This is a genomic window from Streptomyces sp. NPDC025784 (assembly GCF_055558435.1).
This window is the reverse complement of the sequence record NZ_JBVHMN010000018.1, coordinates 170309-220633: the sequence shown is the minus strand read 5'-3', so window position 1 is coordinate 220633 and position 50325 is coordinate 170309. Positions and strand designations below refer to the sequence as shown.

General features: G+C 70.2%; 46 protein-coding genes, 4 tRNA genes and 1 pseudogene (1 of these 51 running past the window's edge). 40 read left to right on the top strand and 11 right to left on the bottom strand.

Features of this window, described 5'->3' with window-relative positions:
- Nucleotides 1-191: 191 nt before the first annotated feature.
- Together ACZ4IF_RS33705 and ACZ4IF_RS33700 are read right to left on the bottom strand one after the other, a co-directional pair.
- A complete protein-coding gene (locus tag ACZ4IF_RS33705) occupies nt 192-1556 on the bottom strand; it encodes a sensor histidine kinase (protein WP_467569757.1) in 1365 nt (454 codons plus the stop codon).
- 233 nt (nt 1557-1789) lie between these two features.
- Nucleotides 1790-3049 (bottom strand): sensor histidine kinase, encoded by a 1260-nt coding sequence (locus tag ACZ4IF_RS33700; protein WP_467569742.1) that lies wholly within the window; start codon nt 3047-3049, stop codon nt 1790-1792.
- A 394-nt stretch (nt 3050-3443) separates the two neighbouring features.
- On the opposite strand from ACZ4IF_RS33700, the gene ACZ4IF_RS33695 reads away from it, so the two are divergent.
- From ACZ4IF_RS33695 to ACZ4IF_RS33630, 14 genes are all read left to right on the top strand, one after another.
- Entirely contained in the window at nt 3444-3857 is a 414-nt protein-coding gene (locus tag ACZ4IF_RS33695) for an NADH-quinone oxidoreductase subunit A (protein ID WP_095936005.1), read from the top strand.
- On the top strand, nt 3848-4459 hold the full coding sequence (locus ACZ4IF_RS33690) for an NADH-quinone oxidoreductase subunit B (protein WP_467569739.1): 612 nt from the start codon (nt 3848-3850) through the stop codon (nt 4457-4459). Before ACZ4IF_RS33695 ends, ACZ4IF_RS33690 begins: the two co-directional genes overlap by 10 nt.
- Nucleotides 4456-6051, top strand: a complete 1596-nt coding sequence (locus ACZ4IF_RS33685) for an NADH-quinone oxidoreductase subunit C (protein WP_467569737.1) — start codon at nt 4456-4458, stop codon at nt 6049-6051. The genes ACZ4IF_RS33690 and ACZ4IF_RS33685 overlap by 4 nt, the downstream gene beginning before the upstream one ends.
- Nucleotides 6048-7016 carry a complex I subunit 1/NuoH family protein gene (locus tag ACZ4IF_RS33680; protein ID WP_359502104.1) on the top strand — a complete coding sequence of 323 codons (969 nt, stop codon included), beginning with the start codon at nt 6048-6050 and terminating at the stop codon, nt 7014-7016. Before ACZ4IF_RS33685 ends, ACZ4IF_RS33680 begins: the two co-directional genes overlap by 4 nt.
- A gap of 2 nt (nt 7017-7018) precedes the next feature.
- Nucleotides 7019-7645, top strand: a complete 627-nt coding sequence (locus ACZ4IF_RS33675) for a NuoI/complex I 23 kDa subunit family protein (RefSeq protein WP_426680590.1) — start codon at nt 7019-7021, stop codon at nt 7643-7645.
- Nucleotides 7642-8304, top strand: coding sequence for an NADH-quinone oxidoreductase subunit J family protein (locus ACZ4IF_RS33670; protein ID WP_467569734.1), 663 nt, complete (start codon nt 7642-7644; stop codon nt 8302-8304). The genes ACZ4IF_RS33675 and ACZ4IF_RS33670 overlap by 4 nt, the downstream gene beginning before the upstream one ends.
- Nucleotides 8304-8678 carry an NADH-quinone oxidoreductase subunit NuoK gene (nuoK, locus tag ACZ4IF_RS33665; protein ID WP_359502110.1) on the top strand — a complete coding sequence of 125 codons (375 nt, stop codon included), beginning with the start codon at nt 8304-8306 and terminating at the stop codon, nt 8676-8678. Before ACZ4IF_RS33670 ends, nuoK begins: the two co-directional genes overlap by 1 nt.
- Entirely contained in the window at nt 8675-10666 is a 1992-nt protein-coding gene (locus ACZ4IF_RS33660; RefSeq protein WP_467569731.1) for an NADH-quinone oxidoreductase subunit 5 family protein, read from the top strand. The genes nuoK and ACZ4IF_RS33660 overlap by 4 nt, the downstream gene beginning before the upstream one ends.
- A gap of 6 nt (nt 10667-10672) precedes the next feature.
- Nucleotides 10673-12250 (top strand): NADH-quinone oxidoreductase subunit M, encoded by a 1578-nt coding sequence (locus tag ACZ4IF_RS33655; RefSeq protein WP_359502113.1) that lies wholly within the window; start codon nt 10673-10675, stop codon nt 12248-12250.
- A complete protein-coding gene (locus tag ACZ4IF_RS33650) occupies nt 12247-13746 on the top strand; it encodes an NADH-quinone oxidoreductase subunit N (RefSeq protein ID WP_467569727.1) in 1500 nt (499 codons plus the stop codon). Before ACZ4IF_RS33655 ends, ACZ4IF_RS33650 begins: the two co-directional genes overlap by 4 nt.
- Nucleotides 13747-13959: 213 nt before the next feature.
- The gene (htpX, locus tag ACZ4IF_RS33645; RefSeq protein WP_028805137.1) at nt 13960-14823 is read left to right on the top strand and encodes a zinc metalloprotease HtpX; all 864 of its coding nucleotides are present in this window, start codon (nt 13960-13962) and stop codon (nt 14821-14823) included.
- Nucleotides 14820-15212: a YccF domain-containing protein gene (locus ACZ4IF_RS33640; RefSeq protein ID WP_028805136.1), complete on the top strand. Its 393-nt coding sequence runs from the start codon at nt 14820-14822 to the stop codon at nt 15210-15212. The genes htpX and ACZ4IF_RS33640 overlap by 4 nt, the downstream gene beginning before the upstream one ends.
- A gap of 3 nt (nt 15213-15215) precedes the next feature.
- Nucleotides 15216-16115 (top strand): barstar family protein, encoded by a 900-nt coding sequence (locus ACZ4IF_RS33635; protein WP_467569723.1) that lies wholly within the window; start codon nt 15216-15218, stop codon nt 16113-16115.
- A gap of 51 nt (nt 16116-16166) precedes the next feature.
- Nucleotides 16167-16733, top strand: a complete 567-nt coding sequence (locus ACZ4IF_RS33630; RefSeq protein ID WP_467569720.1) for an SMI1/KNR4 family protein — start codon at nt 16167-16169, stop codon at nt 16731-16733.
- Between the two features lie 210 nt (nt 16734-16943).
- On the opposite strand, the gene ACZ4IF_RS33625 is transcribed toward ACZ4IF_RS33630, so the two are convergent.
- Complete coding sequence (locus ACZ4IF_RS33625) at nt 16944-18194, bottom strand: APC family permease (RefSeq protein WP_467569717.1); 1251 nt, start codon at nt 18192-18194, stop codon at nt 16944-16946.
- Nucleotides 18195-18399: 205 nt separating this feature from the next.
- On the opposite strand from ACZ4IF_RS33625, the gene ACZ4IF_RS33620 reads away from it, so the two are divergent.
- On the top strand, nt 18400-18666 hold the full coding sequence (locus tag ACZ4IF_RS33620; RefSeq protein WP_028805133.1) for a GlsB/YeaQ/YmgE family stress response membrane protein: 267 nt from the start codon (nt 18400-18402) through the stop codon (nt 18664-18666).
- 183 nt (nt 18667-18849) lie between these two features.
- Here ACZ4IF_RS33620 and ACZ4IF_RS33615 read toward each other — a convergent pair whose 3' ends face one another.
- On the bottom strand, nt 18850-19338 hold the full coding sequence (locus tag ACZ4IF_RS33615; RefSeq protein ID WP_028805132.1) for a YajQ family cyclic di-GMP-binding protein: 489 nt from the start codon (nt 19336-19338) through the stop codon (nt 18850-18852).
- A 202-nt stretch (nt 19339-19540) separates the two neighbouring features.
- On the opposite strand from ACZ4IF_RS33615, the gene ACZ4IF_RS33610 reads away from it, so the two are divergent.
- Nucleotides 19541-19622: transfer RNA gene (locus ACZ4IF_RS33610), tRNA-Tyr, on the top strand.
- 153 nt (nt 19623-19775) lie between these two features.
- Here ACZ4IF_RS33610 and ACZ4IF_RS33605 read toward each other — a convergent pair.
- From ACZ4IF_RS33605 to ACZ4IF_RS33595, 3 genes and pseudogenes are all read right to left on the bottom strand, one after another.
- Nucleotides 19776-19910: a hypothetical protein gene (locus ACZ4IF_RS33605; RefSeq protein ID WP_467569759.1), complete on the bottom strand. Its 135-nt coding sequence runs from the start codon at nt 19908-19910 to the stop codon at nt 19776-19778.
- 118 nt (nt 19911-20028) lie between these two features.
- Nucleotides 20029-20193, bottom strand: a pseudogene (locus tag ACZ4IF_RS33600) (transposase); the annotation flags it as partial.
- Nucleotides 20194-20518: 325 nt separating this feature from the next.
- On the bottom strand, nt 20519-21025 hold the full coding sequence (locus ACZ4IF_RS33595; protein WP_467569712.1) for a hypothetical protein: 507 nt from the start codon (nt 21023-21025) through the stop codon (nt 20519-20521).
- A 623-nt stretch (nt 21026-21648) separates the two neighbouring features.
- Here ACZ4IF_RS33595 and ACZ4IF_RS33590 point away from each other — a divergent pair.
- From ACZ4IF_RS33590 to ACZ4IF_RS33580, 3 genes are all read left to right on the top strand, one after another.
- Complete coding sequence (locus ACZ4IF_RS33590; RefSeq protein WP_467569708.1) at nt 21649-22644, top strand: DUF1259 domain-containing protein; 996 nt, start codon at nt 21649-21651, stop codon at nt 22642-22644.
- Nucleotides 22644-23849 (top strand): cytochrome P450, encoded by a 1206-nt coding sequence (locus tag ACZ4IF_RS33585; protein WP_467569706.1) that lies wholly within the window; start codon nt 22644-22646, stop codon nt 23847-23849. The genes ACZ4IF_RS33590 and ACZ4IF_RS33585 overlap by 1 nt, the downstream gene beginning before the upstream one ends.
- Nucleotides 23850-23988: 139 nt before the next feature.
- The gene (locus ACZ4IF_RS33580; protein ID WP_467569704.1) at nt 23989-24201 is read left to right on the top strand and encodes a hypothetical protein; all 213 of its coding nucleotides are present in this window, start codon (nt 23989-23991) and stop codon (nt 24199-24201) included.
- A gap of 67 nt (nt 24202-24268) precedes the next feature.
- Here ACZ4IF_RS33580 and ACZ4IF_RS33575 read toward each other — a convergent pair whose 3' ends face one another.
- Nucleotides 24269-24925 carry an SDR family oxidoreductase gene (locus ACZ4IF_RS33575; RefSeq protein ID WP_345656178.1) on the bottom strand — a complete coding sequence of 219 codons (657 nt, stop codon included), beginning with the start codon at nt 24923-24925 and terminating at the stop codon, nt 24269-24271.
- A gap of 69 nt (nt 24926-24994) precedes the next feature.
- Between ACZ4IF_RS33575 and ACZ4IF_RS33570 the strand changes: the two genes are divergently transcribed.
- Nucleotides 24995-26101 (top strand): hypothetical protein, encoded by a 1107-nt coding sequence (locus tag ACZ4IF_RS33570; protein WP_467569702.1) that lies wholly within the window; start codon nt 24995-24997, stop codon nt 26099-26101.
- Between the two features lie 390 nt (nt 26102-26491).
- Here ACZ4IF_RS33570 and ACZ4IF_RS33565 read toward each other — a convergent pair whose 3' ends face one another.
- Nucleotides 26492-27742, bottom strand: a complete 1251-nt coding sequence (locus tag ACZ4IF_RS33565; protein WP_467569700.1) for an amidohydrolase family protein — start codon at nt 27740-27742, stop codon at nt 26492-26494.
- Between the two features lie 304 nt (nt 27743-28046).
- On the opposite strand from ACZ4IF_RS33565, the gene ACZ4IF_RS33560 reads away from it, so the two are divergent.
- The 9 genes from ACZ4IF_RS33560 (at nt 28047) to ACZ4IF_RS33520 (ending at nt 34108) form a co-directional block, all read left to right on the top strand.
- Nucleotides 28047-28119, top strand: a tRNA-Thr gene (locus tag ACZ4IF_RS33560).
- A gap of 46 nt (nt 28120-28165) precedes the next feature.
- A tRNA-Met gene (locus ACZ4IF_RS33555) sits at nt 28166-28238 on the top strand.
- 88 nt (nt 28239-28326) lie between these two features.
- A complete protein-coding gene (gene rpmG / locus ACZ4IF_RS33550) occupies nt 28327-28491 on the top strand; it encodes a 50S ribosomal protein L33 (RefSeq protein WP_003948671.1) in 165 nt (54 codons plus the stop codon).
- A gap of 274 nt (nt 28492-28765) precedes the next feature.
- Nucleotides 28766-29218 carry a MaoC family dehydratase N-terminal domain-containing protein gene (locus tag ACZ4IF_RS33545; RefSeq protein ID WP_028805125.1) on the top strand — a complete coding sequence of 151 codons (453 nt, stop codon included), beginning with the start codon at nt 28766-28768 and terminating at the stop codon, nt 29216-29218.
- A gap of 1 nt (nt 29219) precedes the next feature.
- On the top strand, nt 29220-29648 hold the full coding sequence (locus tag ACZ4IF_RS33540) for a MaoC family dehydratase (RefSeq protein WP_095936024.1): 429 nt from the start codon (nt 29220-29222) through the stop codon (nt 29646-29648).
- 559 nt (nt 29649-30207) lie between these two features.
- Nucleotides 30208-30777 carry a TetR/AcrR family transcriptional regulator gene (locus tag ACZ4IF_RS33535; RefSeq protein ID WP_467569695.1) on the top strand — a complete coding sequence of 190 codons (570 nt, stop codon included), beginning with the start codon at nt 30208-30210 and terminating at the stop codon, nt 30775-30777.
- A 262-nt stretch (nt 30778-31039) separates the two neighbouring features.
- The gene (locus tag ACZ4IF_RS33530; RefSeq protein ID WP_467569693.1) at nt 31040-32515 is read left to right on the top strand and encodes a DHA2 family efflux MFS transporter permease subunit; all 1476 of its coding nucleotides are present in this window, start codon (nt 31040-31042) and stop codon (nt 32513-32515) included.
- 20 nt (nt 32516-32535) lie between these two features.
- The gene (locus ACZ4IF_RS33525; RefSeq protein ID WP_359502148.1) at nt 32536-32916 is read left to right on the top strand and encodes a DUF3291 domain-containing protein; all 381 of its coding nucleotides are present in this window, start codon (nt 32536-32538) and stop codon (nt 32914-32916) included.
- Between the two features lie 136 nt (nt 32917-33052).
- A complete protein-coding gene (locus ACZ4IF_RS33520; protein ID WP_467569690.1) occupies nt 33053-34108 on the top strand; it encodes a UDP-N-acetylmuramate dehydrogenase in 1056 nt (351 codons plus the stop codon).
- Between the two features lie 125 nt (nt 34109-34233).
- Here the strand turns inward: ACZ4IF_RS33520 and ACZ4IF_RS33515 are convergent, their stop codons facing one another.
- Both ACZ4IF_RS33515 and ACZ4IF_RS33510 read right to left on the bottom strand, forming a co-directional pair.
- A complete protein-coding gene (locus tag ACZ4IF_RS33515; protein ID WP_467569688.1) occupies nt 34234-35265 on the bottom strand; it encodes an adenosine deaminase in 1032 nt (343 codons plus the stop codon).
- Nucleotides 35266-35499: 234 nt separating this feature from the next.
- Entirely contained in the window at nt 35500-36726 is a 1227-nt protein-coding gene (locus ACZ4IF_RS33510; RefSeq protein ID WP_359502152.1) for a pyridoxal phosphate-dependent aminotransferase, read from the bottom strand.
- Between the two features lie 248 nt (nt 36727-36974).
- Here ACZ4IF_RS33510 and ACZ4IF_RS33505 point away from each other — a divergent pair.
- The 11 genes from ACZ4IF_RS33505 to ACZ4IF_RS33455 form a co-directional block, all read left to right on the top strand.
- A tRNA-Trp gene (locus ACZ4IF_RS33505) sits at nt 36975-37047 on the top strand.
- A gap of 107 nt (nt 37048-37154) precedes the next feature.
- The gene (gene secE / locus ACZ4IF_RS33500) at nt 37155-37436 is read left to right on the top strand and encodes a preprotein translocase subunit SecE (protein ID WP_028805118.1); all 282 of its coding nucleotides are present in this window, start codon (nt 37155-37157) and stop codon (nt 37434-37436) included.
- A 77-nt stretch (nt 37437-37513) separates the two neighbouring features.
- Nucleotides 37514-38377 (top strand): transcription termination/antitermination protein NusG, encoded by an 864-nt coding sequence (nusG, locus tag ACZ4IF_RS33495; protein WP_467569683.1) that lies wholly within the window; start codon nt 37514-37516, stop codon nt 38375-38377.
- Nucleotides 38378-38569: 192 nt separating this feature from the next.
- Nucleotides 38570-39004: a 50S ribosomal protein L11 gene (gene rplK / locus ACZ4IF_RS33490; RefSeq protein ID WP_028805116.1), complete on the top strand. Its 435-nt coding sequence runs from the start codon at nt 38570-38572 to the stop codon at nt 39002-39004.
- 76 nt (nt 39005-39080) lie between these two features.
- Complete coding sequence (gene rplA / locus ACZ4IF_RS33485) at nt 39081-39806, top strand: 50S ribosomal protein L1 (RefSeq protein WP_028805115.1); 726 nt, start codon at nt 39081-39083, stop codon at nt 39804-39806.
- Nucleotides 39807-39973: 167 nt separating this feature from the next.
- Entirely contained in the window at nt 39974-40888 is a 915-nt protein-coding gene (locus ACZ4IF_RS33480; protein ID WP_467569679.1) for an SCO4651 family lipoprotein, read from the top strand.
- 196 nt (nt 40889-41084) lie between these two features.
- Nucleotides 41085-41948, top strand: a complete 864-nt coding sequence (locus ACZ4IF_RS33475; RefSeq protein WP_467569676.1) for an SCO4651 family lipoprotein — start codon at nt 41085-41087, stop codon at nt 41946-41948.
- A 398-nt stretch (nt 41949-42346) separates the two neighbouring features.
- Nucleotides 42347-42877 carry a 50S ribosomal protein L10 gene (gene rplJ, locus ACZ4IF_RS33470; protein WP_359502161.1) on the top strand — a complete coding sequence of 177 codons (531 nt, stop codon included), beginning with the start codon at nt 42347-42349 and terminating at the stop codon, nt 42875-42877.
- A gap of 113 nt (nt 42878-42990) precedes the next feature.
- Nucleotides 42991-43374, top strand: coding sequence for a 50S ribosomal protein L7/L12 (rplL, locus tag ACZ4IF_RS33465; protein ID WP_028805111.1), 384 nt, complete (start codon nt 42991-42993; stop codon nt 43372-43374).
- A gap of 661 nt (nt 43375-44035) precedes the next feature.
- Complete coding sequence (gene rpoB / locus ACZ4IF_RS33460) at nt 44036-47521, top strand: DNA-directed RNA polymerase subunit beta (protein WP_095936034.1); 3486 nt, start codon at nt 44036-44038, stop codon at nt 47519-47521.
- Nucleotides 47522-47615: 94 nt separating this feature from the next.
- Nucleotides 47616-50325: the 5' portion of a DNA-directed RNA polymerase subunit beta' gene (locus ACZ4IF_RS33455; protein WP_345656191.1), read on the top strand. 1190 nt of this gene lie beyond the right edge of the window; 2710 of the gene's 3900 nt are visible here — the first part of the coding sequence; it begins with the start codon at nt 47616-47618; the stop codon falls past the right edge of the window.

Below are 50325 nucleotides of genomic sequence, written 5' to 3'. Positions count from 1 at the left end.
CGGCGCCACGCACCCACCGAGGTCCTACCAGCGCCGCCCCGCACAAGGGCTGCAACGGGCGGATCACCGGCACGGACCCGACCCACCCACCGGACGGACGGCACGGATCCGACCCACTCACCGGACGGACCGGACGGGCGGCACGGCCCACCCACCGGACGGGCGGCACGGCCCAGGAAAGAAGCGGCCGGTCAGCCGCGCCAGGGCAGCTCCGCCGTGACACGGGTCGGCCCGGCCACGGGGGAGTCCACCACCAGGATCCCGTCCACGGCGTCGAGCCGCTCCGCGAGCCCCGCGAGCCCCGACCCGGCGGAGACGTCGGCCCCACCCATGCCGTTGTCGGTGACCTGGAGCATCAGCCGGTTCTCCACCCGCCACACGTCCACCGTGGCGCGCGTGGCCCGCGAGTGCTTGCTGATGTTCTGCAGCAGCTCGGAGACGGTGAAGTAGGCGATCCCCTCGATCGCGGGCGCGGGCCGCGCCGGCAGATCGACCTCGACCTGCACCGGAACGGTGCAGCGGGAGGCGACCGCGGACAGCGCCGCGTCCAGACCCCGGTCGGTGAGGACCGCGGGGTGGATACCGCGGGCCAGGTCACGCAGCTCCTGCAACGCGGTCTTCACCTCGCCGTGCGCCTCGTCCACCATCCGCGCCGCGGCCTGCGGGTCCTCCGTCAGCTTCTCCTTGGCCAGTCCCAGGTCCATCGCCAGAGCGACCAGCCGGGCCTGTGCCCCGTCGTGCAGATCGCGCTCGATGCGGCGCAGGTCCGCCGCCGCCGTGTCCACGACCACCCCGCGGTCCGACTCCAGCTCCACCACCCGCGTCGCCAGCCGCGACGGACCGAGCAGCCCGTGCACCATCAGCCGGTCCACCGTCGTCAGCGCCCGCACGATCCACGGCGTGGCCATCGTGAAGAGCAGCCCCACCACCGCGGTCACCGCTATCTCGAACGGGTTGTCGAGGTAGACGCTGTGCGTCCCGTCGCCGTACAGCTGGAGCCCGCCCTGTCCTCCGTACATCGGGAAGAGCCAGAACCACAGCGGGTAGGTCAGCATCATCCAGCCGTACGACCAGAAGGCGACCGCCACCACGAAGGAGAACACCGACCACGGGAACTGGATCACCGTGTACAGCAGGTGCCGCCAGGACGTGCCGCTCTTGAGCATGGCGCCCATCCACGCGCCCGCTCCCCGCTTCTTCATGCGCAGCGGCTCCGGCTCGGCCACCTCGGCGCCGAGCAGCCCGCGCGCCCGCGCCCGCTCCAGCGCGCCGAAGCCGCGGCAGCCGGCGAGACCGGCGGCGAGCACGGGGATCCCCAGGAAGGTGACCAGCAGGCCGGCACCGAGCGAGACCATCGTGACGGCGAACGTGAACATGATGATCCCGAGCGGCAGGCTCAGCATCACGTAGCCGAGCTCCCGCCAGCTGCGGGCCTCGACCGGCGCCCGCAGCGCGGTCGGGAGCCGGCGCCGTCGCTCACCGGCATCCGTCCCCCGGGAACCGGGGCCGCCGCGGTACCCGTATCCCTGTCCGTACTCCGTGGACTCCGTGGCCATCGCCCCGTCCGTTCTGCTCGTCTCGACCCGCTCGTCGGCTGGTGTCTCAACTCTGCTGCTCACGGCGTCCCCGGACCATGGAGCGCGTCGGCGTCTTGGGGCGGGGGTTTTCCCTACCTCGCCCAGTACGACGCCCCGCACCGAGTGCGGGGCGTCGTGCCGTACGCGTCCCCCGTGGCGCGGCAGAGCAGGTGGGGGGCGACGGGCGGGGCGCGGTGGCGGTGCGCGGTGGCTCAGCGGACGGCGTCGTCGCGCCGGTCCCGCCACGGCAGTTCCGCCGTCACGACGGTGGGACCGCCGACCGGCGATTCGATGACGAACAGCCCGTCGACCGCGCCGAGCCGGTCCGCGAGGCCCGCCATCCCCGTACCGCCGTCGAGACTGGCCCCGCCGCGGCCGTCGTCCCACACCTGTATGAGCAGCCGGTCGTCCGTCCGCCACACGTCGACGGACGCGGACCGCGCCCCGCTGTGCTTGCTCACGTTCTGCAGCAGCTCGGAGACCGTGAAGTAGGCGATGCCCTCGATCGCCGCCGCCGGCCGTGTCTCCAGCTCGGCCGTCACCTTCACCGGCACCGTGCAGCGGGAGGCGACCGCGGACAGTGCCGCGTCCAGGCCACGGTCGGTGAGGACCGCGGGGTGGATGCCGCGGGCCAGGTCGCGCAGCTCCTGCAGCGCGAGCTTCACCTCGCCGTGCGCCTCGTCGACCATGGCCGCCGCCGCGTCGGGGTCCTCCAGCAGCTTCTCCTTGGCCAGGCCCAGCCCCATCGCCAGGTTCACCAGCCGCGCCTGTGCCCCGTCGTGCAGATCGCGCTCGATGCGACGCAGGTCCGCCGCCGCGGTGTCGACCACGACCCCCCGGTCGGACTCCAGTTCCGCGATCCGCCGCTCCAGCTCGTCGGACGGCGACAGCAGCCCGCGCACCAAGGCCCGGTCCACGTTCGTCAGCGCCCGCGCGACGAACGGCAGCACCGGCCACAGCACGAACAGCCCCGTGAGCGTCACCGTGAAGGTGACGATGCCCCACGGCAGCCGGATGAAGTCGTACAGCACCGTCCGCCAGCCCACCGGGTCCTTCAGACTCGACCACAGCCAGCCGAAGAAGCCGGTCCGGCGTACCGGCAGCGGGCTGGGCTCGTCGATCCGCAGCCCGAGCAGCGCCCGGGCCCGCGCTCGCTCCGCCTTGCCCAGCTGACGAGCACCCCGCAGCCCGCCCGCGAGCAGCGGCAGCCCGACGACCGTCACGGCGAGCCCCGCACCCGTGAACATCAGCGTCGCGACGTAGACGAAACCGACGAGCGCCACCGGCAGGTTGACCAGGAGATACGCGATCTCCCGCCACGTCTGCGGGTCGTAGGCGAGGCGCGCGGGAGGCAGGCTGTCGCCGTCGGGACGTCCGCCGGACGGGCCGTCGTCCGCTGTGCCCGGCGGGCCGCCCGGCGCAGCGCCGGAGGTTCTTCCCGGCGGGCCGGTGAGCGTGATGCGTTCGGTCATATCCGCAAGCGTGCCCGGCGGCGAGCCGCGGCGCCATGAGGTGGGCCGCCCCGATGCACGGGGGAAAACCCCACCCCCTCATACCGGGGCCCGTCTCCTTCCCCGTCCCCGTCTCCGCTTCAAGGGACCGGCCCGTCCCCGTCTCCGCGCCGAGAGACCGGCCCTCCTCCAGTCCGTGGACTGTCCCGTCCCGGGCGGGACCGGACGGGACCGGACGGGACAGTCTCCTGGCCCGGTCCTGGCCGTCCGCGGTGGTCCGAGCGTGACGGGCTGCTTACGGTCTCTTTAGCAGGCCCTAGACTCCCGTCCGTACAGATCGTCGAACAAGGCGCATCGCAGAGTGCGCGACGGGCGCACGACGGGGCGCAACAAGGTCAGGGAGCGAGGGGCTGACGTGCCGGAACCGACCGTAGTCACGGCGACCGGGGCCGTCGTCGCGGCGGACTACTTCCAGTCCTACTCGGTGGTCGGACTGCTCGCCGTCGTGGGCGTGCTCTTCGTCGCCGTCGCGTTCGGGGCGGGTCGCCTGCTACGGCCCGTGGTCCCCACCCCGGAGAAACTCCTGACCTACGAGTGCGGTGTCGACCCGGTCGGCGAGGGCTGGGCCCACACCCAGGTCCGCTACTACGTCTACGCCTTCCTCTACGTCATCTTCGCCGTCGACTCGATCTTCCTCTTCCCCTGGGCGACGGTCTTCGCCGCGCCCGGCTACGGCGCCGCGACGCTCGTCGAGATGTTCATCTTCCTCGGCTTTCTCGCCGTCGGTCTGCTGTACGCATACAAGAAGGGCGTCCTGACATGGACGTGACCCCCTCGACCTCCGAACCCGTGCTGCTTCCCGAGCCCAAGCGGCTCGGCGCGCTCGCCCGCCTGGCGCCCGAGCCGATGAAGGTCGTCCTGAACTGGGGCCGCCGCTACTCGCTGTGGGTCTTCAACTTCGGCCTCGCCTGCTGCGCGATCGAGTTCATCGCCGCGTCCATGGCCCGCCACGACTTCATCCGCCTCGGCGTGATCCCCTTCGCGCCGGGTCCGCGCCAGGCCGACCTGATGGTCGTGTCCGGCACGGTCACGGACAAGATGGCCCCGGCCGTGAAGCGCCTGTACGAGCAGATGCCCGAACCCAAGTACGTCATCTCCTTCGGCGCCTGCTCCAACTGCGGCGGCCCCTACTGGGACTCGTACTCCGTCACCAAGGGCGTCGACCAGATCATCCCGGTGGACGTCTATGTCCCCGGCTGCCCGCCGCGTCCCGAGGCGCTGCTCCAGGGCATCCTCAAGCTCCAGGAGAAGATCGCCCGCGAATCGCTCGGCGAGCGCTACGGCTCCGCGGCGGACCGTCCGTCCGCCGCCGCGCTCCAGAGCGGCCTGGTGAAGCCGCCCGCCGTGAACCCGGGGGAGGGCGACAAGTGACCGGCTGGCTCACCGCCCCCGTCGAGGACCTCTTCGGCCCGGAGGCCACGGCCGACGAGTCGTACGACGTCCTGACGGTCGACGTGCCCCCCACCGCGTGGCTCGCCGCCCTCGAGACCGCGCGGTCCACGCTGGGCTGCACCTTCTTCGACTGGCTGAGCGCCGTCGACGAACCCGGTACCGGCTTCCGCGTCTCGGCACATGTCGTGGCGCTGTCCCCGGTGCGCCGCCTGCTGGTCCGTACGACCGTGCCGCACACGGCCGCCACCCTCCCCTCCGCCGTCTCCGTGTACGCGGGTGCCGCCTGGCACGAGCGCGAGACCCACGAGATGTTCGGCGTGACCTTCGAGGGCCACCCCGGCCTCGACCCGCTCCTCCTGCCCGAGGGCTTCGAGGGCCACCCCCTGCGCAAGGACTTCGTCCTGGCCGCCCGTGTCGCCAAGGCCTGGCCCGGAGCGAAGGAGCCCGGCGAATCGGAGCACGGCGGTCCGAAGCGCCGCCAGATGCTTCCGCCCGGTGTCCCCGACCCCAACGAGTGGGGCCCCCTCAAGGGCCAGCTCCCGCCGGCCCCGGCCCGGCCGGCCCGGGGTGCCGCCCGCGCCGCCGGCGACCGACCCGTACGCAGGGCCCGTACCGCCGGGGAGGGCTCGGCGAGCCAGACCGCCGCGGGAACCGGTGCGGCTGCCGCCGACGGTGCCGCCTCCGCCGCCGCGGAGACGTCGGCTGCACCCCGGCGCGCCCGCAGCGCGAGCCAGGGCTCCGCTTCACAGCGTGCCGAAGCCCCGGCACCCACCTCGGACCAGGCGTCCGCGCCGGATCGGCCGTCGGCTCCGGAGCAGTCGGGCGCCGCTGAGCGGGCCGGTGCACCTGCCGGGCCGCGTCGGGCCCGCAGCGCGAGCCAGGGCTCCGCCTCGCAGCGCGCCGCCGGAACCCGGGACGCCGCCGGAACCCAGGACGCCGGAACCCCGGATGCCACCGAGCCGGCGCCCTCCGCCGAGGCGACGGCTCCGGCCGCCCCGCCCACCCCCGAAGCGCCGGCCGCCGAACCGGCCACCCCCGAGGCGCCGACGCCGCCCGCCTCGCCCACGACTCCCGCCGCGGCGGCGAGGCCCACCGCGTCGCGCAGCTCGGACGCGCCTTGGCACCACGCCCGCCCCGCCTTCGACGAGGAACCGAAGCCGGAACCGGAGCGGAAACCGGAGCCGGAGCCGGAGCCGACCCCGGGCCTCGCGAACGCCCCCGAGCCGGAACCGCCGACAGCCCCTGCCGACGCCACCGAGCCCGAGACGGCGCCCCGGCCCACGCCGACACCCGAGCCCGAGGCAACACCCGAGCCCGAGCCGAAACCGGCCCCCCAGGCTGCCCCCGACCCGGACACGGCGCCTGACAGGGCACCTGAGCCGGACGCGGCGCCGGAGCCCGACACGACCCCTGAGTCCGACGCGGCCCCGGAACCCCGGACCGCACCGGACACGGCACCCGCCGCAGTACCCGGTACCGGCACTGACGCCGGCACCGGCACTGACACCGGCACTGACGCCGGCACCGGCACAGACCGCGACCCCGACGACCCCTCCGGAGGCAGGCAGTGAACGACGCTCTCGACGTCGCCCTGCGACTCCTCGTCGTCTTCGTCGTGTTCCTGACCTTCCCCCTGATCGTCGGTCAGACCGAGCACAAGGTGATGGCCCACATGCAGGGCCGCCTCGGCCCGATGTACGCGGGCGGCTTCCACGGCTGGGCCCAGCTGGTCGCGGACGGCGTGAAGTTCGCGCAGAAGGAGGACGTCGTCCCGACGGGAGCGGACCGGCGCATCTTCCAACTCGCGCCCGCCGTCGCCCTCCTCCCGTACCTCCTCGTCCTGCTCGCCATCCCCATCGGCCCGGGCGAGGGCGCGGTCGGCGAGGTCGTCGACGCGGGCATCTTCTTCGTGCTCGCCGTGATGGGCGTCGGAGTCCTCGGCTCGCTCATGGCGGGCTGGGCCTCGGCCAACAAGTTCTCCCTCCTCGGCGGCCTCCGCACCGCCGCGCAGCTCCTCGCCTACGAACTCCCGATGCTGCTGACCGCCGCCTCCGTCGCGATGGCCGCCGGCACCGTCTCCCTGCCGGGCATCGTCGACGCCTTCGAGTGGTGGTGGCTGCCCTGGCAGATCGTCGGCGCGATCGTGTTCTTCGTGGCCGGCCTCGCCGAACTCCAGCGCCCGCCCTTCGACATGCCCGTCGCCGACTCCGAGATCATCTTCGGCGCGTACACCGAGTACACGGGTCTGCGTTTCGCTCTCTTCCTCCTCGCCGAGTACGCCGGGATCGTCGTCCTGTGCGGGCTGACCACCGTCCTGTTCCTGGGCGGCTGGCACGGCCCGTGGGGCGCGGACGGTCTCGGCTGGGTCTGGACCCTGCTGAAGACCGCGCTGCTCGCCTTCGTCGTGATCTGGCTGCGCGTCACCTACCCCCGCATGCGCGAGGACCAGCTGCAGAAGTTCTCCTGGACCCTCCTCGTGCCCCTCTCCCTCGCCCAGATCGCCCTCACCGGCATCGTCAAGGTGGTGATCTCCTAACCATGTCCCGCCTGTCGATCCCCGGCTCCGGCCTCGCCAAGGGCCTGGCCGTCACCCTCCGCACGATGACGAAGAAGACCGTCACCGCGCAGTACCCGGACGCCCAGCCCGAACTCCCGCCCCGCACCCGCGGTGTCATCGGTCTCTTCGAGGAGAACTGCACGGTCTGCATGCTGTGCGCCCGCGAGTGCCCCGACTGGTGCATCTACATCGACTCCCACAAGGAGACGGTCCCGCCCGCGGCTCCCGGCGGCCGTGAGCGCAGCCGCAACGTCCTCGACCGCTTCGCCATCGACTTCTCCCTGTGCATGTACTGCGGTATCTGCATCGAGGTCTGTCCTTTCGACGCGCTGTTCTGGTCCCCGGAGTTCGAGTACGCGGAGACCGACATCCACGAACTCACCCACGAGCGCGACAAGCTCCGCGAGTGGATGTGGACCGTCCCGGCCCCGCCCGCCCTCGATCCGAGCGCGGAGGAGCCGAAGGAGATCGCCGCCGCCCGCAAGGCCGCCGACAAGCTCGCCGCCGAGGAGGCCGCCGCGCAGGCCGAGACCGCGGCCCCCGCCCCGGCCGAGCCGCCGGCCGCGGACACCCCCGAACGCCCCGCGCAGCAGGACGGTGAGTCGTGAGCCTCGCAGCAGCCACGGCCGCGACGGCGCGGGCCACCACCGCAGCCGCCCAGAGCCACGGCTTCCTCTCCCCGACCGGCGTCGAGATCGCCTTCCTCCTGGTCGGCCTGGTCACCTTCGGCGCCGCACTCGTCACCGTCACCACCAAACAACTGGTGCACGCCGCGCTGTGGCTCGTGGTGACACTCGGCGGTCTCGCCGTCGAGTACCTCCTGCTCACCGCCGAGTTCATCGCCTGGGTGCAGGTCCTCATCTACGTCGGCTCCGTCGTCGTCCTCCTCCTGTTCGGACTGATGCTCACCAAGGCGCCCATCGGCCGCTCCCCGGACGCCGACTCCGGCAACCGCTGGGCCGCCCTGACCGTGGCCGTCGCCGCGGCGGCAGCCCTGGTCTGGGTCGTCGTCGACGCCTTCCGTACGACCTGGGTCGACCTGGGCGGCGCTCCCGCCGGATCGACCGAGGTGACCGGCGCGAGCCTCTTCCAGAGCTGGGTCCTTCCCTTCGAGGCGCTCTCCGTACTCCTGCTCGCCGCCCTGGTCGGCGCGATCGTCCTGTCCCGCAAGGCGAAGGCGGACGCGCCACCCACGCCGAGCGCACGCACCGTCCCCGGCGCGCGGAACGTCCCGGACGGCCGGAGCGACAAGGAAGGGACCCGCTGATGCACCTCGCCTATCCCGCCGTGCTCTCCGCCCTCCTGTTCTGCACGGGCCTGTACGGAGTCCTCGCGCGCCGCAACGCGATCCTGGTCCTGATGTCCGTCGAGCTGATGCTCAACGCCGTCAACCTGAACCTCGTCGCCTTCGACGTCTGGCTCTCCAGGGCCGCGCGGGACACCCTGCACTCCGGCCAGGCCCTGACCCTGTTCACCATCGCCATCGCGGCCGCCGAGATCGGCATCGGACTGGCGATCGTCCTCGCCGTGTACCGCGGCCGCGGCACCTCGGACATCGACAAGCTCCGCGACAGCGCCGAGCCGCACGGCCCCGACGAGGTCACCGTCACGGCAGACGAGAAGGCTGAGGCCACCGCGTGACCACGACCACCCTCGCCGTCCTCGTCCCCCTCCTTCCGTTCCTGGGCGCCGCGGCCGGACTGCTCCTCGGCCGCACGGCCCCCGGCTTCGTGCGCCCCCTCGCGGTCCTGCCGTCCCTCACCTCGCTCGTCCTCGCCGTCCTCGTCGCCGTCCGTCAAGGCGGCGGTCCGGCCATCGACTCGCACACCGAGCTCACCCCCACCGGCTCCGTCCCCATCGAACTCGCCCTGCACATCGACGGCTTCGCCGCCCTCGTCGCCGTACTCGTCGGCGTCGTCGCCTCCTGCGTGCAGATCTACTCGACGGGCTACCTGCGCGACGACCCGCGCTACCCCTCGTACGCCGCTCTCGTCTCCCTGTTCACCTCCGCGATGCTGCTCGTCGTCTACTCCGGCGACCTGATGGTGCTGCTGGTCGGCTGGGAGATCATGGGCATCTGCTCCTACTTCCTGGTCGGCCACTACTGGGAGACCCCCGAGGCCCGAGCCGCCTCCATCAAGGCCTTCCTGGTCACCAAGCTCGGCGACGTCCCCTTCCTCATCGGCCTGTTCGCCCTCGCCACCGACGCCGGGTCCTTCCGCATCACCACGGTCCTCGGCACCGTCGCGAGCGGCGGGCTGCACCATCCGACGCTGGTCGCCCTGCTGCTCCTCGCCGGTGTGGCGGGCAAGTCGGCGCAGTTCCCGCTGCACACCTGGCTTCCCGACGCGATGGCAGGCCCCACGCCCGTCTCCGCGCTCATCCACGCCGCGACGATGGTCGCCGCCGGTGTCTACTTCATCGCCCGGCTCCTTCCCGTCTTCCAGGCCTCCTCGGCCGCGATGGTCGTCCTCGCCGTCATGGCCGCCGTCACGATGGCCGGTTCGGCGCTCGCCGCGCTCGCCCAGGACGACATCAAGCGTGTCCTCGCCTACTCGACGATCGGCCAGCTCGGCTACATGACCGGCGCCCTCGCCGTCGGCGACCGTGACGCCGCCGTGTTCCACCTCATGGCCCACGGCGCCTTCAAGGCCCTGCTGTTCCTCGCCGCCGGCGTGATCATCCACGCCTCCGGCACCAACTCGCTGGCCGTCATGTCCCGCATGAAGGACCTGCGCCACCGCGTCCCGGACGCCTACTGGACGATGACCGTGGCGCTGCTCGCGCTCGCCGCGATCCCGCCGTTCAGCGGCTTCTTCTCCAAGGAGGCCGTCCTCGGCGCCGCCGAGCACGTCGCCACCGGTCACACCGAGCACGCCCCCGGCGCCGCGGGCTGGATCGTCCTCGTCTCCGGGTTGATCACCGCCGTGCTCACCGCCGCGTACGCCACCCGACTGTGGCTGCTGGCCTTCCGCGGGCAGGGCGCCGAGGCCCCCGACCACGGCAGGCAGCCGCTCAGCATGACCGTCGTGCTGTGGGTGCTCGCCGTCCCGTCGCTCGTCTTCGGTCTGGCGTACGGCACGCTGCCCGACTGGTTCGACGGCCGCGATCTGACACCGGTCCTCACCACCTCCGTCCTCGGAACAGGACTCGCCCTCGTCGGCGGACTGGTCACCTACGGCGCCTGGCGGCACACCACCGCGATGGCGGCGCGCGTGCCCCTCGGTGCCGTCGTGGCCCACCCGGACGCCGACGCAGGGACGGTCGAGGCCGAGGCCATCGCACTGCACGCGTCCGCGTTCGGTGACGTGGCCTACGCGCCCGACCCGGCGGACCCCGGCCGGCTGCTGCTGGGCCCGCTGCACCGCCACGCGGCCGTGGGCTTCCACCTCGACGCCGTGTACTCGGCGCTCTTCGTCCGGCCTGTCCAGGCCGGGGCCTCGCTCGTCCGGTTCCTCGACCGCGAGGTCGTCGACACCTACGTACGCGGTGCGGCGGCCCTACCCCGCTGGCTCGGCGCGGCCGTACGCCGCGCCCAGACCGGCAATGTGCAGACCTATGTGAGCGCGCTGCTCGCCGGCACCGTCGTCCTGGTGGTCGCCGCCCTCCTCGTCGCCACGGGAGCGTGAGCAGGCGTGATCGATATCAGTGAATCCGTGATGCAGATTCTTCTCGCGTTCATCGTCGTCGGCCCGCTCATCGGGGCCGCGGCGGCTCTCCTGCCCGCCCCGCCCGGGCTGAAGGGGAAGTCGCCCGACCAGGCCGTGCTGCGGCACGGGGTGACCGTCACCGGCGCCGTGCTCATCGCGGCGATCGTCCTCGCGCTCGGCTTCGACCACGACCAGCCGTCGAAGATGCAGGCCACGACGGACATCAGCTGGATCCCCGCACTCGACGTACGCATCCACCTCGGTGTCGACGGCATTTCCCTCCCCCTTCTGGTCCTGACCGCGCTACTGACCTTCCTGTGCGCGCTGTACAGCTACTTCAAGATGCCCGCGGGCCCGACCCCGAAGGCCTTCGTCGCGCTGCTGCTCGTCCTCGAGTCCGGCACCCTCGCGACCTTCGCCGTCCTCGACCTGCTGCTGTTCTTCCTCGCCTTCGAGACGGTGCTCATCCCGATGTACTTCCTCATCGCCCGATGGGGCGGTGCGGAGCGCCAGGCCGCGGCCTGGAAGTTCATCCTCTACACACTGCTCGGTTCGGTCGTCATGCTGCTGGGCCTGCTCCTGATCGGGATCAAGGCGGGCACATTCGACATGGTGGCACTCGCCACTGACAACGGCCGGTCGCTGACCACATCCGTGCAGGTCGTCGCCGTTCTGGCGATCGGGATCGGGCTCGCGGTCAAGACGCCGATGTGGCCGCTGCACAGCTGGCTGCCGGACGCGCACACCGCCGCGCCGACCGTCGGCTCGGTCCTGCTGGCCGGCGTCCTGCTCAAGATGGGTACGTACGGATTCGTCCGGATCCTGCTGCCGATCGCGCCGGACGGCATGCACACCTTCGCGCCGTACCTCGCGGCCTTCGCCGTGGTCGGGATCATCTACGGATCGCTGGCCTGCCTGGCCCTCGCCAAACAGGGCGCGAAGGGCGACCTCAAGCGGCTCATCGCGTACTCGTCCGTCGGCCACATGGGCTTCGTCCTGCTCGGCATCGCGACCATGACCCCGACCGGGGTGAACGGCGCGCTGTTCGCCAACATCGCGCACGGCCTCATCACCGGCCTCCTCTTCTTCCTCGTCGGGGCGCTGAAGGACCGCACGGGCACCACCGACCTCGACACCCTCGCCGAGGAGACCGGCGCCGCGCTGTACGGCAAGGCGCCCCGCCTCGGCGGACTCCTCGCCTTCGCGGCCGTCGCCTCGCTCGGACTGCCGGGCCTCGCCGGGTTCTGGGGCGAGATGCTGGCGCTGTTCGGCGCGTTCGATCCCGCCGACGACCTCAGCCGCCCCGCGTATCTGACCTTCATGGCGATCGCCGCGTTCGGCACCCTGCTCACCGCCGCGTACATGCTGGTCGTCGTACGCCGTGTCTGTATGGGCGCCACCCCGCAGCCGGGCAGCCCGAAGCTCGCCGACGTCCAGAGCTACGAGTTCGCCGCCTGGACGCCGCTCGTCGCCCTCACCGTCGTCGCCGGGCTGTGGCCCAGGGCCCTCCTCGGCCTCACCGACCCGGCCGTCCAGCAGCTCCTCGCAGGAGGCACCCGATGAGCTCCCTGGTCCAGTCCGTCGACTGGCTCGCCATCGCGCCGCCCACCCTCGCCGCGGTCGTCGGACTCGTCGTGCTCGTCGCCGACCTGTTCATCGGCGACGCCAGGAAAGCCGTCCTCGGCTGGGTGTCGGTGGCGGGCCTCGCCGCGTCCGCGCTGATGCTGCTGCCCCTCCTGGACGGCGACCGCGCCACCTTCTGCCTGACCGGCGACGCCAATGCCTGCAGCTACACGGCGGACCGGTTCACCCTCGTCATCCAGTTCCTCGTCCTCGGCGGCGCACTCCTGGCAGCCCTGCTGTCGGTCACGGCCATCAAGGACGCCGACCGGGAACTCCCCGAGGGGGAGTACTGGTTCCTGCTGCTCTCCTCGGCCGCCGGTGCCGCCCTGCTGCCCGCCTCCCGCGACCTCGCGACCCTCATCGTCGCCCTGGAGGTCGCCTCGCTGCCCGCGTTCGCGCTCGTCGGCATCAAGTACGGAGACAGGAAGTCCTCCGAAGCGGCCCTGAAGTTCTTCCTGTCGTCGGTCACCGCGACCGCCGTGAGCCTGATGGGCGTCAGCTTCGTCTACGCGACGACCGGCACCCTCTACGTCACCCGGATCGCGGACAAGATCCAGAAGGTCGACGGGCAGTTCGACACCCTCGCCCAGACCGGCGTCGTCCTCACCCTCGTCGGCTTTGCCTTCAAGACGGCGGCCGTGCCCTTCCACTTCTGGGTGCCCGACACCTACGTGGGAGCGCCCCTGCCGATCGCCGCCTACCTCTCGGTCGTCGGCAAGGCGGTCGGCTTCTCCGGGCTGATCCTCGTCACCGTCGTCGCCTTCCCGTCCTACGCGGACGTCTGGGGCCCGGCCCTGGCCGCACTCGCCGCCCTCACCATGACGGTGGGCAACGTCGGAGCCCTGCGGCAGCAGGCCACGCGCGCGTACAGCGCGGTACGCCTGCTCGCCTGGTCCTCGGTCGGCCAGGCCGGCTACCTCCTGGTGCCGATCGCGGCCGCCGCCTACTCCAAGGACGCCGAGAAGGCCATCGGCTCCACCGTCGCCTACGCCCTCATGTACGCCGCCGTGAACCTGGGCGCCTTCGCCGTGGCCGCAGTCGTCGGCCGCAGAAGCCGCCTGAACCGCATCAGCGACTACCGGGGCCTGTACGCGCAGAGCCCCCTGTCGGCGCTGCTCCTTGGCTTCTTCCTGCTCTGCCTCGCAGGACTGCCCCCGGGCATCATCGGCCTCTTCGCCAAGGTCACCGTGTTCTCGGCGGCCGTCGACGCGGGGCTCGGCTGGCTGGCCGTGGTCATGGCCGTCAACGTCGTGATCGCGCTCTTCTACTACCTCCAGTGGACGACGCTGCTCTTCCGTGCCCCCGAAGGCGAGCCGGTCAAGCACCGTGTGCCGGCCCCGCTCACGGCCGCGCTCGCCCTGACGGCCGTACTCGGCATCGCGCTGTCCGGTGCGCCCCAGCTGGTCCTGAGGTTCTCCGCGACCGGACTCTTCTGACCCGCACGGCCCACGCACGGGCACCTCGCACCGCACACACGCGCGCGTGCCCGCCGTCCGGCCATCACCCGGACGGCCCACGCGCGACGGTGCGCGCACAAGGGAACTAGTGCTCCCCGTCTGGCGTTGACCAGTACGGGAGGGTCCACTGAAGAGTGGAAGCAGCATCAGCAAGCAAAGGGTTCCCCTGCCGCACCACTTGGAGGGCGTACCGTGCACCGCCGGCACAACGGGCTCAGGACCGCCGTACTCCTCGGGGGACTGTCCGCACTCATCATCGTCATCGGCAGTTTCTTCGGGCGTACCGGTCTCGTCGTCGCGCTGTTCGTCGCCATCGGCACGAACGCGTACGCGTACTGGAACAGCGACAAACTGGCTCTACGCGCGATGCGCGCCCGACCGGTCAGCGAATTCGAGGCCCCGGCGCTGTACCGCATCGTCCGCGAGCTCTCCACCCAGGCCCGCCAGCCCATGCCGCGCCTGTACATCTCCCCGACGGAGGCACCGAACGCCTTCGCGACGGGCCGCAACCCGCGCAACGCCGCGGTGTGCTGCACCGAAGGCATCCTGCGCATCCTGGACGAGCGCGAGCTGCGCGGAGTCATCGGCCACGAACTCAGCCACGTCTACAACCGCGACATCCTGATCTCGTCCGTCGCCGGCGCCCTCGCGTCCGTGATCATGTTCCTGGTCAACTTCGCCTGGCTCATCCCGATCGGCCGGTCCAACGACGACGACGGCCCGGGCATCCTCGGCCTGCTGCTGATCATGATCCTCGGCCCGCTCGCGGCGTCCCTCATCCAGCTCGCCATCAGCCGCTCCAGGGAGTACGAGGCCGACGCCTCCGGCGCCCACATCACCGGTGACCCCCTCGCCCTGGCGAGCGCGCTGCGCAAGCTCGACGCGGGCACCAAGCAGTTGCCGCTGCCCCCGGAGCCGCGGATCGAGACCGCCAGCCACATGATGATCGCCAACCCCTTCCGCCCGGGCCAGGGAATGTCGAAGATGTTCTCCACGCATCCGCCGATGGCGGAGCGCATCGCCCGTCTCGAGCAGATGGCAGGTCGCCAGCAGTGAAGACAATCCTGAACGTCATTTGGCTCGTCCTGAGCGGCTTCTGGCTGTTCCTCGGCTACCTGGCCGCGGGGGTGATCCTGTGCATCACCATCATCGGCATCCCGTTCGGCATAGCGGCCTTCCGCATCGGCATCTACGCGCTGTGGCCGTTCGGCTATACGACGGTGGAGCGCCGCGACGCGGGTGCCCCCTCCTGCATCGGCAACGTCCTGTGGCTGGTCCTGGCGGGCTGGTGGCTCGCCCTGGCCCACATCGTCACGGGTGTGCTGCTCTGCATCACGATCATCGGCATCCCGTTCGGCATCGCCAACTTCAAGCTCATCCCGGTCTCGCTGCTCCCCCTGGGGCGCGAAATCGTGCGCACGGACCAGCCGTTCGCGTCGCGCTAGCGCATGGGCGCGGGGGAGGGGCCGCCGAGGTACCTGCTGCTGTCGTACGACACGGCGGCCGCACTCGGCGGCACGGACTCCCAGGAGGAGACCTGGGCCCGGTGTGCCGACTGCGAGGGCCTGTTCGACGTCCCGCCCCCGCCCACGCACGAGGTGCGAGAACCGCCCGACCGCGCGTCACCCGATGAACCCCCGTACGGGCGGCAGCCCGAACCGCCGGAGCCACCTCTGCGGTTGCTCGGCTGCACTCCTCACGGAGCCCTCCGGAGGGCTCTGAACGCGGGCGAGGAAGACCTGGGCCACGCGAAACTGCTGCGCCTCGACGTGCACGGCCGCACCGTCCAGACCGCCGTCGAGGGCGAACTCACCGCATGGATGCCCTCCGCACACGGCCCCGGCCTCGTGGACCTCACTCTCGACCCCTGGTCGGAGCGACCGCCGAGCGCGGCGCGCGAGGTCTGGGACCTGTGGTGGCAGGGCCGCCCGACGACAGCGAACGTCTGGGCCCGCTGCGGGCCCGAGGGCCGCGCCTTCTGGCTCCGCACCGCCGCGGTGAACCGCACCGCCGGGCAGCCGGACAGACCCGCCGGGACCACCCATCACCTCGACGGCCGCCACGTCACCGACGAGCACGGCTTCTTCTGCGCGCTCGGCGAAGCCGTGAACGGTCCCGGCGGCTACTTCGGGCGGGACCTCGCCACCCTCGACGAATGCCTGCGCGGCGGCTGGGGCGCAACCTGGCCCTTCACGCTCGTCTGGCACGAGGCGGACGTCGCCCGAGCCCGCCTCCGCGACGCCCGCGGCCGCCGGGGCGCCGTCCCGCACCCCGGCCGACGCCCGGCCGACTTCGAAGAACTCCTCGCCCACCTCGCCGGAAGAGCCGTCGACGTCCGGCCCGTCTGAGGGTTTTCCACAGGCTGCCCGATTGTCAGTGGCGCGCTGCATCATGAACCCATGACCGAAATCGAGCAGTTGCTGGCACGGGTCTCCTCCGAGGCCCGCAACTCCCGGCCGTGGGGCTGGCCTTCGCTCCCCGCGCCCGTGGACCGGGCGGCGGTCGCCCGCGCCGAGGCCACCCTGGGCTTCCCGCTGCCGCCCCTGCTCGCCGCGCTCTATATGCGGATAGGAGACGGCGGATTCGGCCCCTCCTACGGCCTGCTGCCCCTGCTCGACAGCCCTCCGTCGGGCGAGCCGGCAGCCGTCCCGCAGTACCTCGCCAATCGCAAGAGCGCCCGCAAGGACCCCGACTGGCCGTGGCCGGAGGGCATCCTGCCGATATCCCACTGGGGCTGCGGCATGTACGCGTGCGTGGACTGCCACGACCCCAGAGGCCCGGTCCTGCTCTTCGAGCCGAACGGCGACGCGGCCGGAGAAGCCTGGTTCGTCGACGCACCCGACCTCACGACCTGGCTGCGCACCTGGCTCGACGGCACGGGCTGGTACGAGGAGGCCAACGACGGCGCGGACCTGGCCCTTTGGCCGGACTTCCACATACGCACCACGACGGCCCAGGCCTCCTAGCCCGCGAGGCCGAGGCCCAAGTCCGCCGGAGCGTCCCCCTGCGCCGACACCAGATCACAGCTCGCCGTCACGACCACCGGGACGCAGCCGCCTGCCTTCCGATCGTGGGCCGCCGTGACGACCACCGCGACACTGCGCCCGGCCGCCCGACCGTGGGTCGCCGTCACCACACCGGGACGCCGCCCGCTGCCATCCGACCGCATGCCGCCGTCACGACGACCGGGACGCCACCCACCGTCGCACGCCGTACGCCACCGCGCCCGCCCCCACCACGGCCGTGCCCACCACCACCGACACCGCGGGCAGGGCGAACGCGAGCGTCGCACACCCGATCGCACCCACCACCGGCACGACCCGCTGCAAGGGGGAAGAACTCAGAGTCCACGCCGACGCATTGGCCACCGCGTAATAGGCCAGCACACCGAAGGAGGAGAACCCGATCGCGCCCCGCACGTCCACCGTCGCGGCCAGCGCGGCCACCACCGCGCCCACGGCCAGTTCCGCCCGGTGCGGCACCTGGAAACGTGGATGCACGGAGGCCAGAGCACCCGGCAGATGACGGTCGCGGGCCATCGCCAGCGTCGTCCGCGACACCCCCAGGATCAGGGCGAGCAGTGACCCCAGCGCTGCCACGGCGGCCCCCGCCCGCACCACCGGCACGAACCCGGGTGCACCGGCTGCGCGGACCGCGTCGGCGAGCGGTGCCGAAGCACCGCCGAGCCCAGCCGGCCCCAGCACGGAAAGGACGGCCACCGCCACCATCACGTACACCACCAGCGCGATCCCCAGCGCCAGCGGAATGGCCCGCGGGATGGTGCGCGCGGGATCCCGCACCTCCTCGCCCAGAGTTGCGATCCGCGCGTACCCGGCGAACGCGAAGAACAGCAGCCCGGCCGCCTGGAGCACCCCGCCCGCTCCGGTCGGGACACCGACGTCCAGCCGCCCGGCGTCCGAGGCGTTCGAACCCAGACAGACGACCACCACGGAAGCGAGGACCGCCAGCACCACCGCCACGATCACCCGCGTCAGCCAGGCCGACTTCTGTACGCCGCCGTAGTTCACCGCGGTCAGCACCACCACGGCCGCGACCGCCACCGCGTGCGCCTGCTCCGGCCAGACGTACGCCCCCACGGTGAGCGCCATCGCCGCACAGGAGGCAGTCTTGCCGACGACGAACGACCAGCCCGCCAGATATCCCCAGAAGGCACCGAGCCGCTCGCGCCCGTAGACGTACGTGCCCCCCGAGGCCGGGTACAGGGCGGCGAGGCGCGCCGAGGACATCGCGTTGCAGTAGGCCACCACGGCGGCGACCGCGAGCCCGAGCAGGAGCCCGGTCCCGGCCGCACGCGCCGCGGGGCCCAGCGCGGCGAAGATCCCGGCGCCGACCATGGAACCCAGCCCGATGACCACGGCGTCGCCGACGCCCAGAGTGCGCCGAAGTTCGGTACCGGACGGAGTCATGTGCCGCACCTTACTGATCAACGCAACCGACCGGAGCCGCGATGACGTCTTGTTCATCGAGGCGCCATCGAAGAACGGCACCGGACGACAGCACCGACACACGCGCAGCCCGCGCCGGACACGAACAGCGACGGCACACCCCGGCCCGACCCGAATCACAGGTCCGGGACAGCGTGGACACAGCGCGGAAGGGCAGGTTCAGGACATGGGCATCATCGGATGGATCATTCTGGGGCTGCTGGCCGGCGCCATCGCCAAGTTCCTGCTGCCGGGTCGCGACCCGGGCGGCTTCGTCGGGACGACCGTCATCGGCATCGCCGGCGCGTTCATCGGCGGCTGGATCTCGGCCCGCTGGCTCGACCACCCCATCACCAAGCACTTCTACGACGGAGCCACCTGGGCGGCGGCGATCGGCGGCTCGCTCGTCCTGCTGGTCCTCTACCGCATCCTGTTCGGCGACTCGCGACGCTGACGACGCGCGCCCGCTGAGCACCCACCCCGAGACCGCGGCCAGCAGGCGAGAAGGGTGGGCACCCCTGGTGCCCACCCTTCCTCGTAGCCGTAGCCGTAGCCGTAGCCGTAGCCGTAGCCGTAGCCGCAACGGACCGGCCGCGGTGACCGGTTGACGCAAGCGACCGCTGCCGGCCGGCGACCGCTACCGGTAGTTCACGAACTGCAGCGCGAAGTCGAAGTCCTTGCCCTTGAGCAGGGCCTGAACGGCCTGCAGGTCGTCACGGCTCTTCGAGCTGACGCGCAGCTCGTCGCCCTGGACCTGGGCCTTCACGCCCTTGGGGCCCTCGTCACGAATGATCTTCGCCACCTTCTTGGCGTTCTCCTGGGAGATGCCCTCCTCGATGGAGGCGAAGATCTTGTACTCCTTGCCGGAGAGCTGCGGCTCACCGGCGTCCAGCGCCTTCAGCGAGATGCCCCGCTTGATCAGCTTGGTCTCGAACACATCGAGGATGGCCTTCACCCGCTCCTCGGAGTTCGCCTCCATCAGGATCTTCTCGCCGGACCACGAGATGGAGGCGCCGACGTTCTTGAAGTCGTAGCGCTGCGAGATCTCCTTGGCGGCCTGGTTGAGGGCGTTGTCGACCTCCTGCCGCTCGACCTTCGAGACGATGTCGAAACTGGAGTCGGCCATGTCCTGTGGCTCCTTGTATCGGGGTGCGTAGGGGCGGCCGTCGAGCCCGGCGTCGGTCCCCGGCCGCATCCGCATAAGCCTAGCCATCCCCCTCCCCCCGAGCGTCGATCAATTGGGTGGCGAAGCATCCCCGAGCATCAGGTATCGTTTACGTCGTTGCCAGGGAGCACCGCCGAAAAGCGGAGCTCACAGCAGCAAACCCGGCGGTGTGCCCGAGCGGCCAAAGGGAGCAGACTGTAAATCTGCCGGCTCAGCCTTCCCAGGTTCGAATCCTGGCGCCGCCACACGGGAACTAGGGGCCCGTGACCTGCGAACTTTGCAGGTCACGGGCCCCTAGTCGTGTCTCCCGATGATCCGCTGACCGTCTCACACTGTCTCGCGTTCGAACGGTCTATCTCGGGGTGCGTGGACGGGGCGTGGACGGGATTCGCGGCACGTCACCCGTCCTGGCCCAGTCGGGCGGAGATCTTGGCGTTGGCGGCCTCGTCTCCGTCCTTCAGGAGCTTGGCGTACACCCGCAAGAGGACCGCCACGCTGTGGCCGGCGCGCTCTGCGACCAGCTGAGGCTCCACGCCGGAAGGTCACGTCCGAGGAAGTGGTGTATCGACGGCCACTCGGTGATCTCGGGTTGAGGCTGTGCAATGAGTCCGGTGGGCAGGTCGGTCTCGCGGTTTCTGACCCGCTGGAGTGGAGGCGGGCCATGGCGAGGAGCTCGCGGCCCATGTAACGGCGGGTGTCGGCCCAATCGTGGTTCTGCTCGGTCGGCAGCGCGCCGACCAGGCGGATCAGGGCGGTGCGGTGGGGGAAGATGCCGACCACGTCGGTGCGGCGGCAGATCTCCTTGTTCCGCTTCTCCTCAGCCGTAGCCGACAGCCGGCGAGACGCGTGAGAGCCCGGGGGCATACGACGCCGTCCCGGGCTCTTGTGGTGGGCCGACCACCGGCCTTACCAGTGGTTCAACGCATGGCTGAGCCTGCTGCAACTGCCCGGCACCGGGCAGTTGCAGCAGGCCGTCAAGCAAATGCCGGATGGCGCGCTCTGGAATTCCAGCTGCCTCACACATGGTGCAGTTTGTGCCGATGACAGTTGGGGTCGCGGTGCGCGATCTGGCGAAGCGGCGGAGTGAGGGCTCTCGGATGTCTCACCCCGCCGATGGAACGCTGCGGTCTGTGGGTGGGGCTCAGTGCAGCGGGGTTCCGGGTACGGGGTCGAATCCGGGAGCGCACAGCGTCGCGATGTTCGCCGCGGTGAAGGGGTTGCCCTCCTGGGTGACGCATGCGGCGCGGTGGACGTAGCCGTTGTCGTCGAGGAGCGTGATGAAGAGGTGGCCGGGGTCCTCCTCGGTTACGACCAGGGAGGTTTCGGTGACGCAGCGCGGGGTGCCGGGGACGAGGGAGAGGTCGACCCAGCCGCCGGGGTTGCGGCTGTCGTTGAGGAACGCGTGTCCGGCACGGTTGGTCGCCACGCGGAACTCCGTCTCGAACAGGTCACTGCCCGAGTAGTCGACGACGGCGGAGCTGACATCCCGCTCGGTCCGGCAGCCGCCTGAGCCGTTGACGGGGGGGTGCGAGGCGGCAAGCGGCGTGGTGTGGGGGGCCGCGGTCGCCGTAGGCCCTGCGAGCACTCCGGCGAGCAGGGCGCCGGTTACTGCCGCAAGAGCCTTCGCCGTGCGAGCGATCTTCGTCATTCCTGTGGTCCTCTCAGACAATCGTGGATGGCTGACGGCAGCGCCGCCTCCGATGGAGCGGCTTGGGTGCGATGGCCACATGATCACGGCGCTGCGATCCGAGCCGGAGTCTCACAGCGTCGTGTGCGGGAAGGAATGAGGCTGTCCGCCCGGTCACCCGGACGGGGCGCGCAGTAGGCCCAACGGTTCACACACCGCACCCGGCGCCGGCCCACCGGGTGTAGCGCTGGCCACGCTGCGGAAACCCCCTCCGAACTGCGAAAGAGCAGTTCGGAGGGGGTTTCTTCGGATACGTGGGCGGCTGGCTTGCGCCGTCGCGTGTTCGAACACCCCGTCCCGAGCGGGCGGACGGGTGCCGTGGACGCGAAACCCGGCCCCCTCGCCACCGCTCACCCGGAGCCCCTCGCCGCCACGTGGCCGCTGTCACCGGGGTAGGGGCGAGGAGCCCCGCTCCGCCGACGGCCACAGCGACCGTGCGGCGGCCCCCGGGACGTCGTGACGCGGGTGGCGGAGCCGCCCACGCCGTCAGGAGACTCTGTTGGTCCACCTGGCCGCACATGGCCGCGCGGATCACGGATCCGCGCCGTCGTGCGTGTTTCCATCACAGCCAGGAGGCATATGACATGGCTGACGATCGACGGCAGGACACCCACTCCCGGCCCACCACGTCGCGGCGTCGTGTGTTGGCCGTGGCGGCCCTCGCACCCGTGCTGACCGCGGCCCCGAGCGAAGCCCACGCCCTCTCCACCCGAAACGGGCGGGCAATGGCCGAGCCGGTGCTCACGAAACTGGCCGACTGGGCGGACGTGGGCGAGGCCCTCGGCCGGCCCGGCGACATGAAGCGGTTCATGTACCACACGGGCATGCCGCGCAAGGACCTCACGGTCTTCTCCCACGGAGTCTGGATCAACCCCACCCTCGCCCTGGGCACGCACGTGTCCTTCGTCCGGTACACCGACCACAGCACGCTCCTCATGGGCGACGCCGTGGTCACCGAGCGCGAACTGCAGCACTTCATCGACGTGCTGCAGGAGCACGGGATCATGCAGACCGCCATCCACAAGCACCTGCTCGCCCACAAGCCGGACGTCTGGTGGGTCCATCTGCACGCCCACGGTGACGATCCGGTCGCCGTCGCCCGCGGCCTGCGCGCCGCGTTCGCCTGCACCGGCACCCCGCCCGCCGAACCCATCGTCACCTCGCCGCCCATCGCCCTGGACACCGCCGCGATCGACGCCGCGCTGGGAGTCAAGGGCTACGCGGACGACGAGATCTACAAGAGCGTCTTCGCCCGCCGCGAGAAGATCGCCGACGGCCACCTGATCCTTCCCCCGGGACTGGGCGCCACCACGTCCGTCAACTTCCAGGCACTGGGCGGCGGACGGGCGGCGATCAGCGGTGACCTGGTGATGACCGCCGAGGAGGTCCAGCCCGCACTCGTCGCCCTGCGGCGCAACGGCGTCGAGCTCGTCGAGGTGCACCACCACAACCTGACCGACGAACCACGCCTGTTCTTCGTCCACTTCTGGGCCGTCGGTGACGCCGTGAAGCTCGCCGCCGGCCTTCGTGACGCAGTGGACACCACCAACGTCGTACCTATGCCCGGAGGAGCCGGCTGATGACCGGTGACAAAGAGACGCCCACCTGCCCGTTCGACTACAGCGAAGCACTCGACTTCGATCCGGTGCTCGCGAACCTGATGCGCCGTGACGCCCCGGCCCGCATCCGGCTGCCCTACGGCGAGGCCGACGCCTGGCTGGTCACCGGCTTCGACGCCGTCAAGCGCGTGACCACCGACCAGCGTCTGAGCCGGGCGGCCATCATCGGCCACGACTATCCCCGGCTCACGGCCGAGCCCATCGTCTCGCCCGAGTCCGTCAACGTGATGGATCCGCCGCACAGCAGCCGCGTACGCCAGCTGGCGTCGCAGGCCTTCACCCAGCAGCGGGTCGACGGCATGCGGCACCGGATCGTCCGGCTCGCGGACCTCCTGCTCGACGAGATGGAGGAGAAGGGCCCGCCGGCGGACCTGGTCAAGTACCTCTCCACCACGCTTCCCCAGCACACCGTCCTCGACCTCCTCGGTGTCGAACGGAAGGACTGGCCCCGGATGCAGGAGGCCGTGCTCCGGCTGCTGGTCGTCGACGCGCACAACAAGGACGCGGCCGCGAAGGCCAAGGCCGAACTGACGGCCTACTTCGCCGGACTCGTCGAGCAGCGCCGTCATACTCCCGGCGACGACCTCATCAGCCTGATGGCCGAGGCCCGGGACGGCGAGGACCACCTCGACGACAACGAACTGGCGGTCATGGCGCTGACCCTGGCGCTCAGCGGCCAGGACACCGCGACCTGCGAGATCAGCAACATCGTGTACCTGCTCCTCACTCACCCCGAGCTGGAGGACCACATCAGGCGCCGGCCCGAGACGCTCACCGACGTCCTGCACGAGATGCTCCGCTACATCCCGTTCCGCAAGGGGGTCGGCATTCCCCGGATGGCTCTGGAGGACGTGGAGCTGGACGGCGCACAGATCCGGGCGGGCGACTTCGTGCACGTCTCGTACCTGGCGGCCAACCGCGACCCGGAGCGCTACCCGAAGCCGGACGTCATTGACGTCGACCGCCCGAACCGTCCGCACATGACGTTCGGCTGGGGCGGGCACCGCTGCATCGCCGTCCCGTTGGCCATGGCGGAGCTCGAAGTGGCCGTCGGCCGCCTCATGCAGCGCTTCCCGGGGCTGAAGCTCGCGGTGCCGCCGGACGAGGTGCGGTGGGACCAGCAGACGATCCGGCGCTTCCCGCTGGAGCTGCCGGTCACCTGGTAGGGCCACCTGCCGACGCCGTCGGCCCTTCGCTCGGGGAAGCCCCCGCCGGATCGCGAGAACGCGGTCCGGCGGGGGTTCTTCGTACCCCGTGGACGGCCGGCTGTGCCTGCGCGCCGCCCGGCCGGGGCAGACTGGACCCATGTCGTCGCGCCGCAGGAACTGCCCCGAGTGCCGCCGGGAGATCGCCGTCGTCGCGGGCCGGTTCGCGCGGCACGATCCGCCGGGTCCGCGGGGGAGCGGGGCGCTGGTCTCGTGCCCCGGCTCACGCCGGCAGGCCCACACGGGCATGGCCCAGCCGACGCTGGACGGGTACACGGTCCCCGACTTCCCCGGACAGCTCCCGCTGTTCTGACGTACGCCCGGACCGAGCCGGACGAGCATCCGCGGCCCGCCCGACGAGCACGCGGAGACGCCGCCGTCTAGTTCCCCGCCACCGACTTGACCCCCACCGAGACCGGCGTCGAGCCGCTGATCAGTTCCAGGGTCAGCCCGGCCGTCGCCGAGGTGTCCACCAGCTCCGCGAGGACCGCGGCGACGTCGTCGCGCGGGATCATGCCGCGGCCGGTGTGCGCCTCCAGACGTACGAGACCGGTGCCGGCGTCGTCGATCAGGCCCCCGGGGCGCAGGATCGTCCAGTCCAGGCCCGGACGACTGCGTACGTACGCGTCGGCCTCGCCCTTGGCGCGCAGATACGCGTCGAACACGTCGTCCCCCTCATGCGCGGGGTCCGCGCCCATCGACGACACGACCACATGACGGCGCACGCCCGCGCGCTCCGCCGCGTCCGCGAACAGGATCGCGGCCCCCTTGTCGACCGTCTCCTTGCGGGCCGCCCCGCTGCCCGGACCCGCGCCCGCCGCGAAGACGGCGGCGTCGGCGCCCTGCAGGTGCGCGGCGACCTCCTCCACCGAAGCCGACTCCAGATCGCACAGAACCGGCTCGGCGCCGGCTTCCCGCAGATCGTCGCCCTGCTCGGGGCGCCGGATGATACCCGCGACCTCGTCGCCGCGCGCGGAGAGCAGCCGCTCCAGCCGCAGCGCGATCTGACCATGACCTCCAGCGATGACAATGCGCATGTTTCCGACCGTACGCCCGGACGGACGCGTTCGCCGCACAACCTTGTGGGCGGCTCATGCGTCACATGTGTGATCACTGAGAACGAGGATTCGAGGGGACGTCGCGCGGACGCGGGCGGCGTCGCAGAGGAGAGCATCATCACCGCCATACGCAAGACCGTCACCGCGGCCGGCTGCGCCGCCGTCCTCCTCGCCACCGCGGCCGCCTGCGGCACGGTCAAGAACCTCACCGCCGGACAGAAGGTCGACCACGCCGTCGACCAGCTCGGCGAAAAGAAGTCCCTCGCCTTCCAGTTGGACCTCGACGCCGGCGCCGACGCGATCACCTCGCTGGCGAACGCGTCCGGCGACGCCGATGAGGCCATGCCGCCGGAGTTCGGGAAGTTCGTCAGCGGCCTGCGCGTGGATGTCGCCGTCAAGTCCCGTAAGCCGCTGGAGGATTCGGGCGAGAAGGACCTGATCGGCACGAGCCTCAGGATCTCGGGGGCCGACGGCGTCCTCGCCGAGTACCGGGTCGTCGGCGACTTCACGTACTACCGCTCCGACATGAAGGCCATCGGCAAGGCCATGGGTGTCCCCATGCCGACGGTCGACCAGATCCCGGACTCCGAGAAGGAGTTCAAGAAGATCCTCGAGGGCGACTGGGTGAAGGTCGACACCCGCGAGCTGGCCAAGGCCCAGAAGTCGCACAAGCGCGGCGCGAAGGGACCGGCCGGCGACGTCGACGCCAAGACCCAGCGGAAGATCCTCAAGGCCGTCCGTGGCGTCATCGCCCGTGACGTCACCTTCAGCACCAAGAGCGGCGGCGACGGAACCGAACACGTCGTGGCCAAGGCCAACTTCCGCGAGCTGATCCGCGGGGTCTTCGACAAGCTCCGTCCGCTGGAGGGCGACCTCCCGCCCGGTACGGAACTCCCCACGGACAAGGATCTCAAGGACGCCCCGAACAAGAAGGTCGCAGTCGACTTCACCCTGAAGAACGGCGACCTCACCCAGGTCAAGATCGACCTCGGTGTCCTCGCCGACGCCCCGAAGCCCGCGAAGCTGCCGCTGGTCCTGAAGTTCTCCGAGGCGGGCGACGTCAACGCGCCGGCGGGGGCCACGGAGATCCCCGTGGACAAGGTGCCCGGCGGCAGCCCGCTCGCAGGCGGGCTGTTCGGCGGCGACGAACTCTAGAGGGCGGCGACAGGCTGTCGAGGTTCAGGACTCGCGCCCCGGGGCCGTTCCGGGCTCCGGGGCCGGGAGCGGACGGTTCCGGGCCCCGGCCCTCGAGGGCACGCGTGCGTGGAGGGCAGCGCGAGAACACTCCACGCGCGCGGGCCCGAAGGAGCGTCCTGCTCCAGGCGGAGGGCTCCCAGGCGTGCCCCGCTCCAGGCGGACGGCTGCCAGGCGCGCGTCCTGCCCCGTGCGAGCGGCTTTGAGGTGCGCCCTGCTCCGAGCAGGGCTGCTCCGAGGCGAGCCCGCTCCGTACCGGCGGCTACGAGGCTTGTCCCGTTCCCCGGGAGCGGCTCCCGGCCGCACCGCCCGGCGGCGCGGCGTGGCGCACGGAGCGCGGCCCGATGCGTCTCACGACGATTCGGCCCGCCCCTGCCGTGGCAGGTCCATTCCGGCCACGATCACCGAGTTGCAGTACTCCCGCACCGCGCTGGTCCGCGCCACCACCCGCCCGCGGTGCACCACGATCCGGCTGTACGCCAACGACAGTGCCCCCGCGAGCCCTTCGCCCCGTACCGCGAGCAACTCGGCCGGGAAACCCGCCTCCACACGCACCTCGGGCAGTCCCAGCGCGGCCCGGGCCGTACCCGCCACGGCGTCGTAGGCCTCCTCCGGGCGCAGCCCCCACCGCGAGGCCAGCAGGTACGCGGCCTCCAACGGGTCGCCCCGCCCGACAGGGTTCGACAGGTCGCGCAGGGCACCGCTGCCCGCCGCCACGCGTACGCCCGCCGCGCGCAGCATCCGTACCGGCGCGACTCCCCGACGGTCCACCGACCCGCAGCCGCTCTGCGGCAGGCACACCACCGTGATCCCCGCCGCGGCGAGCTGGTCGGCCGCGCGGGAGGCCGCCTCGGCGGGCAGCCGGCCGAGACCGGCGCACGGGCCGAGCGTGACCCCGGCCCGCAGCCCGCCCGCCATCGCCGTGAGCCGGGCGAGCCGGGCCGGGTCGGCGCCGTCCGTGTGCAGGTCGACCGGGCACCCGAGCTCCTCGGCCATTTCCAGGACCGCCTCCACGTATCCCGTCGGATCGGGATCGGCGTCCGGGCAGCCTCCCACCACGGTGGCGCCCATCTTCACGGCGTCCCGCAGCATCGCCAGACCGTCCGCCCCGGCGACCCCGGTCAGCACCCGCGGCATCGCCACCGCCGTGAGCTCGGCGAGCCCGCGCAGCGAGCGCCGGGCCTGGAGCACCGCCGCCAGCGCGTCCAGCCCCTGCACGTCGCCGACGCGCACGTGAGAGCGCAGCGCCGTGGCACCGTGCCCGAGTTGCAGCAGCGCCGCCTCGGTGGCCCGGCGCTGGACCTCCGGGGAGTTGTACGCGAGCGGCCCCTCGCCGTCGGCCGTCAGCGCGGTGTCGACGTGGGCGTGCGGCTCGGCAGGGGCGGGCAGGAGCAGGTAGCCGTCGAGGTCCACCTTCGTGGCGAGGGCGCCGGCGACCCCCGTCGCCAGGCTCCCCGCGGTGCCGACCGCCTCGATGCGCCCGCCGCCCAGCCGTACGTCCACGGTCCGGCCGTCGGTGAGCCGCGCCCCGCACAGCAGCAGGGTGGCCGTGTCCGCCTGGCCCGACGAGGAGTGGGGCGGCTGCGGCTGGCTGTCGGGCATCGCGCTCCTGGGGCTCGGGTGCGGGACGGGCGCCCGCGAGGAGCGGGACTCAAGATCACTCAGCGTGGGTCGAGCCTAGGGTGGCAACCCGCCCGCGTCGGGGAGGAGCGCAATAGTCGTACCGGTGTGGCCTGCTGGTTCCGGAGCGCGCGGCTCTCGGACGATCCCTGGTGATCAGAGGTGCGTGAGGGGCTCCGGAAGGCCCGTGGGGACGCTCGCGGAAGCGGAAGGGAACAGGCCGGGGCGGGTGCCGCGAAACGGATTTGGGCGATCGGCGGCCTACCGTGTAATGTCTTCATCGCTCGCCCCAATAGCTCAGTCGGCAGAGCGTCTCCATGGTAAGGAGAAGGTCTACGGTTCGATTCCGTATTGGGGCTCTGGTGTGAGAGGTTCCCGTCGCAAGGCGGGGCCCGATCGCATCACAGCGGTGTAGCTCAGTCGGTAGAGCAAGCGGCTCATAATCGCTGTGTCACCGGTTCAAGTCCGGTCACCGCTACTGACAGTAGCCGATTGTGGGGTCGGTCCTTCGATCGGCTACTCTTCTATGCGTTAATCGTCCCATCCGTTCGTCAAGGAGCACTCCTGTGGCTGCCACCGACGTCCGCCCGAAGATCACGCTGGCCTGCGTGGAGTGCAAGGAGCGGAACTACATCACCAAGAAGAACCGGCGTAACAACCCGGACCGACTGGAGATGAAGAAGCACTGCCCGCGTTGCAACGCGCACACCGCGCACCGCGAGACGCGATAAATCAGGCTCGTACACGAGGCCGTCCCCTTCGCGGGGGGCGGCCTCGCGTCGTTGTGGACCCCCCGGCGCCCCAGGGCGCGGCGGGTCCGGACGAGTGCCGCGTCGCCGCAGGGCGCCGCGTCGTTATAGAGCGAAGACAGCCCGCCCGGCTATGACAGGAGCGACGACCCGTCCCGGCCAGAGCGGGAAGGCAATCCGTTCCGGTCCGGACGGGACGACATTCCGCCGGCCGGGACGCCGAGTCCAGCGAAGACAACCAGGAGGTGCCGAGCCCATGGCGCTCGACCAGTCCTTCGTGGGGCGGTCCTACCCGCCCACCGACCCCTACGAGGTCGGCCGGGAGAAGATCCGCGAGTTCGCGGAGGCCGTCGGGGACCTCAACCCCGCGTACACGGACCCGGAGGCCGCCAAGGCGCTCGGGCACGCCGACGTGATCGCCCCGCCGACCTTCGTGTTCGCGATCACATTCAAGGCCGCCGGTCAGGTCGTCCAGGACCCGCAACTGGGCCTCGACTACAGCCGAGTGGTGCACGGCGACCAGAAGTTCGCCTACACCCGCCCGGTGCGCGCGGGCGACCGGCTCACGGTCACCTCGACGATCGAGTCGATCAAGTCCCTCGCGGGCAACGACATCCTGGACATCCGTGGCGAGGTCCACGACGAGTCGGGCGAGCACGTCGTGACGGCCGTCACCAAGCTGGTCTCGCGCGCGGCGGAGGAGGGCTGACATGACGGCGAAGATCACTTACGCGGACGTCGAGGTCGGCACCGAACTGCCGGCCCAGACCTTCCCCGTCACCCGGGCCACCCTGGTCCAGTACGCGGGCGCCTCCGGGGACTTCAACCCGATCCACTGGAACGAGAAGTTCGCGGTCGAGGTCGGCCTCCCCGACGTCATCGCGCACGGCATGTTCACCATGGCCGAGGCGATCCGCGTCGTCACCGACTGGGTCGGCGACCCGGGTGCGGTCGTCGAGTACGGCGTCCGCTTCACCAAGCCCGTCGTCGTCCCGAACGACGACAAGGGCGCCACGATCGAGGTCAGCGCCAAGATCGGCGCCAAGCTCGACGACAACACCGTCCGCGTCGACCTGACCGCGACCAGCGCGGGCCAGAAGGTCCTGGGCATGTCACGAGCGGTCGTACGGCTGGCCTGAGCGGCCGGAGCGGGCCGCGAGGGCACGGCGGAAGTGCCGCGAGCGTGCGGCGGAAGTAAGGGGCGTTCTCCATTGCGGGGCGCCCCTTACGCGTGTGAGGACCCCTACCGGCCCCAACGCGCCGCGAGGGCAGGTCGTTCCGTCGTCAGGCTCCGAGCCGGGTCCCTGTCATCAGGCTCCGAGCCGGGCTCCTGTCGTCAGGCCCTGAGCCGGGCCCCTGTCATCAGGCCCTGAGCCGGGTCTTCGTCGCCGGGCTCCGAGCCGGGCCCCTGTCGTCAGGCCCTGAGCCGGGTCTTCGTCGCCGGGCCCCGAGTCGGGTCCCCGGCGTCAGGCTCCGAGCCCGATCCTCGTCGCACGCTGCGCCACCGCACCGACGGCCGGTGCCGGCCCTCCCCGGCCTCCACCTGCCCCGCCGTGCTTCCCCCGCTGCCGTCGCCTTCCCCCGTTTCCACCGCTACCCCTGTGCCCGACGCCCTCCCGGGTGCCCCCGCCCCCTGGGCCTGCGACCCTCTCCGGGACCCCCTTGACTTAGTTAGTGATTGAGTACTAACTTACTCGCATGGTCAGGATGAGCGCAGAGGAGAGGCGCGAGAGCGTCATCCGCGCGGCGATGAGCGAGTTCGCCCGCGGCGGCTACTACGGCACGTCCACCGAGGCGATCGCCAAGCGCGTCGGCGTCTCGCAGCCGTACCTCTTCCGACTCTTCCCGGGCAAGAAGGCGATCTTCCTCGCGGCGGCCGAGTACTGCATGGAGCTCACTCGGCGCACCTTCGAGGAGGCCTCCGAGGGGCTGCGGGGCGAAGAGGCCCTGCATGCCATGGCGAACGCGTACGTCAAGGTCATCGCCGAGCAGCCGGAACGGCTGCTCATGCAGATGCAGATGTACGTCGCCGTGGCCGCGGCCGAAGAGGCCGGTGAGCATGAGCTCGGCGAGGCGGTGCGGGCCGGGTGGATGCGGCTCTGGGACGTGGTCCACGTTCCGCTGGGCGCGGACGTGGACGAGACCGCGACCTTCATGGCGTACGGAATGCTCGTCAACTGCCTGGTGTCGATGGGCTTCCCGCCCGAGCACCGGGTCTGGGAAGGGCTCTACCCGTCGGCGAGGATCACGGGCCGGCTGGAGAAGTAGGCGCGACGGGTCCGGCGGGCCTCACGGGTCCCTCCGACCCGACGGGTTCGACGGGCCGAGGCCCGAGATGGGCACGCCGAGGCCTGAGACGGACGGGCTGAGGCTTGGATGCGCAGGCTGAGGCTTGGGATACGCAGGCCGAGGCCTGAGACGGACGCAGGGACCGCGGGTCCGGAGTCGGGGGGAATCCTGCCCTCTCCATACCCGCGAAAGTTAGTCAGCAATAACTAACCATCGATGGCCATCATGCTCTGGGGGAGCGATGTCACAGGGAACCGCACAGTCCGCACCGGCGGGGCGCACGGAACCGGCCGCACGTCGCGGGGGAGCAGTCTGGGCTCTCGTCATCACCAGCGTCGCCGGATTCATGGCGGCCCTCGACAACCTCGTCGTCACCACCGCCCTGCCCTCGATCCGCAAGGACCTCGGGGGAGCGCTCGACGACCTGGAATGGACCGTGAGCGCCTACACGCTCACCTTCGCCGTCCTGCTGATGTTCGGCGCGGCACTCGGTGACCGCTTCGGGCGCCGGCGGCTCTTCCTCGTCGGGCTGAGCGTCTTCACCGGCGCATCCGCCGCCGCGGCGATGGCGCCCGGCATCGACTCCCTGATCGCCGCCCGGGCGGTCCAGGGCGTGGGCGCGGCGATCATGATGCCGCTGACCCTGACCCTGCTGACCGCGGCGGTACCGCCCGCCAGGCGCGGGATGGCGTACGGGATCTGGGGTGCCGTCAACGGACTCGCGGTCGCCTCCGGTCCGCTCATCGGCGGCAGCCTCACCGAACACGTGTCCTGGCACTGGATCTTCTGGCTGAACGTGCCGCTCGGTCTGGCCCTGCTGCCGCTCGCCCGGCTGCGCCTGTCCGAGTCGCACGGCACCGGCGCGCGGCTCGACGTCCCCGGCACCCTGCTCGCCAGCGGCGGCCTCTTCGGCATCGTCTACAGCCTGGTCCGCGGACCCGCCGACGGCTGGACCAGCCCGCTCGTGCTGACCGGCCTGTTCGCGGGCGCCGCGCTGCTCGCCGGATTCGTCCTGCACGGCAGCCGCGCCAAGAACCCGATGCTGCCGATGCGGCTCTTCCGCTCCCGCGCCTTCGCCGGGATCAACGCCGCGAGCCTGCTGATGTTCCTCGGGATGTTCGGCTCGATCTTCCTGCTCAGCCAGTACATGCAGGGCGTCCTGGACTACTCGCCGACCGAGGCTGGACTGCGGATGCTGCCCTGGACCGGCATGCCGATGCTCGTCGCGCCGATCGCCGGGTACCTCTCCGACCGCATCGGCGGGCGCCCCGTGGTCGCCACCGGCCTCTTCCTCCAGGCCGCGGGCCTCGCGTACTACGCCACCGTGATCGCCGCCGACGCCTCGTACCTCTCCCAGCTGCCCGCGCTGATCATCAGCGGCGTCGGGATGTCCCTGTACTTCGCGCCCGCCTCCAACCTGGTCATGTCCAGCGTCCGCGCCACCGAGCAGGGCATCGCCTCGGGTGCCAACAACGCGCTGCGCGAGGTGGGCGGCGCGCTCGGCATCGCGGTGATGTCCTCGATCTTCTCCGCGCAGGGCGGCTACGAGTCCGCGCAGAGCTTCGTCGACGGCCTGCGGCCCGCCCTCGTGGTCGGCTCCTCGGTCGTCGCCCTGGCGGGCATCGCGGCCCTGGTCATCCCGACCGCACGCCGCGCCGCACGGACGCCCGTCGCGTCCTCCGCGCCCGCCCCCGCCCTCGAGACCGCCACCCACTGAAGCCCGGAAGGAGCCCGGACATGCCCACTCTTCCCTGGACCGTGCCGAACACACCCCCGCGGGACACCGAGGTGCACGTCATGGCCTCACGGTTCGAGACCCGCACCCTGTGGGGAGCGCTCCGGTTCTTCGCGCGGACGCCGGGGGTGTGGCGGCAGGTCGGCAAGGCGCCCGGCGCGTACGGCGCCTCGCTGAAGGCGGCGCCGCTGCGGCGCACCTTCTGGACCGTGTCCGCCTGGGAGTCGCCCGCCGCCCTCAAGGAGTTCGCCCGCTCCGGCCCGCACGCCCCGGCGGCGGGAGGCCTGCGGCACCAGATGAAGGACGCGAAGTTCCTCACCTGGAAGACGTCCGCCGACGAGCTGCCCCTCGACTGGGCGCAGGTGCTGCGACGCTTCGACTGACCGCACGTGACACGGCTGTGGCCCCGCCCGACGGCGGGGCCACAGCCGTGTCCGCGCCGCCACGCAGGGCGTACGCCGTCGCGCCCACCGCCACCGGTGGCCGGACGCATCCGGCCCTTCTCGTAGTCTTGGGCGCGTGCAGGAACTCCACGACGCCCCGCTCGCCCCGCTGACCACCTTCCGGCTCGGGGGCCCGGCCACCCGGCTGATCACCGCCACGACCGACGCCGAGGTCGTCGCCGCCGTGCGCGAGGCCGACGACACCGGTACGCCGCTGCTGCTCATCGGCGGCGGATCGAACCTGGTCATCGGCGACAAGGGCTTCGACGGCACGGCCCTGCGCATCGCCACGACCGGCTTCGCGCTCGATGGCACGCGGCTGGAGCTCGCGGCCGGCGAGGTGTGGACCGACGCGGTCGCCCGCACCGTCGAGGCCGGACTCGCCGGCATCGAGTGCCTCGCCGGCATCCCCGGCTCCGCGGGCGCCACCCCGATCCAGAACGTGGGGGCGTACGGCCAGGAAGTGTCGTCGACGATCACCGAAGTGGTCGCCTACGACCGCACGGCGCGCGAGACGGTCACGCTGACGAACGCGGAGTGCGCCTTCTCGTACCGGCACAGCCGCTTCAAGGCCGACCCCGACCGTCACGTCGTGCTCCGCGTCCGCTTCCGGCTGGAGGACGCGGAGGGGCTGTCGGCGCCGATCAGGTACGCGGAGACGGCCCGCGTGCTCGGCGTGGAACCCGGCGACCGGGTGCCGCTGACGACCGCCCGCGAGACGGTGCTGGGGCTGCGCTCCGGCAAGGGCATGGTCCTGGACCCCGAGGACCACGACACCTGGTCCGCCGGGTCGTTCTTCACGAACCCGATCCTCAGCGACGAGGAGTTCGCCGCGTTCCACGCGCGCGTGGAGGACCGGCTCGGCGCCGGGACCGTGCCGCCCGCGTACCCGGCGGGCGACGGCCACACCAAGACCTCCGCGGCCTGGCTGATCGACAAGTCCGGCTTCACCAAGGGCTACGGCAGCGGGCCCGCCCGGATCTCCACCAAGCACACGCTCGCCCTCACCAACCGGGGCGAGGCCACCACCGAGGACCTCCTCGCGCTGGCCCGCGAGGTCGTCGCCGGCGTCCACGAGGCCTTCGGGATCACCTTGGTCAACGAGCCCGTGACGGTCGGCGTACGCCTCTAGCGAGCCCGGGCGCCGTCCGCCCGGACCCGGACGCGTTCACCCCGGCACCGGCGCGCGGGCGCGGCACAGCCTCACGTCCTGCACGCTGCCGCGCGGGCCCACCCCTGACGGCCGTGCGCGGCCCCTCAGGACGTCAGCCAGTCGTCGACCCCCGCCAGCAGCTTCGCCCGCACGTCCTCCGGGGCCGCCGAGCCGCGGATGGACTGGCGCGCCAGCTCGGCCAGCTCGGCGTCCGTGAAGGCGTGGTGGCGGCGGGCGATGTCGTACTGGGCGGCCAGGCGGGAACCGAAGAGCAGCGGATCGTCGGCGCCGAGCGCCATCGGGACGCCCGCCTCGAACAAAGTGCGCAGGGGGACGTCCTCGGGCTTCTCGTAGACGCCCAGGGCGACGTTCGAGGCCGGACACACCTCACAGGTGACCTGGCGGTCCGCGAGGCGCTTCAGCAGCCGCGGTTCCTCCGCGGCCCGCACGCCGTGGCCGATCCGGGAGGCGTGCAGGTCGTCCAGGCAGTCGCGCACCGAGGCCGGGCCGGTCAGCTCCCCGCCGTGCGGGGCGGACAGCAGCCCGCCGTCGCGCGCGATGGCGAAGGCCCGGTCGAAGTCCCGCGCCATGCCCCGCCGTTCGTCGTTGGAGAGCCCGAAACCGACGATGCCGCGGTCCGCGTAGCGCACCGCGAGACGGGCCAGCGTGCGGGCGTCCAGCGGGTGCTTCATCCGGTTCGCCGCCACCAGGACGCGCATCCCGAGGCCGGTGTCCCGCACCGCCGAGTCCACCGCGTCCAGGATCACCTCCAGCGCCGGGATGAGCCCGCCCAGACGCGGGGCGTACGACGTCGGGTCGACCTGGATCTCCAGCCAGCCCGAGCCGTCCCGCAGGTCCTCCTCGGCGGCCTCACGGACCAGCCGCTGGATGTCCTCGGGCTCCCTCAGGCACGAGCGGGCCGCGTCGTACAGCCGCTGGAAGCGGAACCAGCCGCGCTCGTCGGTCGCCCGCAGTCTCGGCGGCTCCCCGCTGGTCAGCGCGCCGGTCAGCGCCTCCGGCAGCCGGACACCGTATTTGTCGGCCAGCTCCAGCAGGGTGGTCGGCCGCATCGAACCGGTGAAGTGCAGGTGCAGATGGGCTTTCGGCAGCTCAGAGACATCACGTACACGCTCCATCCCAGGATCCTGCCGCACCTCCCCGCCCTCCCGGTAGCCGTTTCCTCTTTAGTGGCCTTGATCGCACGGACGAACGGGCCGGCTCCCCGCGGCCGGACGGCACCCGACCGGGCGGGCCGGTCCCCGAGGTGGGCCGGCCCCAAGCGGACGGGCCGCCTCCCCGAAGGGAAACGGCCCGCACACGCGCGTGCAGCGCGACATCGAAAGCGACGCCCCCGAGGGCGTACGAGAACGTCAGTCCCGCGCCTCGGCCAGCAGCTTCTGGATACGCGAGACACCCTCGACGAGGTCCTCGTCACCGAGGGCGTACGACAGACGCAGGTAGCCCGGCGTGCCGAACGCCTCGCCCGGGACGACCGCGACCTCGGCCTCCTCCAGGATCAGCGCGGCCAGCTCGACGGTGTCCTGCGGGCGCTTGCCGCGGATCTCCCTGCCGAGCAGCCCCTTGACCGACGGGTACGCGTAGAAGGCGCCCTCGGGCTCCGGGCAGAGCACGCCGTCGATCTCGTTCAGCATGCGCACGATGGTCTTGCGCCGGCGGTCGAAGGCCTCGCGCATCTCGGCGACGGCCTCCAGGCCGCCCGAGACGGCGGCGAGCGCGGCGACCTGCGCCACGTTGGAGACGTTGGACGTGGCGTGCGACTGGAGGTTCGTCGCGGCCTTGACGACGTCCTTCGGGCCGATGACCCAGCCCACGCGCCAGCCGGTCATCGCGTACGTCTTGGCGACGCCGTTGACCACGATGCACTTGTCGCGCAGCTCGGGCACGACCACCGGCAGGGAGTGGAACTCGGCGTCCCCGTAGACCAGGTGCTCGTAGATCTCGTCGGTCAGGACCCACAGGCCCTTCTCGGCGGCCCAGCGGCCGATCTCCTCGATCTGCTCACGGCTGTAGACCGCGCCGGTCGGGTTCGACGGGGAGACGAACAACAGCACCTTGGTGTTCTCGGTGCGGGCCGCCTCCAGCTGCTCGACCGAGACGCGGTAGCCGGTGGTCTCGTCGGCGACGACCTCCACCGGCACACCGCCGGCGAGACGGATCGACTCCGGGTACGTCGTCCAGTACGGCGCCGGGACGATGACCTCGTCGCCCGGGTCGAGGATCGCGGCGAAGGCCTCGTAGATGGCCTGCTTGCCGCCGTTGGTGACCAGGACCTGGGCGGCCTCCACCTCGTAGCCGGAGTCGCGCAGGGTCTTCGCCGCGATGGCGGACTTCAGCTCGGGCAGACCGCCGGCCGGCGTGTAGCGGTGGTACTTCGGGTTCTTGCACGCCTCGATGGCGGCCTCGACGATGTAGCCCGGGGTCGGGAAGTCGGGCTCACCGGCGCCGAAGCCGATCACCGGACGCCCGGCGGCCTTGAGGGCCTTGGCCTTGGCGTCCACGGCGAGGGTGGCGGACTCGGAGATCGCGCCGACTCGGGCGGAGACCCGGCGCTCGGTGGGAGGGGTTGCAGCGCTCATGGCACCCATCGTTTCAGACCCGAAACGCCCCCGGCACGCGGGTTTCACGGACTGAACATCCACAGAACATCCGTCCGGATCCGGACGGCTCACCAGTGGATCTTCGTCAAGGGAGGCCCGTGCGGACACTTTCTGTTCGACGCCCGGCTCAGGAGCACGTACACTCTCACCTCGTTGGCCTTCACCGGCCGCACTCACCCGGTGCACAACGAGCATCCGGGCGAATGCGGTACGTTGGGGGAAATCAAAGGGTCGTAGCTCAATTGGTAGAGCACTGGTCTCCAAAACCAGCGGTTGGGGGTTCAAGTCCCTCCGGCCCTGCTACACACTCCTTCGCCAGGATGTGTGCGCATGTACGTACTGCAATGCACCGCCGTGCGGCTCAACCGGGCGCGGCACGGCCACGACCCGGAATCAGGTGAGGACGAGTGACGGACGCCGTGGGCTCCATCGACATGCCTGATGCCGAGGCGCCCGAGTCCAAGAAGAAGCCCCGCAAGGGCGGTAAGCGTGCCAAGCAGGGCCCGCTGAAGCGCCTTGCCACCTTCTACCGCCAGATCATCGCGGAGCTCCGCAAGGTCGTCTGGCCGACTCGCAACCAGCTGACGACGTACACCACAGTGGTGATTGTCTTCGTTGTCATCATGATCGCCTTGGTGACCGTGATTGACTATGGACTCAACCACGCCGCCAAGTACGTCTTCGGCTGAGCCGAGAGCGAAGGGCGCCGTCACCGGCGCCCCTTTCGCGTGTTCCACCCCCATGCATCCAGGAAGAAGCAGCCACCGTGTCTGACCCGAACCTGAACGACGCCTCCGAGTCGGTCGAGTCCGTCGAGGACGAGCTCGACATCGTGGAGGGCGCGGACACCGAGGACCCGGACGAGGTCGACGCTGCCGACGCCGAAGCCGGCGAGCCCGCCGAAGAGGCCGCCCTCCACGCCGAGGACGAGTCCGGTGAGGACGTCGAGGACGAAGAGGTCTCCGAGGAGGCTCTCACCGACGAGGAAGAGGCCGAGGAAGAGGCCGAGCCCGTCGACCCCGTCACCGCGCTGCGCGAGGAACTGCGCACCCTCCCCGGCGAGTGGTACGTCATCCACACCTACGCCGGTTACGAGAACCGCGTGAAGACCAACCTCGAACAGCGCGCCGTCTCGCTGAACGTCGAGGACTTCATCTTCCAGGCCGAGGTGCCGCAGGAAGAAGTCGCGCAGATCAAGAACGGCGAGCGCAAGACGATCAAGCAGAACAAGCTCCCGGGCTACGTCCTGGTCCGCATGGACCTGACGAACGAGTCCTGGGGCGTCGTCCGCAACACCCCCGGCGTCACCGGCTTCGTGGGCAACGCCTACGACCCGTACCCGCTGACCCTGGACGAGATCGTCAAGATGCTCGCCCCCGAGGCCGAGGAGAAGGCCGCCCGCGAGGCAGCCGAGGCCGAGGGCAAGCCCGCCCCGCAGCGCAAGGTCGAGGTCCAGGTGCTGGACTTCGAGGTCGGCGACTCGGTCACCGTCACCGACGGCCCCTTCGCCACGCTGCAGGCGACCATCAACGAGATCAACGCCGACTCGAAGAAGGTCAAGGGCCTCGTCGAGATCTTCGGCCGCGAGACCCCGGTCGAGCTCTCGTTCGACCAGATCCAGAAGAACTGACGTTCTTTCGGATCCACTGCTTCCGAACAGGTCAGACGGGCTCTCACTGGGGGCACCTCCCGCTCGCGGGAGACCGTCTGACCTGCTCGGTTTTTGGCCGCGCGAGGATACCCGTTATCGTTGTGCGGTATGCCTCCATCCGGATGAACCGGACGGAAGCTGAAAACTCTCACTAGGACCCGGAGAGAGCACATGCCTCCCAAGAAGAAGAAGGTCACGGGGCTCATCAAGCTCCAGATCCAGGCCGGCGCGGCCAACCCGGCTCCGCCGGTCGGCCCGGCGCTGGGTCAGCACGGCGTCAACATCATGGAGTTCTGCAAGGCCTACAACGCCGCGACCGAGTCGCAGCGCGGTTGGGTCATCCCGGTGGAGATCACGGTCTACGAGGACCGTTCCTTCACCTTCATCACCAAGACGCCGCCGGCCGCCAAGATGATCCTCAAGGCCGCGGGTGTCGAGAAGGGCTCCGGCGAGCCGCACAAGACCAAGGTCGCCAAGATCACCGAGGCGCAGGTCCGCGAGATCGCCACCACCAAGATGCCCGACCTCAACGCCAACGACCTGGACGCCGCCGCGAAGATCATCGCCGGCACCGCCCGTTCCATGGGCATCACGGTCGAGGGCTGACACCCACCTTCAGGACAACCGTGGAAGGGCCTGCTCGGCCCGCACCACGACTCCTCAGAACACATCAGGAGCAGTAGTGAGCAAGCGCAGCAAGTCTCTCCGCGCTGCGGACGCCAAGGTCGACCGGGACAAGCTCTACGCCCCGCTCGAGGCCGTCCGTCTCGCCAAGGAGACCTCCACGACCAAGTTCGACGGCACCGTCGAGGTCGCCTTCCGTCTGGGTGTCGACCCGCGCAAGGCCGACCAGATGGTCCGTGGCACCGTGAACCTCCCGCACGGCACCGGCAAGACCGCCCGGGTCCTGGTCTTCGCGACCGGTGAGCGTGCCGAGGCCGCGACTGCCGCGGGCGCCGACATCGTCGGCTCCGACGAGCTGATCGACGAGGTGGCGAAGGGCCGTCTGGACTTCGACGCCGTCGTCGCCACCCCGGACCTCATGGGCAAGGTCGGTCGCCTCGGCCGTGTCCTCGGTCCCCGTGGTCTCATGCCGAACCCCAAGACCGGCACCGTGACCCCGGACGTCGCGAAGGCTGTCACCGAGATCAAGGGTGGCAAGATCGAGTTCCGCGTCGACAAGCACTCGAACCTGCACTTCATCATCGGCAAGGTGTCCTTCGACGACACCAAGCTGGTGGAGAACTACGGCGCCGCGCTCGAAGAGATCCTTCGTCTGAAGCCGTCGGCCGCCAAGGGTCGCTACATCAAGAAGGCCGCGATCAGCACCACGATCGGCCCCGGCGTTCCGGTCGACCCGAACCGCACCCGCAACCTCCTCGTCGAGGAGGACCCGGCCGCCGTCTGAGCCCTGAGCTCACCCCGGTGACCGCGTCGCGCACGCGTTCTTGACACGGGCCCCGCAACCTTTCGAGGTGCGGGGCCCGTCCCTGTCTGCGGACGAAGAATCCGGATACGTGTGTCAGTGGGCTGCGCTAGCGTGCAGGACACAGATTTCGCATAGGGGTGGGACGAATGAAGAGCACGACCGTGCGTCGCGTGACCCTCTCGATCGCGCTGGTCAGCGCGCTGACAGGGGTGGCCGCCTGCAATTCCTCGGACTCCTCGGGGGGCTCCGGCAAGGACGACAAGGCGGTGCACAAGGGCACCACGCACGTCAGTCCCGTAGCCGCCCTGCGCTCCGCGGAGAAGTCCACCGACTCCGCCGACTCCGCCAAGGTCGAGTCGACGACGACCATGGGCACGCTGATGTCCATGAAGGCCGACGGAGTCATGGGCTGGGCCGACGGCCTCATCGGCAACCTGACCATCACGTACACCGGCGGCACCATGGCCGACACGATGCGTCAGACGGGCAGCACGTCCATGCAGGCCCGCTATCTGCCCGACGCCTACTACGCGCGGATGAGCGACAAGTTCGCCCAGCAGGCGGGCGGCAAGCACTGGATCCGGTACGGGTACGACGACCTCGCCAAGCTCGGCGGCGGCTCCGGCGCGTATCTGAAGGACCAGATGCAGAACACCACGCCGAACCAGTCCGTGAAGCTCCTGCTGGCCTCCGGCGACGTCCGCAAGGTCGGCGAGGAGACGGTGCGCGGCGAGCAGGCCACGCACTACTCCGGCACCGTGGACGTCGCGGACCTCGCGGACAAGAGCTCCAACCTCAGCGCCGGCCAGCTGGCCGACCTGAAGAAGCAGCTCACCCAGGCCGGCGTCAGCACGGAACAGATCGACATCTGGGTCAACGGCGACGACCTGCTGGTCAAGAAGGTCGAGAAGGGCGAGCTGTCCACCGGCACCATGTCCTCCACGGCCTACTACAGCGACTACGGCGTGAAGGTCTCGGCCGAGGAGCCGCCGGCCGGCGACACCGCCGACTTCAAGGACCTCATGCAGCAGCAGGGCGCGACCGGCGGCACCAGCTCCTGAGAACCGGCGTCGGCGGGTGCGGCGTGCTGCGCGTCGCACCCCCGCCCGGCCCCGGGCACGCGGGGCCTCGCACGGCCCCGCGCCCGCCTGAGCCCGCTCCCACCCGCCCCACAGGAATTCACGAGGACCACCCGCACCCCGTGGGATACGCTCACGGCCAGTCTGTGTATCACTCAAGTGTTTCCTGGGGGGAAGCATGGGGATTTCTGTTCGCGCAACCCTGCGACGCGGCGCGACCGGAGCGGCGCTGGCCGCGCTGGTCCTGGGCGGCGGCGCCGTCGGCTGCTCCAAGTCGAAGGCCGAGGACGAGCCGAAGATGGCACCCGCCGCGGCCGTCGCCAGAGCGGCCAAGAACAGCGAGGACATCACGTCCCTGCGCTACCGGATGAGCGGCACGGTCCCGGAGTCGGGCCGGGTCAAGGCCACCGCGGCGATGAACATGGAGCCGCTGGCCATGAGCATGAAGATCACGGCGGCCGGCCAGGACGGCGGCACGACGGAACTGCGGATCGTCGACAAGGCCATGTACCTGGGCGGGGGTGACGACGCCGCCAAGGAACTCGACGGCAAGCACTGGATGAAGTTCGACATGTCCGGGATGGCCGAGCGCGGCGACGGCTCCCCGGGGTTCGACGCGAGCAAGCTCTCCGACCAGGCCGACCAGAACCCCGCCCAGGAGTCCACGTTCCTGTCCGGCTCCAAGGACGTGAAGAAGGTCGGCGCCGAGAAGGTCGACGGCGTCGAGACCACCCACTACAAGGGCACGATCACCCTCGACGCCCTGCGCGCGAGCTTCAAGGACGAGAAGAAGCCGACCCGCGAGCGCCGCGAGAAGAGCCTCAAGCAGTACGAGGACCTGGGCATCGACAAGCTCACGATGGACATGTGGATCGACGGCGACGACCACACCAAGCAGTTCCGCACGCGCGCCGACGCGGACAAGGGACCGTTCGACGTGACCATCACCTTCCTCGACTTCAACAAGCCGGTGTCGATCAAGGCCCCGGCCGCCGGCGACACCGTCGACCTCGCCGAGATGCTGAAGGGCGCCCAGGGCTGACCCGCTGCGGGCCGGCCGAACCCGTCGGGTCCCGGCCCGGCTCGGCCCGTCCGCCCCGGACCCGCCTCGCCCCGTTCCCGGGCCGGTGAGTGCCGGCCCGTGGGGCCCGGGGGAGCGCCCCTTGACGGATTTGCTCGGCGGCGCCCCCTTCACGTACTGTTCTCCAGAAGCCAAAGACCGCTGGTCGTTGCCGTGTGCTCGCAAGAGGACGTGGTGGCCGAAGGATCCGCTGAACTGCGGACGACCCGCGCAGGTGACTGTGGATGTGCTCCCGGAGTCCGCTTGCCCAGCATGCGAACACACCGGTCGAGCTACGCCCCGAGCGCCTGCGCCGGGGCGTTTCGTTTTGCCCAGCCCCTTCCGAGCGGTCCTCATCACCCGGAAGGAGGCCACGCTCTATGGCAAGGCCCGACAAGGCTGCCGCGGTAGCCGAGCTCGCGGACCAGTTCCGCAGCTCGAACGCCGCTGTGCTGACCGAGTACCGGGGTCTCACCGTGGCGCAGCTCAAGACGCTGCGTCGTTCGCTCGGTGAAGACGCCCAGTACGCCGTGGTGAAGAACACGCTGACCAAGATTGCGGCCAACGAGGCCGGGATCTCCACGCTCGACGACCTGTTCAACGGTCCGACGGCGGTCGCTTTCATCTCCGGTGACCCGGTGATGTCGGCGAAGGGTCTTCGTGACTTCGCCAAGGACAACCCGAACCTCGTCATCAAGGGCGGTGTCCTTGACGGCAAGGCGCTGTCCGCCGACGAGATCAAGAAGCTTGCGGACCTCGAGTCCCGCGAGGTTCTGCTCGCCAAGCTGGCGGGTGCCTTCAAGGGCAAGCAGACGCAGACTGCGCAGCTCTTCCAGGCGCTTCCCTCGAAGCTCGTCCGCACCGTGGACGCTCTTCGTGCCAAGCAGGACGAGCAGGGCGGTGCCGAGTAATTCGGCTCGCACGTTGACCGACGCCGCCTGAGGCGACGGTCGAAGCGGGCCGAAAGTACGCCCGCCGACATGTACATCCGGCACCAGCCGAATTAGTGGAAGGATCGCCCATCATGGCGAAGCTCAGCCAGGAAGACCTGCTCGCTCAGTTCGAGGAGATGACCCTCATCGAGCTCTCCGAGTTCGTGAAGGCCTTCGAGGAGAAGTTCGACGTCACCGCCGCCGCGGCCGTCGCCGTTGCCGGTGGCCCGGTTGCCGGTGCCCCGGTCGAGGCCGCTGAGGAGAAGGACGAGTTCGACGTCATCCTCACGGGCGCCGGCGACAAGAAGATCCAGGTCATCAAGGTCGTGCGCGAGCTGACCTCCCTGGGTCTGAAGGAGGCCAAGGACCTCGTCGACGGCACCCCGAAGCCGGTCCTGGAGAAGGTCAACAAGGAGGCCGCGGACAAGGCTGCCGAGGCCCTCAAGGGCGCCGGTGCGGCCGTCGAGGTCAAGTAAGACCTCACGGTCCCCGCGGACCGTACCCGCGAGCTGAAGCAGCCCCCTCCGGCCGCGCCACGAGGCGTTCCGGCGGCGCTGTAACGCTGACGCACTGAAGAGCGATCACCCAACTGGGTGGTCGCTCTTCGGCGTTCCAGGGGGTCGCCGCGGCGGCTGCCTTGCGCTGTCGGTGGCGACGAGTATGGTGATCTTCGTTGTGCCTCCGCCCGCCCTGTGACGGGCCGCAAGACGGGTTGCAAGAGGTGCCGCACGTGACGATCGCGGCACTTGCTTGGGGCCTGGGGGGCCTTGACGAACCGCACGCAGCGCGCAATTCTCAGGACGCGTCGTCACAACGATCCGAATCCGAGGCATGGATCGACGACGAAGAGGGCAGTATCGATGTGCATTGAGGGCGTGGCTTGCCGCAGGTGTTGAGAACAACGAGGGTCTCAAAAACCGGGACTGGACATCAGTGGGCCGAGTGGCTACACTGACCCTTTGCGCTGCCTGTTAGCTGCCTCCTGCCCGTCACCAGGGGCATGCCTGTGTATGAGCACCGACGATTGAATCGTCCCTGACCTGGCCTTATTCGGCTGATTCGGGAACGGCCTCTCTCTGTGTCCAGCATGGGACCGGTACGCGCGTAGTGAGTCCGAGCCCTCGGAAGGACCCCCTCTTGGCCGCCTCGCGCACTGCCTCGACCGCGAATACGAACAACGGCGCCAGCACCGCCCCGCTGCGCATCTCCTTTGCAAAGATCAAGGAGCCCCTTGAGGTTCCGAACCTTCTTGCGTTGCAAACCGAGAGCTTCGACTGGCTGCTCGGCAACGACGCGTGGAAGGCTCGTGTCGAGGCGGCTCTGGACAACGGACAGGACGTCCCCACGAAGTCCGGTCTGGAGGAGATCTTCGAGGAGATCTCCCCGATCGAGGACTTCTCCGGGTCGATGTCGCTGACGTTCCGCGACCACCGCTTCGAGCCCCCGAAGAACTCCATCGACGAGTGCAAGGAGCGCGACTTCACGTACGCGGCCCCGCTCTTCGTCACCGCCGAGTTCACCAACAACGAGACCGGCGAGATCAAGTCCCAGACGGTCTTCATGGGCGACTTCCCGCTCATGACCAACAAGGGCACCTTCGTCATCAACGGCACCGAGCGTGTCGTGGTGTCGCAGCTCGTCCGCTCGCCGGGCGTCTACTTCGACTCCTCCATCGACAAGACGTCCGACAAGGACATCTTCTCGGCCAAGGTCATCCCGTCCCGGGGCGCCTGGCTGGAGATGGAGATCGACAAGCGCGACATGGTCGGTGTGCGCATCGACCGCAAGCGCAAGCAGTCCGTGACCGTCCTGCTCAAGGCCCTCGGTTGGACGACCGAGCAGATCCTCGAGGAGTTCGGCGAGTACGAGTCCATGCGCGCCACCCTGGAGAAGGACCACACCCAGGGCCAGGACGACGCGCTGCTCGACATCTACCGCAAGCTGCGTCCGGGCGAGCCCCCCACGCGTGAGGCCGCGCAGACGCTGCTCGAGAACCTCTACTTCAACCCGAAGCGCTACGACCTCGCGAAGGTCGGCCGCTACAAGGTCAACAAGAAGCTGGGCGGCGACGCCCCGCTCGACGCCGGCATCCTGACCGTCGAGGACATCATCTCGACGATCAAGTACCTGGTGAAGCTGCACGCCGGTGAGACCGAGACCGTCGGTGACAACGGCACGTCGATCGTCGTCGAGACCGACGACATCGACCACTTCGGCAACCGTCGTCTGCGCAACGTCGGCGAGCTCATCCAGAACCAGGTCCGCACGGGTCTGGCTCGTATGGAGCGCGTCGTCCGCGAGCGCATGACGACCCAGGACGTCGAGGCGATCACGCCGCAGACCCTGATCAACATCCGGCCGGTCGTCGCCTCCATCAAGGAGTTCTTCGGCACCAGCCAGCTGTCGCAGTTCATGGACCAGAACAACCCGCTGTCCGGGCTGACGCACAAGCGTCGTCTGTCCGCGCTCGGCCCGGGTGGTCTGTCCCGTGAGCGGGCCGGCTTCGAGGTCCGTGACGTGCACCCCTCGCACTACGGCCGCATGTGCCCGATCGAGACGCCCGAAGGCCCGAACATCGGTCTGATCGGCTCGCTCGCCTCCTACGGCCGCGTCAACGCGTTCGGCTTCGTCGAGACGCCGTACCGCAAGGTCGTCGAGGGCGTCGTCACCGACGAGGTCGACTACCTGACCGCCGACGAAGAGGACCGCTTCGTCATCGCGCAGGCCAACGCGCCGCTGACGGACGAGCTCCGCTTCGAGGAGTCCCGCGTCCTGGTCCGCCGTCGTGGCGGCGAGGTCGACTACGTCCCCGGTGACGACGTCGACTACATGGACGTCTCGCCGCGCCAGATGGTGTCGGTCGCGACCGCCATGATCCCGTTCCTCGAGCACGACGACGCCAACCGTGCCCTCATGGGCGCGAACATGATGCGTCAGGCCGTGCCGCTGATTAAGTCCGAGGCGCCGCTCGTCGGCACCGGCATGGAGTACCGCTGCGCGGTCGACGCCGGCGACGTGCTCAAGTCGGAGAAGGACGGTGTGGTCCAGGAGGTCTCCGCGGACTACATCACCACCGCCAACGACGACGGCACGTACACCACGTACCGCCTCGCGAAGTTCTCCCGCTCCAACCAGGGCACCTCCGTCAACCAGAAGGTTGTCGTGGACGAGGGCGCCCGGGTCATCGCCGGCCAGGTCCTGGCCGACGGCCCGGCGACCGAGAACGGCGAGATGGCGCTCGGCAAGAACCTGCTCGTGGCGTTCATGCCGTGGGAGGGTCACAACTACGAGGACGCGATCATCCTGTCGCAGCGCCTCGTGCAGGACGACGTCCTCTCCTCGATCCACATCGAGGAGCACGAGGTCGACGCCCGTGACACCAAGCTCGGCCCTGAGGAGATCACCCGGGACATCCCGAACGTCTCCGAGGAGGTCCTCGCCGACCTCGACGAGCGCGGCATCATCCGCATCGGTGCCGAGGTCATCGCCGGCGACATCCTCGTCGGCAAGGTGACCCCCAAGGGTGAGACCGAGCTGACTCCCGAGGAGCGCCTGCTCCGCGCGATCTTCGGCGAGAAGGCCCGCGAGGTCCGTGACACCTCCCTGAAGGTGCCGCACGGCGAGACCGGCAAGGTCATCGGCGTCCGCGTCTTCGACCGTGAGGAGGGCGACGAGCTGCCGCCGGGCGTGAACCAGCTGGTTCGTGTCTACGTGGCGCAGAAGCGCAAGATCACGGACGGTGACAAGCTCGCCGGCCGTCACGGCAACAAGGGTGTCATCTCCAAGATCCTGCCGATCGAGGACATGCCGTTCCTCGAGGACGGCACCCCGGTCGACATCATCCTCAACCCCCTCGGTGTGCCGTCCCGAATGAACCCGGGACAGGTCCTGGAGATCCACCTCGGCTGGCTCGCCAGCCGCGGCTGGGACGTCTCCGGCCTGGCCGACGAGTGGGCGCAGCGCCTGCAGGCCATCGGTGCCGACCAGGTCGCCCCGCGCACCAACGTCGCCACCCCGGTCTTCGACGGTGCGCGTGAGGACGAGCTCGCGGGCCTGCTGCAGCACACCATCCCGAACCGCGACGGCGAGCGCATGGTGCTCCCGACCGGTAAGGCGAGGCTGTTCGACGGCCGCTCCGGTGAGCCGTTCCCGGACCCGATCTCCGTCGGGTACATGTACATCCTCAAGCTGCACCACCTGGTCGACGACAAGCTGCACGCCCGTTCGACCGGTCCGTACTCGATGATCACCCAGCAGCCGCTGGGTGGTAAGGCCCAGTTCGGTGGCCAGCGCTTCGGTGAGATGGAGGTGTGGGCGCTCGAGGCTTACGGCGCCGCGTACGCCCTCCAGGAGCTGCTGACCATCAAGTCCGACGACGTCACCGGCCGCGTGAAGGTCTACGAGGCCATCGTCAAGGGCGAGAACATCCCCGAGCCCGGCATCCCCGAGTCCTTCAAGGTGCTCATCAAGGAGATGCAGTCTCTCTGCCTGAACGTGGAGGTGCTGTCCAGCGACGGTATGTCCATCGAAATGCGTGACACCGACGAGGACGTCTTCCGCGCGGCGGAGGAGCTCGGCATCGACCTGTCCCGGCGCGAGCCGAGCAGCGTCGAAGAGGTCTGACGGGAGTCCGGCCGGGTTCGACAAGAACCCGGCCGGCCCCAGGACCCCCGTATCAGACCCCAAGACTTACGACCCTGAGAGGGATTGACGCATAGTGCTCGACGTCAACTTCTTCGACGAGCTCCGGATCGGCCTGGCCACCGCTGACGACATCCGTCAGTGGAGCCACGGCGAGGTCAAGAAGCCCGAGACCATCAACTACCGCACCCTCAAGCCCGAAAAGGACGGACTCTTCTGCGAGAAGATCTTCGGTCCGACCCGGGACTGGGAGTGCTACTGCGGCAAGTACAAGCGTGTCCGCTTCAAGGGCATCATCTGTGAGCGCTGTGGCGTCGAGGTCACGCGCGCCAAGGTGCGCCGTGAGCGGATGGGCCACATCGAACTGGCCGCCCCCGTCACCCACATCTGGTACTTCAAGGGCGTTCCGTCGCGCCTCGGCTACCTGCTCGACCTCGCCCCGAAGGACCTGGAGAAGGTCATCTACTTCGCGGCGTACATGATCACGTACGTCGACGAGGAGCGCCGCACCCGCGACCTGCCCTCGCTGGAGGCCCACGTCTCCGTCGAGCGTCAGCAGATCGAGAACCGCCGCGACGCCGACCTCGAGGCCCGCGCCAAGAAGCTCGAGACCGACCTGGCCGAGCTCGAGGCCGAGGGTGCCAAGGCCGACGTGCGCCGCAAGGTGCGCGAGGGCGCCGAGCGCGAGATGAAGCAGCTGCGCGACCGCGCGCAGCGCGAGATCGACCGTCTCGACGAGGTGTGGACCCGCTTCAAGAACCTCAAGGTCCAGGACCTGGAGGGCGACGAGCTCCTCTACCGCGAGCTGCGTGACCGCTTCGGCACGTACTTCGACGGCTCGATGGGTGCCGCGGCGCTGCAGAAGCGCCTGGAGTCCTTCGACCTGGAGGAGGAGGCCGAGCGCCTCCGCGAGATCATCCGTACCGGCAAGGGCCAGAAGAAGACCCGTGCGCTCAAGCGCCTCAAGGTCGTCTCCGCGTTCCTGCAGACCAGCAACAGCCCCAAGGGCATGGTGCTCGACTGCGTGCCGGTCATCCCGCCGGACCTGCGTCCGATGGTGCAGCTGGACGGTGGCCGCTTCGCGACCTCCGACCTGAACGACCTGTACCGCCGTGTCATCAACCGCAACAACCGCCTGAAGCGGCTTCTCGACCTCGGCGCGCCCGAGATCATCGTGAACAACGAGAAGCGCATGCTCCAGGAGGCGGTCGACGCCCTCTTCGACAACGGCCGTCGTGGTCGCCCGGTGACGGGCCCCGGCAACCGTCCGCTGAAGTCCCTCAGCGACATGCTGAAGGGTAAGCAGGGTCGATTCCGTCAGAACCTGCTCGGTAAGCGTGTGGACTACTCCGCGCGTTCCGTGATCGTCGTCGGTCCGCAGCTGAAGCTGCACCAGTGCGGTCTGCCCAAGGCCATGGCGCTGGAGCTCTTCAAGCCGTTCGTGATGAAGCGCCTGGTCGACCTGAACCACGCGCAGAACATCAAGAGCGCCAAGCGGATGGTCGAGCGCGGCCGCACGGTCGTGTACGACGTCCTCGAAGAGGTCATCGCCGAGCACCCGGTTCTGCTGAACCGTGCGCCCACGCTGCACCGCCTCGGCATCCAGGCCTTCGAGCCCCAGCTGGTCGAGGGCAAGGCCATCCAGATCCACCCGCTCGTCTGCACCGCGTTCAACGCGGACTTCGACGGTGACCAGATGGCCGTGCACCTTCCGCTGTCCGCGGAGGCGCAGGCCGAGGCCCGCATCCTGATGCTGTCCTCGAACAACATCCTCAAGCCGGCCGACGGCCGCCCGGTCACGATGCCGACCCAGGACATGGTCCTCGGTCTGTTCTTCCTGACCACCGACGGCGCGCTGCGTAACGTCAAGGGCGAGGACCGGTCCTTCGGCTCCGCGGCCGAGGCGATCATGGCGTTCGACGCCGGCGAGCTCTCGCTGCAGTCGCGCGTGGACATCCGCTTCCCGGTGGGCACCATCCCGCCGCGCGGCTGGACCCCGCCGGTGCAGGAGGAGGGCGAGCCCGAGTGGCAGCCCGGCGACACCTTCCGTCTGCGGACGACCCTGGGCCGCGCGCTCTTCAACGAGCTGCTGCCCGAGGACTACCCGTTCGTCGACTACGAGGTCGGCAAGAAGCAGCTCTCCGAGATCGTCAACGACCTCGCCGAGCGCTACCCCAAGGTCATCGTGGCGGCGACGCTCGACAACCTGAAGGCGGCGGGCTTCTACTGGGCGACCCGCTCCGGCGTCACCGTGGCCATCTCCGACATCGTCGTTCCCGAGGCGAAGAAGGAGATCGTCAAGGGCTACGAGGCGCAGGACGAGAAGGTCCAGAAGCAGTACGAGCGCGGTCTGATCACCAAGGACGAGCGCACGCAGGAGCTCATCGCGATCTGGACCAAGGCGACCAACGAGGTTGCCGAGGCGATGAACGCGAACTTCCCGAAGACGAACCCCATCTTCATGATGGTTGACTCGGGTGCCCGAGGAAACATGATGCAGATGCGTCAGATCGCCGGTATGCGTGGTCTGGTGTCGAACGCGAAGAACGAGACGATCCCGCGTCCGATCAAGGCGTCCTTCCGTGAGGGCCTGTCCGTGCTGGAGTACTTCATCTCCACGCACGGTGCCCGTAAGGGTCTGGCGGACACCGCTCTGCGTACCGCCGACTCGGGTTACCTCACCCGTCGTCTGGTCGACGTCTCCCAGGACGTCATCATCCGCGAGGAGGACTGCGGCACCGACCGTGGCCTCAAGCTGCACATCGCGGAGCGCGGCGCGGACGGCG

Coding starts and splice junctions, on each gene's coding strand:
- ACZ4IF_RS33705 (WP_467569757.1), bottom strand. CDS start 1,556: ATGGCCACGGAGTCCACGGAGTACGGACAGGGATACGGGTACCGCGGC.
- ACZ4IF_RS33700 (WP_467569742.1), bottom strand. CDS start 3,049: ATGACCGAACGCATCACGCTCACCGGCCCGCCGGGAAGAACCTCCGGC.
- ACZ4IF_RS33690 (WP_467569739.1), top strand. CDS start 3,848: ATGGACGTGACCCCCTCGACCTCCGAACCCGTGCTGCTTCCCGAGCCC.
- ACZ4IF_RS33675 (WP_426680590.1), top strand. CDS start 7,019: ATGTCCCGCCTGTCGATCCCCGGCTCCGGCCTCGCCAAGGGCCTGGCC.
- nuoK (WP_359502110.1), top strand. CDS start 8,304: ATGCACCTCGCCTATCCCGCCGTGCTCTCCGCCCTCCTGTTCTGCACG.
- ACZ4IF_RS33650 (WP_467569727.1), top strand. CDS start 12,247: ATGAGCTCCCTGGTCCAGTCCGTCGACTGGCTCGCCATCGCGCCGCCC.
- ACZ4IF_RS33635 (WP_467569723.1), top strand. CDS start 15,216: ATGGGCGCGGGGGAGGGGCCGCCGAGGTACCTGCTGCTGTCGTACGAC.
- ACZ4IF_RS33630 (WP_467569720.1), top strand. CDS start 16,167: ATGACCGAAATCGAGCAGTTGCTGGCACGGGTCTCCTCCGAGGCCCGC.
- ACZ4IF_RS33625 (WP_467569717.1), bottom strand. CDS start 18,194: ATGACTCCGTCCGGTACCGAACTTCGGCGCACTCTGGGCGTCGGCGAC.
- ACZ4IF_RS33620 (WP_028805133.1), top strand. CDS start 18,400: ATGGGCATCATCGGATGGATCATTCTGGGGCTGCTGGCCGGCGCCATC.
- ACZ4IF_RS33615 (WP_028805132.1), bottom strand. CDS start 19,338: ATGGCCGACTCCAGTTTCGACATCGTCTCGAAGGTCGAGCGGCAGGAG.
- ACZ4IF_RS33595 (WP_467569712.1), bottom strand. CDS start 21,025: ATGACGAAGATCGCTCGCACGGCGAAGGCTCTTGCGGCAGTAACCGGC.
- ACZ4IF_RS33590 (WP_467569708.1), top strand. CDS start 21,649: ATGGCTGACGATCGACGGCAGGACACCCACTCCCGGCCCACCACGTCG.
- ACZ4IF_RS33585 (WP_467569706.1), top strand. CDS start 22,644: ATGACCGGTGACAAAGAGACGCCCACCTGCCCGTTCGACTACAGCGAA.
- ACZ4IF_RS33580 (WP_467569704.1), top strand. CDS start 23,989: ATGTCGTCGCGCCGCAGGAACTGCCCCGAGTGCCGCCGGGAGATCGCC.
- ACZ4IF_RS33575 (WP_345656178.1), bottom strand. CDS start 24,925: ATGCGCATTGTCATCGCTGGAGGTCATGGTCAGATCGCGCTGCGGCTG.
- ACZ4IF_RS33565 (WP_467569700.1), bottom strand. CDS start 27,742: ATGCCCGACAGCCAGCCGCAGCCGCCCCACTCCTCGTCGGGCCAGGCG.
- ACZ4IF_RS33545 (WP_028805125.1), top strand. CDS start 28,766: ATGGCGCTCGACCAGTCCTTCGTGGGGCGGTCCTACCCGCCCACCGAC.
- ACZ4IF_RS33540 (WP_095936024.1), top strand. CDS start 29,220: ATGACGGCGAAGATCACTTACGCGGACGTCGAGGTCGGCACCGAACTG.
- ACZ4IF_RS33535 (WP_467569695.1), top strand. CDS start 30,208: ATGGTCAGGATGAGCGCAGAGGAGAGGCGCGAGAGCGTCATCCGCGCG.
- ACZ4IF_RS33530 (WP_467569693.1), top strand. CDS start 31,040: ATGTCACAGGGAACCGCACAGTCCGCACCGGCGGGGCGCACGGAACCG.
- ACZ4IF_RS33525 (WP_359502148.1), top strand. CDS start 32,536: ATGCCCACTCTTCCCTGGACCGTGCCGAACACACCCCCGCGGGACACC.
- ACZ4IF_RS33515 (WP_467569688.1), bottom strand. CDS start 35,265: ATGGAGCGTGTACGTGATGTCTCTGAGCTGCCGAAAGCCCATCTGCAC.
- ACZ4IF_RS33510 (WP_359502152.1), bottom strand. CDS start 36,726: ATGAGCGCTGCAACCCCTCCCACCGAGCGCCGGGTCTCCGCCCGAGTC.
- rplK (WP_028805116.1), top strand. CDS start 38,570: ATGCCTCCCAAGAAGAAGAAGGTCACGGGGCTCATCAAGCTCCAGATC.
- ACZ4IF_RS33480 (WP_467569679.1), top strand. CDS start 39,974: ATGAAGAGCACGACCGTGCGTCGCGTGACCCTCTCGATCGCGCTGGTC.
- ACZ4IF_RS33475 (WP_467569676.1), top strand. CDS start 41,085: ATGGGGATTTCTGTTCGCGCAACCCTGCGACGCGGCGCGACCGGAGCG.
- rplJ (WP_359502161.1), top strand. CDS start 42,347: ATGGCAAGGCCCGACAAGGCTGCCGCGGTAGCCGAGCTCGCGGACCAG.
- rplL (WP_028805111.1), top strand. CDS start 42,991: ATGGCGAAGCTCAGCCAGGAAGACCTGCTCGCTCAGTTCGAGGAGATG.